The sequence below is a fragment of the Aeromonas sp. 159 genome (assembly GCF_963862045.1).
Lineage (GTDB): Bacteria > Pseudomonadota > Gammaproteobacteria > Enterobacterales > Aeromonadaceae > Aeromonas > Aeromonas veronii.
This window is the reverse complement of sequence record NZ_CAWLMI010000038.1, coordinates 1-57,671: the sequence shown is the minus strand read 5'-3', so window position 1 is coordinate 57,671 and position 57,671 is coordinate 1. Positions and strand designations below refer to the sequence as shown.

Genomic DNA, 57,671 nt, shown 5'->3' with positions numbered 1-57,671 from the left:
GTTCGCGGTGCGGCATGTCAGCCAGGAAGCAGCGCACGTCGTTGGCAAAAGAAGAGCCGAGGCGATAGTCGGAGACCTGATGTTGCAGCAGCCAGGTTTTGGCTTCCGGCACATCCAGGGTTTCCGCCAGCAGATTGGTCAGCAGGAAAACTTCGACATTCTGATCGCGCAGTACCTGAGCGAATTTGTCGTGCTCCTGACCGGCACGTTCAACAGACAGGACGTCATCGAACAGCAGATCCTGGCAGTTGGAAGGAGTCAGACGCTTCAGACTGAGGTTGGGGCGGTGCAACATGACACGGCGCAATTGGCCAACTTCAGAACCTACATAAAATTTGCTCATGATTATATTCCGTCTAGCAGTGGTCCCTGCGAGTGATTGAATAGATTCCTTCTATTCATGCTCGTGGCTAAGGCGGGATATTCTTTATGTAGGGTACTCGGCTTGTGTTCTATCCTGCCCTTGCCTTTCTAGACCGAGGTTAGCCCTGCGAATCACGACAAACTTAGACATTGATCACATTCACTCAGAACTGAATATATTCACCATCCAATCTATGACCCCGGTAGCAAATTGCGCATTTTCCACACAAAGCGCACCGAATAACCATGCAAAACCACCCTGTTATATTTCAGATTGATTCATTTTTTATTCATGCCAGTTCACTGGAGTGATTAAATGCAAATAACAAAAACCTTTAAAAATCATTACTATAAATAACTTTACAAATATGATTTGAATATTGTTCCCTAGGTATTGAATACATCGCCGTGACGGGATGAACACGGGAGAAATAAATACTCACATCGACCACATTCACTGCATAAATCTTTTCTTGTTCCAGATCATGGCATTGATGCCAACCCCATCAGGCTCGGCCCCATAAGTCACCACCTCTTTGTGCGGTTCAACTTAATATGCACAAAGTCCGCATCAAGGTGGGCAACCATCCTCGTCGGTCACCACAACGCCTTTTGATACTTTTTTCATTAATTGAATTTATTCGTCTCACCTTGCGCTGGCGCCAACCTCGACTTAACTCAGAAAGTGATCCAGATCACACAGGAATGGCACTACCAAGGAGTTGTTATGAAGATGAAACCCATGCTGTTGTTCGCGACTTTGCTGCTCTCTGCGATCCCCACCCTCAGTCAGGCTGAAGGAGCCCCTGCCATGCCCATGGTGGTATGCCATGTCGACAAGGCCCCCCAGATGCTGGTGCCTGACTATGTCTGCCGCTGGCAGGGAGGCAGCGTTCATTACTAGTCGAAACAACGAGAGGAGCATCACTCCTCTCGCCTTGTGATGAGACAGGCCCCTCCTATACTGAAATCAGCGGTTTTCTCATGGATAGGGGAACGTCATGATCTTGTTGGTCGGTGGAGAGAAGGGGGGGAGTGGCAAGAGCTGCCTGGCACAAAATCTGGCGGTCTACCTCAGATCCCAATTTCAGGGGGAGGTATTGCTGGTCGACTGCGACCCGCAGCGCACCACCTCTGACTGGATTCAGGAGCGCAATGACAACCCGGAGCTGCCACAAATCAACTGCGTGCAGCTCTATGGCAATATTCGCAACGACCTGCTCAGCCTGAAAAACCGCTACGACTACGTCATCGTCGATTGCGGCGGGCAAGACAACCGGGCACTGCGCTCCACCATGGCTGTCGCCACCCACGCCCTTATCCCCTTGCGCCCGAAACGCCGCGACCTCAAGACCCTGCCCCACATGGAAGATCTCATCACCACCTGCAAGATGGTCAACCCGACCCTCAATGCAGCAGTAGTGCTGACCCAGTGCCCCGCCCTGCCCAATCAGGTAAAACGCATTCTCGAAGCGAAAGAGGTTTGCTCCTCGTTCGGTGTCGACGTCCTGAACGCCATCACCTATGGCCGCAACGTCTATGACGACAGCGAAGAGAAGGGACTGTCGGTGATGGAGATCGAGCCGGATGGCAAATCCGCCGAAGAGATCCGGGCCATCGCCAAAGAGTTCCTGCAAGTGGGGGTGTGAGATGGGTCTGGCCGATCTGAAGAAAAAGCATCAGCTTCATCACCAGAAGAAGTTCACCGTCGACGAATTTATCGAAGATGCGGAGTTCTACGCCAAGGGCAAACCCAAGGTGGTCAGCCTTGAACTGGGCCTGCATCGTGACGAAGCCTTGTCGGCGCTGGCCTTTATCGAGAGCGGCGAGCACCTGAAACCCAGCTACAAAAAAGCCACCTTCTCCATGAGCACGGTGGCCATCGACGAGCTGGGTAATCTGACCCAGCAAGATGGCATGAACAAGTCCCTGTTGCTGCGCCTCTTTACTCATTACTTCTCTTCGCTGACTCCTGAGGAGCGCCAGACCATCTATGAGCGACTCAACCAGCGCTCATAATTTCTCCATTCAGCCGCTCTTTGTGTGCCTCACCAACTCATCCTGAATGACCATCATCAGACTGCAACATCTGTTTCTGAAGCAACCAAAACGCCATGTAAGAGATCTGCCATTCCACATGTAAGCCAACAGCCGAAAAGATCCCCGAGATAATCGGAAGATGAGATCTTAAAACATGAAGATGAGCAACTTAACTAACTGTTTATAAATGAATAAATCGAAACTCACCACTTTCGAAATAGCTAATGACAAAAACGTTTTCCAATCTGGCGTTGTAGCCGGTTAGAAAATCCTTATAGTTACTCATGCACGGACGCAATGAAGTCGGTCAGGAAGATTGGCTGCCAGGGTTGGGCAAATGGACTCACCACAGGATGTGGTAAAGGACACCTCCCAGGACGGAGAAAGTGCGACGGGACAGGATGACTCGTCAGGCCAAGATGGCTAAAGGACACCCCAAAGGATTGGGAAGGGGAAACCTAAAGGAAGAGGTAAACAGTCAGGGATTGCAGGGAGCAACTTCGTTCAAGGATCTGAGCGATACGACTACCGGGGGCGACGCAAGTCGCCCCCATCTTTTTATCTGCGTTTCACCGTCCCCTTGCTTGGCTCTCAATTGCTTGCCTCAGCGCAGAGACTTCTTACCAGAACCTTCCCAACCCGCTGCTTAAGCAAAAATACATATGAAAGGGGCGCCACGATGGCGCCCTTTTCTGTTTTCTAATCGGCAAACAAGCTTATATCACGCGAGAGAACTGTTGCTGGCGCGCCTTGTTGCGCAAGTACACGTCGAAACACATGCAGATATTGCGGATCAGCAGCTGCCCGGTGGAGGAGACCTCCAGGCCATCCTCCGTCATACGCACCAATCCATCGTTGATGAAGGTCTGAAGCAGCTTGAGATCGTCGGCAAAATACTCTCTGAAATTGAGTCCGTGCGCCTGCTCGACAGAAGCAAAGTTCAGACGGAAATCACAGATAAGCCGCTTGATCACCTCACGGCGGATCAGATCATCCTGATTGAGCGAGCAGCCTTTCCACTGGGCATGACCCAGCTCTGCAACCTGTGCGTAATAGGTCTTGAGCTCTTTCTGGTTCTGGGAGTAGGCATCACCGATCATGCTGATGGAGGAGACCCCCAGCCCCAGCAGATCGCAATCACCTTGAGTGGTATAGCCCTGGAAGTTGCGGTGCAGCTTGCCCTCGCACTGCGCCACTGCCAGCTCGTCATCGGGTTTAGCAAAATGGTCCATGCCGATGAACTGGTAACCCTGGCCAGTGAGGAAGGCAATGGTGTCCTGCAGCATGGCCAGCTTCTCCTGCGGCGCAGGCATATCCACCTCTTTCAACTTGCGCTGGGCAGCAAAGCGACTCGGCAGATGGGCGTAGTTGAAGATGGAGAGGCGCGCCGGATCCGTCTTGAGCACCTCTTCCAGCGTATGGTGGAAGCTGGCACGATCCTGATACGGCAGGCCATAGATAAGGTCGAGGTTGGTCGAGCGGAAGCCCAGTTCACGGGCCCGTTCCAACATGGCTTTAATAAAGTCGTTGTCCTGCTCGCGGTTGACCGCAACCTGCACATCCTTGTTGAAGTCCTGCACCCCGAGGCTGATGCGGTTGAAGCCGACATCTCGCAGCACATCCAGCATGGTAATGGCAATCTCGCGCGGATCGACCTCGATGCTGAACTCCCCCTCTTCGGCGAAATGGAAGTGCTCACGCAGCATGGCCATCAGACGGCGCGTTTGTGCTTCATCCAGATAGGTGGGTGTACCGCCACCCCAGTGCAGCTGGGTGACCATACGGTGCTTGAAGAGCGGGGCTTGCGCCTTGATCTCCTGCTCCAGGTAGTCGAGATACTCGTCAGCCTTGTGCTGATGGCGGGTAATGACCTTGTTGCAGCCGCAGTAGTAGCAGAGCTTGTGACAGAAAGGGATATGCACGTAGAGCGACAGATTGCGCTCGGGATACTGGCCGGCAGCGCGGACAAAATCCGGATAGCCGAAGCTCTCGTTGAACTCCAGCGCAGTGGGATAAGAGGTGTATCGCGGGCCACTGTAGTTATATTTTTCGATCAGGGCCTGATCCCACACAATCTGTTCTGCTTGCACGCTCGCTTCCTCTCTTGTTGTTATTGTTGGCTCACCGACCTAACTGAAAATCCTTCAACTGGGCCACATCCTTGAGGATCTGAGCCTCCAGCTCGGCCTCGTAGCCGCTGCGTTCGAGATCCATCTTCATCACTTCATTGCGCTTGAGGGCACGTCTGGCCTCATGAGTCGGCATATCTTTCACCTTCTCATACAGCCCGTACAGACCCGGGAACTCGGCAACGAATGCTCGCCCCCCCTTGATCTGCAACGCATCCAGCAGATTGGTCAGCCGAATGGCGCCTTCGGAGTAATCACACTGCCCCTCCTGCACCGCATGAGCAATGACCCGTACGCTATCCAGAATTCGTTCATTGCGAGCGGTAATCGCCTGCCACTGCATCGCTTGCTGTCGTCTCAGCCTGGCCAGCAGCATGCCTGCATAGATGGCCAATCCTGACAAAATCAGGCCGCCCAACAGGGCGGCCAGCATCCATCCACTCATCACTTTTTCTTCGGCTCAGGCTTGGGTTCCGGCTTGAAATCGACCTGGTTGAAACGGTCCCACAGCTCCTCTTCGGAAGCTGGTTTCTGCTCGTCGAACTCGGCGTCATCGCCATCATCAAACGGCAGCTCATCATCTTCATCATCGTCGTTGTCGATGATGCCCAGCTCATCCATCAGCTCCTGATAACGGTCGACACGCTGATCAACCCAGGCCTGCTCGGCAGCTTCCAGGGTTTCACCGGCATCAAGACGATCCAGCAGATCATTCAAGCGGTCATCGTTTTCGATGGAAGCCAGCTCCTGCTCGGGCGTCATCACCAGCTTCTTCTCTTTCACCGCCTTGGGTGCTGCCGGCTTCTTCTGTTTGTCATCCACCACCAGAACTACCGGCTTGCGGGAACCGATACGCGGATCTTTGGACTGGCTGTTGCCAGACTTGTTCTTCGGCTGTTCAACTTGCTGACGAGAACCAGCCTTCAGGCCCTTTCGCTTGGCAGCCCGTTTACGCTCACGGCCTTCCTGAGCACTGACATCAGATTCTTTGCGCTTGCCAGTAGGCTTGCGAGTGGGTTGTTTGGCAGACATGAATGGCTAACTCCGAAAATAACTGGTTTGACCCGTACCCGGGATGATCTCACCCGGTGGGATACGATGCGAGGAACAGTAAGGCTGGAACAAGAGCAGGATCCCGCACCAATCAGGCCCAATCAGGCCACTGAACACCGCAGGATCGGTATCCTCTGGGCATGTTGCTGGTATTTTGACACAGAATGGCTAATCGGGTTAATGACCCAAAAGAAAAAAGGCAGCCGAAGCTGCCTTGATATGTTCATGCGTGCGTCATCCTGAATGGCAAAACAATCTGTTTCGCCCTCTCCGTGACAACTTGTCGCCGCATCATATCGTTGTGTGGTCATCCTGACCTTATATTGGTCGTTCCTGAATGTGCGTGTGCCTGTTTGACCCGTCTCGACCGCATCCTGCCATCGTGCCGGGGAGTCTGCATCCCGCAACCCCATCCCGCTCCGGAGATGGTCACCATCCTGATCCTTCAATCCTTTGCCAGCTCATCCGAGCCCATGGCATCCCGCCACGCCAGCCATCCTCTGCTCACAACACCCTGTCGTGAAACCGCCACCCAATCCGTGGGTGAATCCATTAAGCCTACTGTACCAACTCTATAAAGCGGCTCAATCCACTCAAAACATTCTCAACATGTCGAAAAATATCAATACTCATATAACTCATTGATAAATGATGATTATTTGATATTTTATGCAATTTTATGAGCCTTGACCTGCCTTGAGAATGGGAGATCTCTTACAGAACGGGGGGATTAAACCGAGAATTATCTGAAAGCCATAAAAACAACGGGGAGCCCAGGCTCCCCGTTTCAACTCAAATCGACCGTATCGACTATATCAGTGCAGACCCGCTACATATTTGGAGAGGGCTTCGATATCCTGATCAGTCAGTTTCTTGGCAACGTCCCGCATCATGCCATTCGGATCGTTGTCACGCGTCCCGGCACGGAATGCGGTGAGCTGAGCTTTGATATAGGCAGGATGCTGGCCGGACAGGTTGGGATACTTCGCCTGTTCGACACCCGAGCCACGAGGACCATGGCAAGCCGTACAAGCTGCCAGACCGCGACTCATGTCACCCCCCATATAGAGTGCCTTGCCCGCTTCGACCACGTCGTCAGGGACAGCGATAGGGGTAACCTTCAGGCTGGAGAAATAAGCCGCCAGGTCATCCATGTCCTGTTCCGACAAAGGTAACGCCATCGGCCCCATCACTGGCGCAACCCGGCCAATTTGACCAGAAGCGGCAGCCTTCAGTTCAACTAACTGCTTTTTGATATATGATGCGTGCTGACCAGCAATTTTGGGGTACATATCAACCAGGCTGTTTCCGTCCGGTCCATGACAAGCCGCACAAACGGCAGCCTTGGTCTGTCCCGCAGCGGCATCGCCCTTGGCTTGTGCCATCCCCGTTACGCCAACCATCAGAGCAAGAGTAATGACTAGGTTCTTCATGGCGTTCCAACTTTTCGTTATTAGGCTTCCAGATCCCATGCCGCTGAAGGCATGTTAAAATAAACGCGTTTAAGCGACGCTATTTTACACCATTTTACAAAAAAGTAACTCTATAACCCTCTATCTCCATGGGGAATTTACGTTGGATACACAAACTCTGAATTTCAATAAGGTGCATTTTGTGACCAGCGCACCCGACATCCGTCACCTGCCAAATGATGGGGGTGTCGAGATCGCGTTTGCCGGCCGTTCCAACGCCGGTAAGTCATCTGCATTGAACACCTTAACCAAACACAAGAACTTGGCGCGCACCAGTAAGACACCCGGCCGTACCCAGCTGATCAACCTGTTTGAGCTGGAACCGGGCAAGCGTCTGGTCGACTTGCCGGGTTATGGTTATGCGCAAGTTCCGCTGGAAATGAAGCTCAAGTGGCAAAAGTCACTGGCAGAGTATCTGCAGCGCCGTGAGTCATTGAAAGGTCTGGTGATCCTGATGGACATCCGCCACCCGCTCAAAGATACCGACATGAACATGCTGGAGTGGAGCTCGCACCGTCAGTTGCCCGTCATGCTGCTGCTGACCAAGGCTGACAAATTGAGCCCCGGCCCGCGCAACAACCAGGTGATCAAGGTGCGCCAGGCCGTTGCCAACCTCGGTTCCCAGATCCAGGTCGAAGCGTTCTCCTCCCTCACCAATATCGGTGTGGAGAAGCTGGCGCAAACCCTGACCGAATGGTACGTCAGTGGTGACGATACCGACCTGCTGGACGCTGATGAACAGCAACCTGCCGAGGAGTAATCTACTCCTCGCTCTCCTTGCAATTGGCGGAGCACTCCTCCGCTGATTGAAAGGGTTTCAGATTGCCGCTTTCACCTGCCTCACGACAAATACCCCGCATTCGCCTCCCCTGCTATATCCAATACTGCTTACAGTTCATATAGATAGGCAGTTAATTCACAAAAATAATTAACTTAAGTAGGCGTTGATAACGTTTTCAAATTCGTTCTTTCAAAACGAACAAGAATTACAAAATGAGACAAAAATGAAATTTAATTACAAGCTTTAACCGAAAGGGATAAAAATGAGGCCGGACGACAGTGATGCCATCCAGCCTGAAATAATAAGTTCAAAAAATTGGGAAGAAGCTGAATCTTGAGTACCAGACGACAGGTATTCCTCAAGAAGCAGCCTCATTCTATCAAATGTATCGCCAATTTAAAGCATTTACTCTAAATGATGCGCATAAAAAAACACCCCGACGAGAACCTCATCGGGGCAGCTATTCAGCCACATTCAATTACGTGAAATAAAAGGTCTGAAAGATAGAACATCTTACCTCTGTACCCTACGCATAAAACTGTACAGCAAAGCAGCAGAAAGTGAAAGTAATTTATGTAATTTAGTTTCACAACTTACAAATTAAGAAAAAATCTTTTACTTTCATGCAGATAAAAAAATCCCCAGTACGAATACCGGGGAGTTATAAAGGTGACTAGCTAGCACTTCCTCAACTATCTAGTTAGTCAGCGCCATTTCAAAGTAGTTCCGCTACAAAACAAAAAAACTTTGAAAAATCAGAGATAGATAGCGCCATCTTCAGCAAACTCTTGTTCTTCAATGAGTTTTTCAGCCATGTCTTCAATATCAAAACGTACACTTTCGAAGGCTCTGACGATGTCATCCTCCCTCGTCAGCGCCAGACCTGTCATTCTCTCCAGCCGCCGCTGGCTGATGTAACAATCTATCAGCGCCCCCATCTGCTGGGCAGGAAAACGCACCCGCTGTTCGTCAGCCTGCCACTCCATCAGATCAGGAAACAGAATACCCTGGTTCATATCACCCCCAAGTTACGCTTCAACTCTCTCAACTGTTTAGTCCCGGGACGAATTCCGCGCCACACGGTAAACGCTTCGGCAGCCTGCTCCACCAGCATGCCGAGTCCATCCATGGTTTGACGGGCCCCATGCTGTTTGGCCCAACAGATAAACGCCGTATCCGAGGCGCCATACATCATGTCGTAGATGGCAATATCAGTGTGGATCAGGGCAGGGGCCAACGGCGGCAGCTCCCCTTGCAGGCTGGCGGAGGTAGAGTTGATGACGAGATCGAACGGCCCTGACAACTGCTCATAGGTCTGGGCAGTCACAGGCCCTAGATCGCAGAATTCGGCAGCCAACTGTTGCGCTTTTGCGTGGGTGCGGTTGGCGATCACCAGCTCGCTCGGCAGCTCTGCCAGCAGCGGCGCCAATGCACCGCGCGCTGCTCCACCGGCCCCCAGCAGCAGGATCCGGCTATCCGCCAGCCTCACACCATGGGACTTGAGATCGGCGACCAATCCAGCGCCATCGGTATTATCCCCCAGCAACACGCCATCATCGGTCAGCTTGATGGTATTGACCGCGCCCGCCCTCTTGGCCCTGGGGCTCAAGCAATCGACCAGAGTAAATGCCTGCTCCTTGAAGGGAACGGTGACATTGCATCCCTTGCCCCCTTGGTCAAAGAAGGTGCGCAGGGCTTGGGCAAACTCGTCGACGGCGGGTTCAGCCAGCCCATACTCCAGCTCTTGCTGGGTTTGTCTGGCAAAAAGGGTGTGAATGAAGGGGGACTTGCTGTGGCGCACCGGGTGGCCAAAAACCAGATAACGATCCATCAAAGAGTTCCATCAGAGGGCAATATTCCGATTTAACGGGTTTTCGCACTCGGGAACAAGCCGAATATCGGCCAGCAAAAAGGGGCCATCAAGGCCCCTCGGGTCACAGCCACTCTCGCGGCGTGAGGTAATCGGTGTAGAGCAAGGCTTCAGGAGTGCCCGCCTCCGGCTGCCAGTCATACTCCCAACGTGCCAGCGGTGGCATCGACATCAGGATTGACTCGGTACGTCCGCCGGTCTGCAGCCCGAACAGGGTGCCACGGTCATACACCAGATTGAACTCCACATAACGGCCGCGACGATAGAGCTGGAACTCCCGCTCCCGCTCGCCATAGGGCAGCGCCTTGCGTCGTTCGATAATCGGCAGGTAAGCATCCAGATAACCCCGACCTACCGCTTGCATAAAGGCAAAGCAGTCGGCAAAAGGCCAGCGATTAAGATCGTCGAAGAAGAGACCGCCCACCCCTCGCGTCTCGTTGCGGTGCTTGAGGAAGAAGTAGCGATCGCACCAGGATTTGAACTCGGGGTAGATCTCATCACCAAAGGGTTGGCAGAGATCACGGGAGACCTGATGCCAATGCTGGACATCCTCGGCAAACGGGTAGAAGGGCGTCAAATCGAAGCCACCGCCAAACCACCAAATGGGCTCTTCACCCTCTTTCTCGGCGATGAAGAAACGGACGTTGGCATGGCTGGTCGGCACATAGGGGTTGTGCGGATGGATCACCAGCGACACGCCCATCGCCTCGAACTTGCGACCAGCCAACTCTGGCCGATGGGCTGTAGCAGAGGCAGGCATGGCATCGCCATAGACATGGGAGAAGTTGACGCCCCCCTGCTCGATCACCGCGCCGTGGCGCAGCACACGGGTGCGACCACCGCCACCGCCTTCACGGCTCCAGGCATCTTCCACAAAGTGCCCACTGCCGTCGGCCTGCTCCAGACCACGGCAGATCTCGTCCTGCAACTGCAACAGGAAGGCCTTGACCTGGGCCACATCCGGTTTGCTCATCTTGTCTCCAGTCAGGCAGGATCGTGAACGCCCTGTCCATTTTTATAGTTAAATCAATCCGATGAGCTCACCGCTCAGCGGATTGATAGCAAATCATGACGTATCCGCCTGCTCAGGAGGGGCGAATAATGGCGCCGGTTCGGGCGTCCTTGATCTCGGATGGGTTAGCTTGACCACCCACTTCACCGGGCAGGATATAGGCTAACTTGCTTGCCAGCCGCTCACCGATATCGGCCACCCGACGGGCAGGCTCCTCACCGGTCAGGTTGGCGCTGGTAGAGACCAGCGGCTTGCCAAAGGCACGGCACAAGGCCTGCACCTGAGGATGAGCCGTCACGCGCACCGCGAGGGTCTCGAACTGCCCGGTCAACCAGGCCGGCGTCGTCGCACGGGCAGGCATGATCCAGGTAAAAGGACCGGGCCAGCTGGCTTCAACCCGAGCCAGTTGCTCACCGCTAAGTTGGCTCAGATCGATGTAGTCCTGCAATTGCGCCAAATCGGCAGCAATCAGGATCAACCCCTTCTCCACCGGACGCTGTTTGATGGCCAGCAGTCGCTGCACCGCAACTTCGGAGTCGGGATCACACCCCAGACCAAACACGGCCTCGGTCGCATAAGCAATCACCCCTTCCTGCTGGAGGGCGGCAACCGCCTGTTCAAATTCATTTGGCATAGGAAAAATGCGGCAGCCTGGCTGCCGCCTCGTCACTTAGTAGCAAGTTGAATCCGTATGGCGGCGACCATGGCAAAGTGACGTGTTGCTGTTGCACAGGAAAAATACGACACATCCGGATCGCCACCTATTCACTTACTTGAGTTGAGCCTGCAGGGCGGCATCCTTGGCCATCACCTCTTCGGCATTCTTCTGGCGTTCGGCCCGAACCTTGGCCGCCAGTTCATCATCGGCTACTGCCAGCATCTGGGCTGCCAGATAACCTGCGTTCTTGGCACCGGCTTTGCCGATCGCCACGGTCGCTACCGGTACACCACCCGGCATCTGCACGGTGGAGAGCAGCGCATCCAGCCCCTTGAGCGGACCACCATCGATGGGCACCCCGATCACGGGACGAGTCGTGATGCCGGCTACGGCACCCGCCAGATGCGCCGCCAGACCGGCAGCACAGATAAAGACCTTGCAGCCACGGGCCTCGGCATCGGTCACATACTGATGGGTCGCAGCCGGCGTGCGGTGCGCGGAGGTGACTTTGACTTCCACTGCGATATCAAATGACTTGAGCACCTCGAGGGTAGTCTGCATCACGGGGAAATCAGAATCAGAGCCCATCAATACGGCAACAAAGGGTTTATTCATGGTGGGAATTTCCTTACTCCAAGTGGGGGGTTGAAGTTCACCGAAAACGTTTCAATCCGGTTGCGGCGGCGGGATTATACCTGCTCACTTTGGTGGCCGCATTTCTTTTGCGGACAGACCCAACGCAGAGTTCCCCTCACTTTTTTCTCTACCATGATGCCCCAACCACACGCGGGACAAGGCATGGGGATCGGCTTGTCGTTCACCACATATTTGCAGTGTGGATAGCCATCACAGGAGTAAAACTGCTTGCCGTAGCGGGAGGTGCGGCTCACCAGATGACCCTTGCCGCACTCGGGGCAGAGGATCTGGGTATCATCGCTCTCCTGCAGGGATTCGATGTACTGACAGGTCGGATACTGGGTACAACCGACAAACAGACCGTAACGCCCCTTCTTTATCGCCAACGGCTCTCCGCAATCGGGACAGGCAGAGCCTTCGAGCACCTTTTCGATGTCGCGGCCGGATGGCGTCAGGGAGCGAATGTAATCACAGGCAGGATAGGCAGAACAGCCGAGAAAGGGGCCATGTTTGCCCTGGCGGATCACCAGCTCGGCCCCGCACTGCGGGCACGGCTCGCGCTCGAAGGCATGTTCGTGGGCTGAAAAGAGGTGATGATCGATTTTTGACATGGGCCGCGCCTTGAAATCCAGATGGCCTGAATTCTACCAGCGCGGCACCGGACTGTCAGTGAATGACGCCGTCTGACTCATCAAACACCAGCTCTTCCATCTGCTGGTAGGCATTTTCACTGCCCGGTACGTTGAACAGCACCATCATGACGACCCACTTCAGGTCATCCAGCTCGATATCCGGCTTGTCCAGCTCGAGCAGGCGCTCGATACAGATCTCGCGGGTTTCGGCATTCAGCACCTGGGCCTGTTCCAGAAAGAGCAGGAAGCCGCGGCACTCGGTGCTGAGGCGTGCCAGCTCTTGCGGAGCATAGATACGCATCGAGCCTTGCGCGCTGGCGGTGACATAAACCTCCCGCTCGCTATCGTGCAGATTGGCCAGTCGCTCCAGCCAGTCGAGTGCCTTGTCGATCTCTTCTTTATCGAAACCGGCCCGGCTCAACTCGTCGGTGAGCTCATCCTGCTCGACCATCACATCTGCATCGCTGTGGATGTAGGTCTCGAAAAGGTACATCAATACATCAAACATGATTCGCCCTCCTCGCTCTGACATATCCACCGGCTACCGCCATCACTGCACCGGCCAGCTCCAGCTCTACCAACCTGCCCAATACCACTTCGACAGGAAGCTGGGCACGCTCGGCAACGGTATCCACGCTCGTGGTCTCATAATCTACGTTATCCAACAAATCGGCATAAGGCAATTCGCTATTATGCGGTTGCTCAGATGGTATGACTGACGGATGTGGCCGTGCGACCCACTCTGGCAGCTCTTCCACTATATCGGCCGCACTCAGCACAAGTTTGGCCCCCTGCTGAATTAATCTGTTGCACCCTATCGCCTGGGCATTTTGCGGGGCGCCGGGTACCGCAAACACTTCGCGCCCCTGTTCAAGCGCATAACGGGCGGTGATCAGCGAACCGCTCTGCTCGGTCGCCTCCACCACCAGAGTTCCCAGCGACAGGCCACTGATAATACGGTTGCGACGAGGAAAATGTTCAGCCAGCGGCCCTTTATCCGGCGCCAGCTCGGAGATAAGCAAACCACCACTCTCCAGAATCTGGCCTGCCAGCCCCTGATGGCGTTTGGGGTAGAGGCAATCCAGCCCGGAACCCAACACGGCAAGGGTGATACCGCCACAAGCCAGCGCCTGCTGATGGCAGACACCATCGATACCGAGCGCAAGGCCCGAGGTGATAGCTAACCCGCATCCAACCAGCTCATTACAGAGGCGGGACGCATTATCTTTGCCTGCATAAGTAGGATGGCGTGTCCCCACCATTGCCAGCTGGGGTTGCGATAGCGCAGCAAGATCGCCACGACAGTAGAGCAACAGGGGTGCCGCGGGAATTTCCCGCAACAAGGGTGGATAAATCGGGTGATCTTGCGGAATAAGGAGATTGTCAGGCAAAGTGGCCCAAGCGAGGCTCTGCTCAACCACAGACGAGGGCCAGCGCAGTTGTTTGATCTGCTCTGACGACAACCCCATACCATGCAGTTGAGCTTCATCGCTCTGGAATAGGGCATCAATACTTCCCCCGGCCCGTTCCAACAGACGAGCAGCGGTCACCGGACCGATACCGGTGACCGCATCCAGAGTTAGCCAGAGCGCCAGACGCGCGTCGGGGTAGTTCACGTCAGAAGTGAGTGACCTGATAACCCGCACTCACCATGTCGTTACTCTGCATGATGAGACCGTAACTCAGCTTGTCATACACCTTGAACAACATGACACGGGCAATCGCTTCAGAGGGCAGTGGTGCCTTCTTGTTGTTGCTGTAAAACACCCGGTTAAAAACCGACGAGAGCTCCTTGTACTGTACATCGCCATTCTTGGTGACCAGAGCAGCTCCGGGCCGTCTGACATCCAGTACATCCCCGGCGACCAGTTGATCGCGGCCGCCCCGGTTGATCAGTACCACATCAAACTTGCCACCGCCCCGGGTCTTGTTCGGCAAATCGATGATATAGCCCGGTGTGATGGCAGGGGCCGCTTTCGGTGTGAAGACGGCGGGCATGTTCTCCTGAGCCGGCAGCGGCATCACCTTGTCGCCCTGCAGCACTTCGCGCTGATTATGAGTCAGAGTCACCTCGGTCCGATCGCCATCAAGACGCGCCACGGCCCGCACCACACCGGCAAAGATCGCCTCCTGGCCCAGCAGTTCACCGGTTTCGCGATCCTTGTAGACCACTCCGGGGTGATAAATGCCATAAACCTGCCCCGGTGTCAGGGAGCCCTGTACATAGAGGGTGTCCCCCTCCAGCATGCCGATATGTTTCTGATCCGACCCCAGCAGATAGGGCAGGGTTTTCTGCTGCTGGCTGTCAGCCAGAATATGGTCGGTTTGCAGGAAAGGGCCGATCTCGCTGATAGGTAGGGTCGGAATGGGGTTGGCTTTGTTCTCGTAACGGGTTTTCGGGCCGAGACGGATGACTTGCTTGCCACCCTGCATCGCCTTACCGAGCCGGGGTTCACCATTGACCCAGCTCAGATGCAGTACATCACCGGGGTAGATCCAGTGAGGATTGGCTATCTGCGGATTGATGTTCCAGAGACGGGGCCAGAGCCAGGGTTCGGAAAGATACTTGCCGGAGATATCCCACAGGGTGTCGCCTTTTTGCACTACATAACTATCGGGGTAACCCGCTTTCAGCCTGAGCTGATCGGCCAGTGCTGCCTGACTCACGGTCACCAGCAGGCAGGCGAGGATGGTTTGCTTCAGATACATAACACTCCCTGTTACTTCTGTACGCAAAGTGTTGCTGTTTTTTGTCGGCGTAAATGACTAGAATTACGCCAATATTGACTGCATTTATACGAAACTAAAGAAAAAACTATGGCCATTCTAGATGTATTGCGTTTTCCCGATGAGCGCCTGCGCACCGTTGCAGCCCCTGTCGAGACCTTTACACCCGAGTTACAACAGATTGTAGATGATATGTTCGAAACCATGTACGCGGAGGAAGGCATTGGCCTGGCCGCGACTCAGGTCGACATTCACCAGCGCATCATAGTGATCGATGTCTCTGAAAACCGTGAAGATCCTCTGGTATTGATCAATCCGGAGGTCATCGAGCAGTGCGGCAGCACCGGCATTGAAGAGGGTTGCCTCTCCGTGCCCGGCAGCCGTGCTCTGGTGCCTCGCGCTGAACAGATCAAAATCCGCGCCCTGGATCGCAACGGCAAGCCGTTCGAGCTGGAAGCCGACGATCTGCTCGCCATCTGCATCCAGCATGAGATGGATCATCTGGTCGGCAAGCTGTTTGTGGATTACTTGTCCCCGCTCAAGCGCCAGCGCATTCGCCAGAAGCTGGAAAAGATGGCCCGTGAAGATCGCAAAGTCCTCTGAGGATCTGCCCCATTGAATAAGCTGAAACTGATTTTTGCCGGTACTCCCGACTTCGCCGCCCGTCACCTGGCGGCGTTGTTGTCTTCCGACCACGAGGTCGTTGCCGTTTATACCCAGTCTGACAAGCCTGCTGGCCGTGGCCAGAAGCTCACCGCCAGCCCGGTCAAAGAGCTGGCACTGGCCCACAACCTGCCGGTTTACCAACCTGCCTCTCTGCGCAAGGAAGAGGCGCAAGCCGAGCTTGCTGCACTGGGCGCCGACCTGATGGTGGTGGTGGCCTATGGCCTGATCCTGCCTAAGGTGGTGCTCGATACCCCGCGGCTGGGCTGCATCAACGTCCATGGCTCCCTGCTGCCCCGCTGGCGCGGCGCCGCACCGATCCAGCGCTCCATCTGGGCGGGCGATGCCGAAACTGGCGTCACCATCATGCAGATGGATGTGGGGCTGGATACCGGCGCCATGATCCGCAAGGTAAGCTGCCCCATCGCCGCCGACGAGACCTCCGCCAGCCTCTATGACAAGCTGGCCGAGCTGGGCCCGCAGGCTCTGGTCGACACCATCAATGCCATGGCCGCCGGTGAAACCGCTGCCGAGGCGCAAGATGATGCGCTGGCCAGCTACGCCGAAAAACTCTCCAAGGAAGAGGCCCGCATCGACTGGTCGATGGAGGCTGTTGCCATCGAACGCTGCATCCGCTCGTTCAACCCCTGGCCCATCAGCTGGTTTGAAGTGGCTGACCAGACCGTCAAGGTATGGCAAGCCGCCGTCATTGACAGCGACCACAGCCAACCCGCCGGCACCCTGCTCAAGGCCGACAAGCAGGGGATCGATATCGCTACCGGCAAAGGGGTACTGCGCCTGCTGACCCTGCAACCGCCCGGCAAGAAGGCGATGTCCGTTTCGGATCTGCTCAACTCTCGCCGCGACTGGTTTGAACCCGGCACGCAATTGAATTGAACTGGATTGAATTGACACAAGCGGGGCCCAGGCCCCGACTTGCGCATCTAAGGTAACTCTATGAAAACACGTGCACAGGCCGCTCTCGTTATTCAACAGGTGCTGGATCAGGGTCAATCCCTCTCCGCTGTTCTGCCTGCTGCCCAGGAGAAGGTCGCACCCCGTGATCGCGCTCTCCTGCAAGAACTCTGCTACGGCACCCTGCGCTGGCTGCCCCGCCTCGATGCGGCAGTTAACGAGATGATGGACAAGCCGCTCAAGAACAAGAGCCGCATTTTCCACTACCTCATCTTGGTCGGTCTCTATCAGCTCATCTACACCCGCATTCCGGCTCACGCCGCGGTGGCCGAGACCGTCAACGCCGTCAAACTGCTCAAGGGCACCTCCCTGCGTGGCCTCATCAACGGCGTGCTGCGCAACTTCCAGCGCAGCGCCGAAGTCATTCTGCTGCGTATCGACCGTGTTCCCAGCATTCGCCTCGGTCATCCGGAGTGGCTCACCAAGCGCCTGCGTCAGGCCTATCACGATGAGTGGGAATTCATCATGGAGGCGAACAACCAGCGTCCCCCCATGTGGATCCGCAACAACAGCCAGCGCCAGAGCCGCGATGCCATGCTGGCTCGCATGGCCGAAGCCGGCATCAATGCCGTGGCCGGTGAAGAGGGCGAGGATTGCATCCTGCTGGAGCGTCCTTGCGATGTGACCAAGCTACCCGGCTTCGAGGTCGGTGACTGCTCGGTACAGGATGGTGCAGCACAACAAGCTGCGGCACTGCTCGACCCGCAACCGGGCGAGTGGGTGCTGGATGCCTGCGCGGCCCCCGGCGGCAAGACCGCCCACCTGCTGGAGCGTCAGCCCAAGCTGGCTGGCGTGGTTGCCGTCGATGCCGACGAAAACCGCCTCAAGCGGGTGCAGGAGAACCTGGATCGCATCGGCCTGACCGCCCAGGTGATCCATGGCGATGCGGCGGCGCCGGAACAGTGGTGGCCGGAGGGCCAGTTCGACCGCATTCTGCTGGATGCCCCCTGCTCCGCCACCGGCGTTATCCGTCGCCACCCCGACATCAAGTGGCTGCGCCGCGATCAGGACATTCGTGAGCTGGCCGAGCTGCAGCGCCGGATTCTCAATGCCCTCTGGGGCAAGCTGAAGAGCGGCGGCACCCTGCTCTACGCCACCTGCTCCGTCCTGCCGGAAGAGAACCGCGAACAGATCCGCGCCTTCCTTGCCGCGACCAAAGATGCCAAATTGGTGCCATTGCACGAACAGGACACCCCGGATTGCCCGGGTCGCCAGTTCCTGCCGGGTGAAGCCGAGATGGATGGCTTCTACTACGCCAAACTGGTCAAGCTCTGAGCCGGGCATGACAAACCTCATTCGGGAGAGCCGCCAGCTCCGTTCTGGCGCTCCCCTTTACAGCCTCAACGTGAGTAGACGTTCCCTATGAAAATCATCATTTTGGGAGCCGGCCAGGTCGGCGGCACTCTGGCCGAGAACCTGGCCGGAGAGAACAACGACATCACCATCGTCGATACCGACAGCGAGCGCCTGCGCGAACTGCAGGACAAGTTTGACCTGCGGGTGGTCAACGGCCATGGCGCTCACCCCAAGGTGCTGCGCGAAGCGGGGGCTCAGGATGCCGACATGCTGGTCGCCGTCACCAACAGTGACGAAACCAACATGATCGCCTGTCAGGTGGCCTACTCCCTGTTCAACACCCCGAACAAGGTGGCACGGATCCGCTCGCCGGCCTATCTGACCGAGCGGGATCGCCTGTTCCTGCCGGAATCGGTGCCGGTGGATCACCTGATCGCGCCGGAGCAGCTGGTGACCGACTATGTGCGTCGCCTGATCGAATACCCGGGCGCCCTGCAAGTGGTTGATTTTGCAGGTGGCCGCGTCGGTCTGGTGGCGGTCAAGGCCTACTACGGGGGCCCGCTGGTGGGTAACGCTCTCTCCACCTTGCGCGAGCACATGCCCAACATCGAAACCCGGGTAGCGGCCATCTTCCGTCAGGGCCGCCCGATCCGTCCGCAAGGTACCACCATCATCGAAGCGGATGACGAGGTCTTCTTCGTCGCCGCCGCAGGCCATATCCGTGCCGTGATGTCGGAGCTGCAGCGCCTAGAGAGCCCCTACCGCCGCATCATGATCGTCGGTGGTGGCAACATCGGCGCCGGCCTCGCCCGCCAGCTGGAGAAGCGCTACAGCGTGAAGCTTATCGAGCGCAACCAGAAGCGGGCGGAGCAGCTCTCCGAACTGCTGGAGAACACCATCGTCTTCTGCGGCGATGCGGCGGATCAGGAGCTACTGGCCGAGGAGCATATCGATCAAATCGACGTCTTCATCGCCGTGACCAACGAGGATGAGGCGAACATCATGTCGGCGCTGCTCGCCAAGAAGATGGGCGCCAAGAAGACCATGGTGCTGATCCAGCGCGGCGCCTACGTCGATCTGGTGCAGGGTGGCTCCATCGATATCGCCATCTCGCCCCAGCAAGCCACCATCTCGGCCCTGTTGACCCATGTGCGCCGAGCCGATATCGCCAACGTCTACAGTCTGCGCCGCGGCGCTGCCGAGGCGATCGAAGCGATTGCCCACGGTGACGAGAACACCTCCAAGGTGGTCGGCAAGACGGTGGGCGAGCTCAAGCTGCCGCCGGGCACCACTATCGGTGCCGTAGTGCGCGGGGATGAGGTACTGATCGCCCACGATCGCACCAAAATCCAGCAGGATGACCACGTGGTCATGTTCCTGGTGGACAAGAAGTACATCCCGGAAGTGGAGCGGCTGTTTCAGCCAAGCCCCTTCTTCCTGTAACGTCTTCATGCGCACAGGCTGTCAAACCAGACCCGGCTCAGCTCCCCCAAGGGGATGGTCCGGGTCTTTTGTTAATCAACGACCAGGTTATCGAACATGATCAAGCTGCGTCCCATTATCTTCACCCTCGGGCTGGTGCTCTCCAAGCTGGCGCTCTTCATGTGGCTGCCCACCTTGCTGGCACTGCTCACCGGCTCCGAGGGGTTTGTCGAGTTTCTCAAATCGGTGCTGATCACCCACGGCGCCGCCCTGCTCTGCCTCCATTACGGGCGCAAGGCAGAGTTTCATCTGGGGGTGCGGGAGATGTTCCTGCTCACCACCTCGGTCTGGGTGGTGGCCTGCGCCTTCGGCGCCCTGCCTTTTGTTTTCATCACCCACATCAACTTCACCGACGCCTACTTCGAGACCATGTCGGGGGTGACCACCACGGGCTCCACCGTGCTCTCCGGCCTCGACAACATGGCCCACAGCATCCTGTTGTGGCGTTCCATCCTGCAGTGGCTGGGCGGGGTCGGCTTTATCGTGATGGCGGTAGCCGTGCTGCCCTACCTCAACGTCGGAGGCATGAAGCTGTTCCAGACCGAGAGCTCGGACTGGTCAGACAAAAGCGCCCCGCGTGCCAAGACGGTCGCCAACAACATCGTCGTGGTCTATCTGGTACTCTCCATGCTCTGCTTCATGGCCTACTGGGCCAGCGGCATGAACATGTTCGAGGCGATCAACCACGCCATGACCACCCTCAGTACCGGCGGCTACTCCACCTCCGATCAATCCATGTCCCACTTCTCCAACTCGGCTCACTGGATTGGCACCCTGTTCATGTTCCTCGGCGGCCTGCCCTTCCTGCTCTATGTGCAGAGCCTCAACCACAGGGACAACAGCCTGTTCAAGGATGCCCAGGTGCGCGGCTTCTTCTGGCTGGTGGTCTGGGTCACCGTCATCATGACCTTCTATCTGTGGGAGAGAGATCTGTTCGGCTTCTGGGATGCCCTGCGCATCAGCTGCTTCAACATCGTCTCGGTGCTCACCACCACCGGCTACGGCCTTGGTGACTTCGGCACCTGGGGGCCGCTCGCCAGCATCGTCTTCATCGTGCTGCTGGCTCTTGGGGCCTGTTCAGGCTCCACTGCGGGTGGTCTCAAGATCTTCCGAGTACAGGTGGCATTCGCCCTGTTCAGAAAGCAGATGCGCCAACTGATGCACCCCTCTGCCGTGTTTCCGCAGAAGTACAACGGCCGGACGGTCAATGACGCCATCATCCGCTCGATGATCTCCTTCGTACTGGCCTACTTCGCCATCATTCTGGTGATAGCCGCACTGCTGGGCGCCATCGGGCTTGACCCCCTGACGGCCATCTCCAGCTCCATCACCGCCGTTGCCAACGTTGGCCCGGGCATGGGCCCGGTGGTCGGCCCCAGCACCAACTTTGCCAGCCTGCCGGAATCGGCCAAATGGCTGTTGTCATTCGGCATGCTGCTGGGACGACTGGAGATCCTGACGGTCGCCGTGCTCTTCTTCCCCTCCTTCTGGCGCCAGTAATCCCTTACTGCAAGCCAGCAAAAAGCCGCAGCGGCCACCCGCTGCGGCTTTCTTATCTCACCCATCCCCACGACCTTCGCTCAACGCTCATCAGCCCCATTACCGGATGGCCTGAACGAGCTCATCAGGATGGACAGAGCGGATCACAGGCATAAAAAAACGGACCCAAACCAGAGGTTTGGGTCCGTTTATCAGTGAACCATCAGCGGCCGCAAGGGCTGCCGAGACTCAGCACATGGCATTAACCACGGCCAGAGCGCTTGCGATCCAGCTCGGTCAGCAATTTCTTGCGGATACGGATGTTCTTCGGAGTCACTTCTACCAGTTCGTCGTTATCGATGAACTCGAGAGCCTGTTCCAGAGTCATGCGGATCGGCGGAGTCAGCACTTGAGCTTCGTCGGTACCGGAGGCACGCATGTTGGTCAGCTGCTTGCCTTTCAGGCAGTTAACAGTCAGGTCGTTGGAACGGGAGTGAATACCGATCACCTGGCCTTCGTACACTTCGGTCGCGTGACCGATGAACAGACGACCGCGGTCTTGCAGACCAAACAGGGCGTAGGTCAGTGCTTTACCGGTAGCGTTGGAGATCAGCACGCCGTTCTGACGCTCGCCGATGCTGCCACCCTTGTGCGGACCGTAGTGGTCGAAGGTGTGGTACAGCAGACCGGTACCTGAAGTCATGGTCATGAACTCGGTCTGGAAGCCGATCAGGCCACGGCTCGGGATCATGAAGTCCAGGCGGACACGACCCTTACCATCCGGGGTCATGTTGGTCATTTCGCCTTTACGCAGACCCAGTTGCTCCATCACGGAACCCTGGTGCGCTTCTTCAACGTCCACAGTTACAGTTTCGAACGGTTCTTGCAGAACGCCATCAACGGTACGCAGGATTACTTCCGGACGGGACACAGCCAGTTCGTAACCTTCGCGACGCATGTTCTCGATCAGGATGGAGAGGTGCAGCTCACCACGACCGGATACACGGAACTTGTCCGGATCATCGGTCTCTTCCACGCGCAGGGCCACGTTGTGGACCAGCTCCTGGTTCAGACGCTCCAGAATATTACGGGAGGTCACGAACTTGCCCTCTTTACCGGCAAACGGTGAGGTGTTGACCTGGAAGGTCATGTTCACGGTCGGCTCGTCAACGGAGAGCGGCGGCAGGGCTTCAACGGCACCGTTATCACAGATGGTGTCGGAGATTTTCAGCTCGCCCAGACCGGTGATAGCAATGATGTCACCCGCTTGCGCGTCGGTAACTTCAGTACGGGACAGACCCAGGTAACCCAGCACCTGACCGACTTTACCGTTACGGGTCTTGCCGTCGGCACCAACGATGGTGACTTGCTGGTTGGTCTTGACGCGACCACGGGTGATACGTCCGATACCGATAACACCCACGTAGGAGTTGTAGTCCAGCTGGGAGATCTGCATCTGGAAACCACCTTCGGCATCAGCCTTCGGCGCTTCAACGTTGTCAACGATAGCCTGGAACAGCGGCTCCATGTTCTCGGACTCGACGTCCTGATCCATGGTGGCCCAACCGTTCAGTGCAGAGGCGTAAACAACTTTGAAATCCAGCTGTTCGTCAGTCGCGCCCAGGTTGTCGAACAGGTCGAATACCTGATCCATTACCCAGTCAGGACGAGCACCCGGACGGTCAACCTTGTTGATGACCACGATCGGCTTCAGACCCTGAGCGAACGCTTTCTGGGTCACGAAACGGGTTTGCGGCATCGGGCCGTCTACGGCGTCAACCAGCAGCAGCACGGAGTCAACCATGGACAGTACGCGCTCTACTTCACCACCGAAGTCGGCGTGACCCGGGGTATCAACGATGTTGATGCGGTAGTCATTCCAGCGGATCGCAGTGTTCTTGGCGAGAATGGTGATGCCACGTTCCCGTTCCAGATCATTGGAGTCCATGATCCGTTCCTGGCCTTCCGTGGAGCGGTCCAGGGTGCCGGACTGCTGCAGCAGCTTATCAACCAGAGTCGTTTTGCCGTGGTCAACGTGCGCAATAATCGCAATATTGCGTAAATTCTCTAACATTCTCGCCTCAATCACCGGGTAAAATTGGGCGCTAATTGTACTCTTGCCTTTGTGATCTGCCTAGCAGAATTGCAGTACATTCGCGCATAACAACAGATCTGGATCATAGACCTCTCTGACAAACCCTGCTTAGATGGGCGGTGACCGTATTTCGCGCACCATTACAGTGCACCAAAACGATCCACCATCGCACTAAATTGATGCAACGCGAGTCGAGATCGCCTGATTTTGGGGAGCCTCTTCAGCAAGATTGCCCTGAAATCAAGCTGTCACAAACTTGGCACGATACTGGCTTATGTGAATACGACGACGCATTCACCCAGAGAGTTTTAACACCGGAGGTTACTTAGCATGTCAGCCCAGAACGTTTTGGCCCTGATCCAGGAACACGAAGTCAAGTTTGTTGATCTGCGCTTTACCGACACCAAGGGTAAAGAGCAGCATGTATCCATCCCTGCTCACCAGGTTGATGAAGATTTCTTCGAAGACGGCAAGATGTTCGATGGTTCCTCCATCGGCGGCTGGAAGGGCATCAACGAATCCGACATGGTGCTGATGCCGGACGCAGCCTCCGCCAAGCTGGACCCGTTCACCGAAGAGACCACCCTGAACATCGTTTGTGACGTGCTGGAGCCTGCCACCATGCAGGGCTACGATCGCGATCCGCGCTCCATCGCCAAACGTGCAGAAGATTTCCTGAAGTCCAGCGGCATCGCTGACACCGTGCTGTTCGGGCCGGAGCCGGAATTCTTCATGTTCGACAACATTACTTTCTCCAACACCATGGGCCACAGCTTCGTGAAAATCGAATCTGAAGAAGCCGCATGGAACTCCGGCACTGCCTATGAGCATGGCAACAAGGGTCACCGTCCGTTCGTGAAAGGTGGTTACTTCCCGGTTGCACCGGTCGACTCTTCCCAGGATATCCGCGCCGCCATGTGTCTGGTGCTGGAAGAGATGGGCCAGGTCGTTGAAGCTCACCACCACGAAGTGGCCACTGCCGGTCAGAACGAGATCGCTACCCGCTTCAACACTCTTACGCTGAAAGCTGACGAAGTACAGGTACTGAAGTACGTGATCCACAACGTGGCTCACGCCTACAACAAGACCGTCACCTTCATGCCGAAACCCATGTTCGGTGACAACGGCTCCGGCATGCACTGCCACCAGTCTCTGGCCAAGAACGGCGTCAACCTGTTCGCTGGCGACCTGTATGGCGGTCTGTCCGAGATGGCTCTTCACTACATCGGCGGTATCATCAAGCACGCCAAGGCCATCAACGCCTTCGCCAACCCGACCACCAACTCCTACAAGCGTCTGGTTCCGGGTTATGAAGCACCGGTCATGCTGGCCTACTCTGCCCGCAACCGCTCTGCCTCCATCCGTATCCCGGTGGTACCGAGCCCGAAAGCCCGTCGTATCGAAGTGCGCTTCCCGGATCCGGCTGCCAACCCGTACCTGGCCTTCGCTGCCCAGCTGATGGCCGGTCTGGACGGTATCATCAACAAGATCCATCCGGGCGATGCCATGGACAAGAACTTGTATGACCTGCCGCCGGAAGAAGCCGCAGAAGTGCCGACCGTTGCCGGTTCTCTGGACGAAGCCCTGGCCGCTCTGGATGCTGACCGCGAGTTCCTGACACGTGGCGGCGTGTTCAGCGATGACTTCATCAACTCCTATCTGGAACTGAAACAGCAGGATGTTGACCGTGTGCGCATGACTCCGCACCCGCTGGAATTCGAACTGTACTACTCCGTCTAAGGCTCAGCAGACTGGCCGTTTAAATCTGGTCAGCTTGCTTAATCGTGACAAAACCCGCCATCTGGCGGGTTTTTTCTCTGATAGGATTAAGCAAAATACCGTCAAGGAGAGATGGATGAACAACAAGCATGGCATAGGGGTGCTCAGCCTCCTGTTGCTGACCTCGTTCGCTGCGGACGCGGCCAAGGTCTACTCCTGGGTCGATGGCAATGGCATCACCCACTACTCGGATGCGCCCCCCCCCGGCAAAAACGCCAAAGAGGTCGATCTGCGGGTCGCCCCGCTGCTGGGCAGCAGCGCGCCCAGATCGGTGCAGGTGGATAACTTCAATAGCCTGACCGGCGCCGATGCCAAGAAAGAGAAAGAGGCGGCCAAGCTGACCATCGAACTGCTCTCCCCGGAACAGGGCAGCACCCTGCGCGACAACACAGGCAACATCGTCTTTCAGGGCACCATCAGCCCCAAACCTCCGACCCAGTATGATGTGCGCCTGACTCTGGATGGCAAAGCCGCCCCCATCGTCAGTAACAGCCTCTCTGTCCGCGTCGAAAACGTCGATCGCGGCGCCCACGAGGCTCAGCTCGAGCTGCTCGCCAAAGACGGTACGATCCTTGCTAAATCCAGTGCAGTCACCTTTTACCTGCATAGAGCGAGCGTGACGCCGGCTCCCAAACCCACCCCCAAAGCCGACCAGGGGTGATATAGCGCACCGATGCGGGTAAACTCTATGCACCATATCGGTGCATAACAGGTGTGTAGCACCGTTTTAGGGAGAAACCTGTGCCAACCCGCTCGGACAACGCCAAAACACTCTTGGATAATTTGCTGACAGCCGTGATCCTGATGGATGAGCGGCTCTGCATCCAGTTCGTCAACCCGGCGGCTGAACAGCTGCTCTCCCTCAGTGAACGCAGGCTGATCGGCATCGAACTGCCCCATCTGCTGGAACATATCTCCCTCGATTTGCAGCGGCTCAAGCAGTGCCTCGTGTCAGGGCAAGGCTTTACCGATAGCGAAGTGACTCTGGTGGTAGAGGGAGAACCGCGACTGGTGGAGCTGAGCGCCACCCCGATGGCCGACCACGAACAGCGTCTGCTGGTGGTGGAGCTGCGCAAGATCGACCAGCAGAAGAAGATCAGTCAGGAGCAGCAGCAACATGCCCAACAGCTGGCGGCCAAGGAGCTGGTGCGCGGGCTGGCCCACGAAATCAAGAATCCCCTCGGCGGCCTGCGCGGCGCGGCGCAGCTGCTGCAAAAAGAGCTGCCGGATCCGGCGCTGCGCGAATATACCGGCATCATCATCGAACAGGCCGACCGGCTGCGGGTACTGGTCGATCGGCTGCTCGGCCCCCAGCGCCCCGGCCGTCACCAGATGCACAATGTCCATTCGGTGCTGGAGCAGGTACGCCGACTGGTGGAGCTCGAACTCCCTCCCTCTGTTCACATCGAGCGGGATTACGACCCCAGCATCCCCGAATTCGAGATGGAGCCGGATCAGCTGCAGCAGGCGTTTCTCAACATAGTGCGCAATGCCGCCGAAGCACTGGGCGATCAGACCGGGCTTATCCGCATCAAGACCCGCACCGCGTTCCAGATCACCATCCACGGCCAGCGTTACCGGCTGGCAGCGGAGATCAAGATCATCGACAACGGCCCCGGCATTCCCGATGCCATTCGCGACACCCTGTTCTACCCGATGATCACCGGCAAGGAGGGGGGCACCGGGCTCGGCCTCTCCATCGCCCAGAACCTGATCGACCAGCACAAGGGGCGGATCGACTGCATCAGCTGGCCGGGTCACACCGAATTCACCATTTTTCTACCGCTTCGCAAGTAAGGGAACCCCATGACCGCCAAAGTGTGGATCGTCGATGACGACAGTTCTATCCGCTGGGTGCTGGAGCGCACTCTCGGCAGCGAAGGCTTCAACTGCGAGAGCTTTGCCGATGGCGAAGCCCTGCTGCACGCCCTTGAGCTGCGCTCGCCCGATGTCATCCTCTCCGATATCCGGATGCCGGGCATCGACGGCCTGAGCCTGCTGGAGCAGATCCACCGCCGTCAGGCCGATCTGCCCATCATCATCATGACCGCCCACTCGGATCTCGATAGCGCGGTTAACGCCTACCAGCGTGGCGCCTTCGAGTACCTGCCTAAACCGTTCGACATCGACGAAGCCGTGACCCTGGTGCGCCGCGCCGAGAATCACCTCAAGGAGCAGCGCACCAAGCGCAAGTCTCGTCAGCAAGAAGCCACCGCCACTCCCGAAATCATCGGTGAGGCACCGGCGATGCAGGAGGTGTTCCGCGCCATCGGTCGCCTGTCACGCTCCAGCATCTCGGTGCTGATCAACGGTCAGAGCGGTACCGGCAAGGAGCTGGTCGCCCACGCCCTGCACAAGCACAGCCCGCGCGCACACAAGAACTTTATCGCCCTCAACATGGCGGCTATCCCGAAAGATCTCATCGAATCGGAACTGTTCGGTCACGAGAAGGGGGCTTTCACCGGCGCCAACAACATCCGCCACGGCCGCTTCGAGCAGGCCGACGGCGGCACCCTGTTTCTCGACGAGATCGGCGACATGCCGCTGGATGTGCAAACCCGGCTGCTGCGTGTCTTGGCCGATGGCCAGTTCTATCGAGTCGGCGGCCACCAGCCGGTGCAGGTGGATGTACGGATCATCGCAGCCACCCACCAGAATCTGGAGAAGCGGGTCGCCGATGGCGAGTTTCGCGAGGATCTGTTCCACCGCCTCAACGTCATCCGAATCCACATCCCCGCCCTCAAGGAGCGCCGTGAGGATATCCCCCAGCTGGCCCGTCACTTCCTGCTGCGCGCAGCCAAAGAGCTGAACGTCGAGGCCAAGAGCCTGCACCCCGATACCCAGGCCTATATCAGCCGCCTGCCCTGGCCGGGCAACGTGCGCCAGCTGGAGAACGTCTGTCGCTGGCTCACCGTGATGGCATCCGGTCAGGAAGTGCTGGTCGGCGACCTGCCTGCCGAGCTGCTCACCCCCATCACCCACAACGCCGAACCGGGCCAACCGGCGTTGCCCGGTTGCTGGCAGCAACAGTTGCAAGAGTGGGTGGCCAGCAAGTTGGCGCTGGGAGAGACAGACATCCTGGCAGATGCCATGCCCCAGTTCGAGCGGATCATGCTGGAGACGGCGCTGGAACACACCCACGGCCACAAACAGGAAGCAGCGCGCCTGCTTGGCTGGGGTCGCAACACCCTGACCCGCAAGCTGAAGGAACTCGATCTCTCCTGAGTCCCCGGGAAAAACGATTCCCATCACGCCCTGACAAATCACCGCCCGCCAGAACCCCGTTTAACCATAAACGGGGTATCTTTTTTGAAAGCCCCGCCTAGAATGGCAGGCTTTCAAACCTGACTCGACGAGGGCGCCCCTATGATTGACAGATCTCTCCCCCTGACCGACCTGCACCGCCATCTGGACGGCAACATCCGCCCGCAAACCATCCTCGAGCTGGGTCGCCAACACAACATTCAGTTGCCCGCCTTCGAGCTGGAAGCGCTGCGTCCCCACGTACAGATAGTCGAGAACGAGCCGAGTCTGGTTGCCTTCCTGAAGAAGCTGGACTGGGGCGTGGCCGTGCTGGCCGACTATGACGCCTGCCACCGGGTTGCCTACGAGAACGTGGAAGACCTGCTGCGCGCCGGTATCGACTATGCCGAGCTGCGCTTCAGCCCGGCCTATATGGCGATGACCCACAAGCTGCACCCGCAAGGCGTGGTGGAAGCCATCATCGACGGCGTGGCCGCGGGCAGCCGTGACTTCGGCATCAAGGCCAACCTGATCGGCATCATGAGCCGCACCTTCGGCACCGAGCAGTGCAATCAGGAGCTGGCCGCCTGTCTGGCCCACCGCGACAAGCTGGTCGCCATCGATCTGGCCGGTGACGAGCTGGGCTTCCCGGGGGAACTCTTTGTCGACCACTTCCGCAAGGTGCGCGATGCAGGCATGCGCGTCACCGTACACGCCGGTGAAGCCGCTGGCCCCGAGAGCATGTGGCAAGCAATTCGCGAGCTGGGCGCCGAGCGTATCGGCCACGGCGTCAAAGCGATTCAGGACCCGGCCCTGATGGCCTATCTGGCCGAGCACCGCATCGGCATCGAATCCTGCCTCACCTCCAACGTCCAGACCACCACGGTGGCGAGCCTGACCGAACACCCGATCCGCCAGTTCCTGGCCGCCGGCGTGCTGGCCTGCCTCAACACCGACGATCCGGCGGTGGAAGGGATCGACCTGCCGCACGAATATGAGGTGGCCGCTCCGGCTGCTGGTATGACCGCCAGCGAGATCCGCACCGCCCAGCAGAACGGCCTGACCCTGGCCTTCCTGAGCGATAGCGAGAAAGCCGAGCTGAGCGCCCGCGCCGCCAGCCGCTGATCCACATCGGCAGTGCAAATAGAAACGGCCCACTTCGGTGGGCCGTTTCTATTTGCCTGTTACATGGTCAGACATAAAACCAAAAGCCTCACATGACGAATTCGTCAATGAAAAACCATTATAAACAATGAGTTGAGCAATACTCCAAACACCCTCATTCTAATTGCGTAACCGTGAGGTTACTTCTTACAAAGAGGTTTTTTGATGGATATTACACCAGATATTGTTGGGCACTTCCGCGCTTCGTTTTTCGGTCAATTCGGTAAGGAAGATACATACCCTACCGAGAAAGTTATCTTCGCCTTGCAAGAAGCGAGCTATGAGACAGGGGGTAGCCGTTGGGGGGAATATGGATCGCAGACATTAAAACAACGGGGGATGTTTTATCTCGCAGCTCATATATTGACTCAACCAACCAGTGCAGATCTAAAAACAACCAGCTTTGGCCAGCAATACCAAAAACTCAGAAGACGAGTGGGAATGGGAGCCATCGCCTGTTAACAAAGTTAAATGGCAAAAGGCCCAAACCGGGTTTGGACCTTTTGCGGATGGCGATGCAGGGGAAAACTACTCCCGCTCCTTGTCACGCTCCAGCGCCCGCTCAACCAACGGCTCGGGCAGGCTCTTGGTCACCTCAACCCCCAGCTCTCGGAAACGCTCGACCTGCGCAATCAGGTTGCCACGGCCGTTGACCAGCCGTCCCATTGCCTTGTCGTAGCTCTCCTGCGCCTTGTGCAGGCTGCCGCCCATCTGCTGCATCTCCTCCACAAACAGCCGCAGCTTTTCGTAGAGACGACCGGCCCGCTCGGCAATCTGGCGGGCATTCTGGTTCTGCCGCTCGTAGCGCCACAGATTCTCGATGGTGCGCAGCGCCACCATCAGGTTGGTGGGGCTCACCAGCAGGATGTTGTTGTCGAGACCGTAACGCACCAGCGAGGGATCGGCCTCCATCGCGGTGAGGAAGGCGGGCTCCACCGCTACGAACATCAGCACATAGTCGAGGGTGCGCACCCCGGGTAGCTGCTGGTAATCCTTGCGACCCAGCTCGCGGATATGGTTGCGCACCGAGGCGACATGCTCCTTGAGCGCCACCGCCTTCTCCAGCTCGTCATCGGCGTTGTACCAGCGTTCGTAGGCGGTCAGCGACACCTTGGCGTCGATGATGATGTCTTTCTCTTGTGGCAGGTGGACAATCACGTCGGGCTGGTAGCGCTTGCCCTTCTCCACCTCGATATTGACCTGGGTGTGGTACTCGTGACCTTCGCGCAAGCCGCACTCGCTGAGGATCCGTGCCAGCACCACTTCCCCCCAATTGCCCTGCTGCTTGCTGTCACCCTTGAGGGCGCGGGTCAGCGCCGCCGCCTCCTCGGTCATGCGGGCATTGAGCTCGGCGAGGCGCTCCAGCTCGAACTTGAGGCTGTGGCGCTGAGCCGTCTCTTGGGCGTGAGTCTCCCCCACCTGACGGCGAAAGCCCTCGAGCTGCTCTTTGAGCGGGGTGAGCAGCAGATCGAGGCTGTTCTGGTTCAATTCGCGGAAGTTGCCGGAGTTTTGCTCGAAGATCCGGTTGGCGAGGTTCTCGAACTGCTGGCTGAGGCGCTGCTCTGCCTCCTGTTGCAGTTGCAGCTTCTCGGCGGCGGCCAGCCGTTCGCTGCGCAGGGTCGCTTCCGCATCCTTGAGGCGGGCGGTGAGCTTGATCAGCAGGGTCTGCTGCTGATCCAGCTTCTGCTGGCCCTGCATCCGCTCATCCTGCAACTCGTCGAAGCGATCCTGCAGTGCCTGATAACGCTCCTGCGCCAGCATCAGCTCCTGAGCCTGCGCCGTGGCTGCTCGCCGCCCGATCAGCCAGCCAAGCCCGAGGGCCAGCACGGCGGCGGGCAGCAAGATCCCCCAGAGCCCGGGGTCGATCATTTGCGGCTCCGCTGACGCAGGAAGAGTTCGAGATAGCGGTTAACCAGGATCCAGAGCACCACGTAGATGAGGTAGGCGGCCAGCACCACCCACTTGTGGGTGTTGACGCCGGTATCAAGCTCGGCGAACTCGATATCCTTGATGCGGCAGTAGGCCAACATCAGCAGGGGAAAGACATAGAGCAAGGACGCACGCCAGAGAAATAGCCACATATGTTTTCATTCAACCACGTAATAAGACCCGCCTAGCTTACACAAGGGCAACTGCGCTTGCGATCCTGACGGCCGCTATTCTCTGGCCTGCTTCCCGAAACTTCGATAAAATTAACCCCTAATAGGTATCAGGGGCGAGCATGACTCACTATTTCCTCCGTTGGCTGACACAAGGTTGGCAAGCTTCCCGCAAGCCCGCCGTGGTTTGCCATGAAGCGCGCCCGCCGTGGGCCATCGAGGAGTCCCAGTACCTCTCCCTCTGCACCCGCTGTGGCGAGTGTTTCAAGGCCTGCCCGCGTGGTCTGCTCAAACCGGCCACCCAGGAGGAGTACGAGGGGAGCCCCATCGCCGGTACCCCGGTGCTCGATCTCGCCTGCGGCCAGTGCAGCTACTGCGGCAGCTGCGCCAGAGCCTGTCCCACCGGCGCCCTCGACCTGCAACTGGGTCGGCAGGTGCAGACCCGGGTGCAGATTGAAGAGAGCTGTCAGGCACGGCAGGGCTTCTACTGCCTGCTCTGTGAAGATGCCTGTCCCCAGCAGGCGATCAAGGCCACGGCCGACGGCATCAACGTCAATATGGATGCCTGCAATGGCTGCGGTGCCTGCGGCCTCGCCTGCCTGCACGGCGCCATCACCCTGATCCGCCAGCCGGGCAGTCGCTAAAAACCTCCCGCGTACAAAAGCAAAAGGGGCCATCAGGCCCCTTTCACATCTAGTTCGATATTCCACGCCCCGTCAGGCCATGGTCACAATAGTCTCTTGCTCGATACCCAGCAGGTGGCAGAGACGGTTAGGATCACGCACCGCATCAGCCAGAGTGTACTCACCCAGCACTTCGAGGAAGGCGTTCATGGCGCGCGGCGCAGAATGCCCTGAATGCGGCAGCCGCCGGAGAGACGGCAGTTCTCACGCTTGCAATCGACCGGACAGAGCACATGCTCCATGTCCATCACCACATCCCGCAAATTGATGGAGACCGCAGAGCGACCGAGGCGGATGCCACCGTGCTTGCCGCGTACCGTTTCGATGTACCCCTTGATGCCAAGCTGGTGCACAATTTTGACCACGTGGTTGCGAGAGATGCCGAAGGTATCGGCCACTTCGGTAATGGTCGACAGACGATCCCCCGGCTGAACCGCCAGGAAGGTCAGGGTACGCAGGGCGTAGTCGGTAAATCGTGTCAGTTGCATGGTCGCACTTGCCTCTTACTACAAGCCAGGAATCAGGACGACAACATTGAGCTAAGAGGCAGGAGACAACCGGTTTGCCTCTGTTTGCCCATTGGTTCGCCAGAGGGGGGCCTGTCTCTTAATCTGAGTTGCGGAGTGACAGGTTAAGAGCAGCACAACCGGGTGTCGATGAAGATGCACATAAATCGACACTTTCTTTGATTGATCGCAAACTTGCCGGGTTAGCCCGGCGTTTACCCGCTTTATGGCGGGTAAATCTCCCGAATAGTCCTCCTCACCAAGCCCCTTCGACCAGCAGCCATATGGCCCGCAAACCGACCCTCAATCGACAGTCAAGGAGGTGGTTCAGTGGGGTTGTTTCAGCCAGTTTTTCAGGGCGACCGAGGGAATGGAGCTCTCGGAGGCGACGGCAAACGCGCCCCAGTCCACCGCGCACTGCAACGCATCCTTGATCGCCATACCCCGCGCCAATCCGTGTATCAATCCGCCGGCGAAAGCATCCCCCGCCCCCGTGGTATCGACCACAGATACTGGCCGGGCGGCGACCCGGATCTGCTCCTCACCATGGATGGCAACCGCCCCCGCCTTGCCTTCGGTCAGCACCAGCCATTCGAGCTGCTCCCCCGCCAGCTGGCGGGCATGTTGCCAGGGGTCGCTCACCTCACCGAGATCGGAGCGGGAGGCCACCAGCACATGACAGGGGCGGCGCGCTTGGCCGCCCTTGGGATACTGGGCCACCACGAAGCTCTTGCCGAGCATCTGGCGCATGTAGCTGATGATGGCGGTGCCGGGATAGTTCACATAGAGGCAGTCGATCCCCTCCAGCGGCAGATCGCCGGGCAGGTCGGGACGCCGCGGCCGGCGCAGTATGGTGCGCTCGCCGGTGGAGTCCACCAGGATCAGCAGCTCGCCGGTCTCGCCGCCAAAGCGCTCCACATGGCTGCAATCCAGCCCGTAACCGGCCGCCTGCTCCAGCAGCCAGTCGCCGGTCTCGTCCAGCCCGATACGGGAGGCGATGGTCACCTCGTGACCCGCCCACACCAGCCCGATGCCGGTGTTGGCCGCGCCGCCCCCCAGCCTGCGCCCCTGATCCACATATTGCAGCCGGGCCCCCGCCACCAGCGGTTCGGAGAGGGAGAGCACATGATCACAGTTGAGATTGGCAAGCAGCAGAATGCGGGACATAGAGACCTCGGACGATGGAGATAGCCCAAAAGAGACAGGCTGAACCCCGAGTAGAGCCCAGCCTGACTGAAGAGACAACCGGCAGCGATCGGGAATCCGATCGGGATCAATAGATGGGCAGCTCCACCCCGGCCAGCAGCTCGTCGATGCGTGCCTGACTCGGCTGCTGCATCACGCTCTGGATCACCTCTTTGGTGAGGTGAGGCGAGAAGGAGCTGATAAAGTCATACATGTAGTTCTGCAGCAATATGCTCTTGCTGAAACAGATCTGCGCCGGGCAGGGCTTGAACAGGTGCTCCAGATTGATGGAGACCAGCCCGGGGCTGTCGGTGTCGTTGGCCACCAGCGAGGAGATGATGCCGATGCCAAAGCCCAGCTCCACGTAGCGTTTGATCACCCCGGCGTCCATCACCGTCATGTAGTAGCTCGGGGTGAGACCGGCGGCATGGAATACCTCGTCCTGCACCTGACGACCGGTGGCGCCGCTCTCGTAGCTGAGGATGGGGTAGTGGCAGAGCTGCTCCAGGGTCGGCTTCTTCACCTTGGCCAGCGGGTGATCCTGCGGCACCACCAGCGAGAGGGTCCAGAGGTAGGCGGGCAGCGCGATCAGCTCCTTGTCGAAGCCAATCTCGTGGGCAACGATGGAAAAATCGGAGTAACCCTTGCTGATCTGCTCCTTGCTCGCCGACATCACCGGATGAAGGTGAAACGAGATCTTGGGGTACTTCTTGGTGAAGTAGGTGACCGACTTAGGCAACAGGTAGCGGGCGATGGTGTGGGTGGTGTGAATATTGAGGGTGCCCACAGTCGGATCCAGATACTCGCGGGAGATCGCCTTGATCTTGCTCTCGATATTGAGCATCGCCTCGGCACACTTGATGATCTCTTCCCCCACCGGCGTAATGCGGTGCAGGTGCTTGCCACGGCGCTCGAAAATCCGCACCCCCAGCTCGCTCTCCAGCAGGCCAATCTGTTTGCTGACCCCCGGCTGGCTGGTGAAGAGCGCATCGGAAGCCACGGACACATTGAGGTTGTGGTCCCGGATCGCGATCAAATACTTCAATTGCTGTAGTTTCAAGGCTTCACCCTCTCAAGCTGGTGCGGCGATCACGCCAGACAAACAGGCCGCCACAAAGGGCGGCCAGTGTACCATCCGATCCCGACATCTCAGCGCTTGATCCTTCATTTTGCTACAAAATCTAGCATCCGAAGGGGTGGCTGACAAACCGGGCTCAGGCCGCGCCAGCCCGCAGCGGCAGGATCCCCAGAAACTGCAGCAGCCACTGCATCATGGTCGCCGAATCCACCTCCCCCTCCAGCGAGGAGAGGCTGCTCTGGTAACGCTCGTCGGGCAGCAGGCCACGGCGCCGTTCGATCAGCGCCCGGTTGTACTCCACCGAGAACTCGGGGTGCCCCTGAATGGCCACTATGTTGTTCCCCTGCAAGAACATGAAGTTGGGACAAAAATCGTTGCCCGCCAGTCGGGTCGCCCCCGGCGGCAGCAGGGCCACCTGATCCTGATGACTGGCCAGAATGCGGATCTGATCCCGCGCTGGCGCCATCCAGGGCTCATCTGCCAGCATGGGATGCACCGACACTCCCAGCCCCCATCCCTTGGTGGACTTCACCACCTCTCCGCCCAGCGCCTGGGCGATCACCTGATGACCGAAGCAGACACCGGCCAGCTTGACGTCGGCATCGTGCGCCTGGCGGATCCACGCCCGCAGTGCCTGAATCCAGGGGATATCGCTATAGGCGTCGTGGCGCGAGCCGGTGATGAGCCAGGCATCGCACTCGTGCAGATCCTCCGGCAATTCCCCATCAAGAGCCGACCAGACCAGAAATTCCAGTTCGGGGGCCAGGGCCGCAAAGCCCCTGATAAACATCTCGGAGTAAACGGGGCCAAAACGATCCGCCAGATCGGGATCGAGCCGGTCACAATCGAGAATTCCCAATCGCATCTGTTGTTCCTTTACAGAGTTCGCCCCCGTCAATCATTGACCGGCGGGGGCAAGAGGTTAGGCCATGAGCACGCGCCAGCGCGTCACTTCATGGTTGGCATGGAGAACTCGGCACCACTGCGCAGGCTCTGGGGCCAGCGCGCCGTGACCGTCTTCATCCGGGTATAAAAGCGAACCCCATCCGGCCCGTGCATGTTGAGCGGCCCGAAGATGGAGCGCTTCCAGCCGCCAAAGCTGTGAAACGCCATCGGCACCGGAATGGGAACGTTCACCCCTACCATACCGACCTGCACCCGCGCCGTGAAGTCCCGCGCGGTGTCGCCGTCACAGGTAAAGATGGCGGTACCGTTGCCGTACTCGTGCTCGTTGATGAGGCGCAGCGCCGTCTCGTAGTCCGGCACCCGCACAATCGAGAGCACAGGGCCGAAGATCTCCTCGCGGTAGATGCGCATCTCGGGGGTCACCTGGTCAAACAGGCAGCCACCGATAAAGTAACCCTCGTCGTGGCTCAGCGTGCGACCATCGACCCGCAGCGTGGCCCCTTCGGCCACCCCCTGATCCACGTAGCCGCGCACCTTGGCCAGATGTTCCTTGCTGATGAGCGGCCCCATCTCGTTCTCCGGGCTCTGGCCCAGCCCCGGGCCTACCCGCAGGTTTTCCACCAGCGGCGTCAGCTTGGCCACCAGCGCATCGGCGGTCTCGTCCCCCACCACCACGGCCACCGAGATCGCCATGCAGCGCTCACCCGCAGCCCCATAAGCAGCCCCCATCAGGGCGGAGACCGCCTGATCGAGGTCCGCATCCGGCATCACCACCATGTGATTCTTGGCGCCGCCCAACGCCTGCACCCGTTTGCCATGGGCCGAGGCGGTGGCATAGATATACTGGGCGATGGGGGTGGAGCCGACAAACGACACAGCACCCACTCGCGGGTCGGTCAGCAGCACATCCACCACCTCCTTGTCACCGTTCACCACGTTGAGCACGCCGTCCGGCAGACCGGCCTCCTTGAGCAGCTCGGCCATCCGCAGCGAGAGGGAGGGATCCTTCTCGGAGGGTTTGAGAATAAAGGTGTTGCCGCAGGCAATGGCGACCGGGAACATCCAGAGCGGCACCATGGCCGGAAAGTTGAACGGGGTGATACCGGCGCAAACCCCGACCGGCTGCATCATGGAGTAGCTGTCTACCCCGCGACCGACGTTGAGGGAGTGCTCCCCCTTGAGCAGATGAGGGATGCCGCAGGCAAACTCCACCACCTCCAACCCGCGGGTCAGCTCACCCTGCGCATCGGAGAAGACCTTGCCGTGTTCGCGGCTGATGAGCTGGGCAAGCTCGTCCCTGTGCTGCTCCATCAACTCCTTGAAGCGGAAAAAGACCCGGGCCCGTACCAGCGGAGGGGTTTGCGACCAGTCGGCAAAGGCGCGCTCGGCGATGGCGATCGCCTCCTGACACTCGGCGGCGCTGGAAAGCCCCACACTCCCCTGCTGCTTGCCGCAGGCGGGATTGAAGATGGCACCCTGGCGCTCGCTGCGACTCTCCTGCAGCTGGCCGTTGATGAAGTTGCTGACCCTGTATGTCATGTATCCTCCGTGATAACTGATGTGGTAAATGCGCTGAGCAAACCAACGCAAAGCCCCGCCAGTGCGGGGCCATCAAATGGGTTAGGGTTGTGCCTGCAGGGCATCCTGCAGCAGGGTGAAGAGATCGTCGATCTGGCTGCGCTCGATGATGAGGGGCGGCGACAGGGCGATGATGTCGCCGGTCACCCGGATCAATGCCCCCTTCTCGAAGCAGCGAACAAACACCTCGTAGGCGCGCTTGCCCGGTGCATCGGGCATGGACTCCAGCTCGATACCCGCCACCAGCCCGTAGTTGCGTACATCCTTCACATGCTTGCAGCCCTTCAGCGAATGGGCAGCCTCCTCCCAGTAGCCCGCCAGATCGGCAGCGCGGCTGAGCAGGTTCTCGTTGCGATAGATCTCGAGGGTCGCAAGACCCGCAGCCGCCGCCACCGGATGACCGGAGTAGGTGTAGCCGTGGAACAGCTCGATAGCCCCCTTGCCTGCCGCCATCATGTCGTCATAAATGTGCTTCTGCACCAGTACCGCCCCCATGGGGATAGCGCCGTTGGTCAGCCCCTTGGCGCAGGTGATCATGTCGGGGATGACATCGAACTCCTGGGCGGCGAAGGGGGAACCGAGGCGGCCGAAACCGGTGATCACCTCGTCAAAAATCAGCAGGATGCCGTGCTTGGTGCAGATCTCCCGCAGCCGCTTGAGGTAGCCTTTGGGGGGCATCAGCACGCCGGTACTGCCAGCGATGGGCTCGACGATCACCGCCGCGATATTGCTGGCATCGTGCAGGAAGACGATCTTCTCCAGCTCGTCGGCCAGTGCCACATCCTCCTCGGGCAGCCCTTTGGTGAAGGCGTTCTTGGCGATGTTGAGGGTATGAGGCAGATGATCCACCCCAGTCAGCAGGGAGCCGAACCACTTGCGGTTGCCGGGAATGCCCCCCACCGAGATGCCGCCAAAGCCGACCCCGTGATAGCCACGCTCGCGGCCAATCAGCCGGGTACGGGTGCCCTGACCGCGAGCCCGCTGCCAGGCCAGCGCGATTTTGAGCGCGGTATCGACCGACTCTGAGCCTGAGTTGGTATAGAAGACGTGGCCAAACCCCTTGGGGGCGATCTCCACCAGCTTGTTGGCCAGCTCAAACGGCAGGGGGTGGCCCATCTGGAAAGTGGGGGCGAAATCGAGGTGGGAAATCTGCTGGGAGACCGCCTCGGCAATCTCGCGCCGACCATGGCCCGCGTTGCAACACCAGAGTCCGGCTGTGCCATCCAGTATCTTGCGGCCATCCTCTGAGTGATAATACATCCCCTCTGCCGACTTCAGGATACGCGGCGCCGCCTTGAACTGCTGGTTGGCGGTGAACGGCATCCAGAAGGCGGACATGTCGGAGGGCGTATTGATGTCGCTGATCGGTTTCATGGTCACCTCATCCTTAAGGTGTTTAGCAACTGTCGGCCAATGCCTATTAAATTAAACACCTGAATCCATAAAAAAGGGCCCGTTATCGCCCTGTCTGGTGCCACCCCTAGCTAGACGCATCAGCAGGGTGGTATAAGATATTTAACACAATTTTAATAATAGTAAACAGTCAAGGAGTGTCTATAGATGGATATCGGTCACCGCCTCAAGGCGGTTCGCACCAAGGCGGCCCTCTCCCAGCGCGAGCTGGCCAAGCGCTCCGGTGTGACCAACGGATTTATCTCCCAGATCGAGAAAAATCAGGTGAGCCCCTCTGTCGCCTCCCTGCGCAAGGTGCTGGAAGGGATCCCCATGTCGCTGGCCAGCTTCTTCACCGAAGAGACCGAAATGGGCACCGAAGTGATCTTCCGCGCCGCCGATATGCCGGATCTCGGCACGCATCCCATCAGCTACCGGCTGGTCGGGCACAGCCGCGCCAACCGCGCCATCGGCATGTTGCAGGAGGTGCTGCCACCGGGCGCCGACACCGGCGACGACATGCTGAGCCACGAGGGTGAAGAGTGCGGCATCGTCATCAAGGGCGAAGTTGAAGTGACCGTGGGCGAGCAGATCTACCTGCTGGGCGCCGGGGATGGCTACTACTTCGACAGCCGCACCCCCCACCGTTTTCGCAATAGTGGCGAACAGGAGTGCGTGCTGATTTCGGCCAACACCCCCGCCAGTTTCTGACATTCAGACGCGCATCGGCAGGGGAGCAATGTTTAATGAATTGTTACAAGATGGATTTACAAGCGGCAAGATGTTTAGCATATTGATACGCGGAAACTGACTTTTGCCGGTTCAAGGAGTGAACATGAGTGACCTGACCCTGGCCCAGTGGCAACACAAGGCCGCCCATCTGACCCTGCCCTCGCAAGCCTTTATCAACGGCAGCTATCGGGATGCCGTCAATGGCGCCACCTTCGATTGCATCAACCCGGCCAATGGCAAGCTGCTGACCAAGGTGGCAGCCTGCGATGCCGCCGATGCCGAACTAGCGGTACAGGCTGCGCGTGACGCCTTCAACGACAAGCGTTGGAGCGGCCTGCCGCCGAAACAGCGCAAACAGATCATGCAGCGTTTCGCCGAGCTGATGCGCCTTAACAAGGTTGAGCTGGCGCTGCTGGAGTCGCTCGATATGGGCAAACCCATCGGCGATGCCATGGGCTATGACGCTCCCGCCGCCGCCAACTGCATCGCCTGGAACGCCGAAGCGATCGACAAGATCTACGATCAGGTCGCCCCGGTGGAGGAGTCAGCACTGGCGCTGGTGACCCGCGAAGCGCTCGGGGTGGTTGCCGCCATAGTACCCTGGAACTTCCCGCTGGTGATGGCCTGCTGGAAGCTGGGCCCGGCGCTCGCTACCGGCAACTCGGTCATTCTCAAGCCTTCCGAAAAATCTCCGCTGACCGCCCTGCGTATCGCAAGTTTGGCCAAGGAAGCGGGCATTCCGGACGGTGTGTTCAACGTGCTGCCGGGCTTTGGCCACACCGTGGGCGAGGCGCTGGCCATGCACATGGACGTGGATTGCATCACTTTTACCGGCTCCACCAAGATCGGTAAACATCTGGTGGAGTGCTCCGGCAAGTCCAACCTCAAGCGCGCCTTTATGGAGTGCGGCGGCAAGAGCCCCAACATCATACTGGCCGACGCACCGGATCTGGACGCTGCGGCCAAGAGCGCCGCTGGCGCCATCTTCTACAACCAGGGCGAGGTGTGCACCGCCGCCTCTCGCCTGCTGGTGCAAAACAGCATCAAACCGCAATTTATGGAGCGACTGCTGGCCCATGCCCGCGAGTGGATCTCGAGCAACCCGCTCGACCCTGCGACCCGCATTGGCGCCATGGTGGACAACATCCAGATGGAGCAGGTGCTGCGCTATATCGAGATTGGCAAGCAGGAGGGGGCCAAGCTGCTGCTGGGCGGCAACCGCACCAATATGGAGAGTGGCGGCTTCTATATCGAACCCACCATTTTCGACGACGTGACCCCGCAGATGCGCATCTTCCGCGAGGAGATCTTCGGCCCTGTGCTGGCGGTGACCGGCTTCGATACCCTGGAAGAAGCCATTGCGCTGGGCAACGACACCGACTATGGGCTGGCGGCGGCGATCTGGACGGCGGATCTCAACAAGGCGGTGAAAGGCTCGCGCGCCCTGCGCGCCGGTACCGTGTTCGTCAACAACTGGGACGGTGGTGACATGACCATGCCATTTGGCGGCTTCAAACAGTCCGGTAACGGTCGCGACAAGTCACTTCATGCGCTGGAGAAGTACACCGAGCTGAAAAGCACCTGGATTCAGCTGGAATAACACGACAAAGCAGCACTATCGGATCAAAAAGGGGGAGAAATCCCCCCTTTTGCATTTTTGGCCTTCCATCACCGGGCTCAATCCTTATAATGATAAAAAAGCCAACATGTTAAATATAAAGACAAAAATGCTATTTTTTCTGGGAAGCGTACTTTTTCTGGTGATCGGTTTGCCCCTGCTGTTCTTCGTGCTGGGGCACGGCGAGGCCTACGTGACCTGGGGCCCCTGGATCTCCGCCATCGCCCTGATGTTGTGGTTGTTGATGGACGTCGACAAGATCCGCCGCGGTAAAGGCTGACCGGCCAGCCCCCCTCCTCTTATCCCTCAAACTTCGTTTATTCGCTTCTTTCCCCGCAAAAGGATCGCTACACTGATTTTTTGCGATGTTTTCCCGCATCCAACGCTTCAGTAAAGGTCATCCGCATGCCGCAACAGATCCAGCGTCAGGGCGTCATCTACGCCCTGTGCGCCTATACCCTTTGGGGCATAGCCCCCATCTATTTCAAGACCATCTCTGCCGTCCCGGCCGCCGAAATCCTGACCCACCGGATGATCTGGTCCTGCGTGCTGCTGATGGTACTGACCCTGGCAGGCCGTCAGTGGCACAAGGTGCAGGCGGTGCTGCGCCAGCCAAAAGTGTTGCTCACCCTGGCGTTTACCTCGGTTACCGTCGGCGGCAACTGGCTGCTGTTCATCTGGGCCATCAACAACGGTCACATGCTGGATGCCAGCCTCGGCTACTACATCAACCCGCTGTTCAACGTACTGTTGGGAATGGTGTTTCTGAACGAGAAGCTGCGCCGCCTGCAGTGGTGGGCGGTGGCGCTGGCCTTTGCCGGGGTGGCGATCCAGCTTATCGCCTTTGGCTCCTTGCCCTGGATTGCGCTGGTGCTGGCGTCGAGCTTTGCCATCTATGGGCTGGTGCGCAAAAAACTGGCCCTCGATGCCCTCACCGGTCTGCTGATCGAAACCATGATCATGCTGCCGCCAGCGGCCATCTATCTGTGGGGCTTTGCCGACAGCCCCACCAGCCATCTCACCCAGAACGATTGGCAACTCAACCTGCTGCTGATCGCCGCAGGCGCCGTCACCACGGCCCCCCTGCTCTGCTTCACTGCCGCCGCGACCAGGCTCAAGCTCTCCACCCTGGGCTTCTTCCAGTACATAGGCCCCAGCCTGATGTTCATCCTCGCGGTCACCCTCTATGGGGAAGCGCTGGCGATGGACAAACTGCTCACCTTTGCCTGCATCTGGAGCGCGCTGGTGCTGTTCAGTCTGGATGGGCTGCGCAGCGGCAAAGCCGCGCCAAGCCGTACCTGACACCGCCTCACCACCATCGACCCCGGCTCATCAGCCGGGGTTCTTTTTCGTGCCACCAGCGCCCTTCAGACTGCGACTTCCCCTTCTCCAGAGCCGACTCGCCATCAACAGACCACACCCGAGTCTCACTATCCCGCCAGAGAGCTATGCTATCCATGAACGGAGCCGAATGGAGGCAACATGCTCAAGCACATTCACGACAGATCTCTGCTTTTTGGTCAGGTTCTGGGGATCATGGTCATTATCACGCTGATCTCCATCAGCTTTTTCGGGCTTTATTCGGTCCGGAGCGCAGCCGATCAGATGGGACAGGGGAAGGATGTGGTAGCCGATATTCTGCCGCCGCCTCTCTACCTCATCGAATCCCAGTTGCAGGTCTACACCCTGCTCCATGCCAAACCGGAGGAGCGGGAGCACCTGCTGCAAACCCTCACCCGGCTTCAGCAAGAGTTCGAGATCCGTAACCGCTTCTGGCAAGAGAGCAGCCTGAACGAGCCCCTCAGGGAGCTGCTGCTGGGGGAGCAAAAAGTGCAGGGGGAACTGTTCTGGCAGTTGCTCAACGACAAGTTTGTCCCCGCCATCAAGGCGGGGGATCTGGCGCAGGCGGGCGCGATTGCGGCACGCCTGCACACCCTCTATAACGCCCACCGGCTAGGGGTGGACGCCACCGTCATCCGCGGCAACGAGTATGCCGCCGAGCAGATGGCCCATCTCGCCAACACCACCCGACTCTGTTACGCCCTACTGTTGTGCGCCGCACTGCTGGGGGCCGGACTCATCTTCTGGCTGGGACGCCCGACCCAACAGCGACTGCTGGCCGCTGGCAAGGCCACCGCCGCCATCGCCGAAGGGGAGTTGAACCGCCCCATGCCGGAGCCGGGGCTTGATGCCATCGGCGAGCTGATCCGCCAGATCGGGGCCATGCGTGACCAGCTGGCAACCCTGGTGGAGTCCCTGCAGCGCAGCGCCAGTACGCTGGATGATCGCGCCACCAGCCTGACCGCCATGGCACAACGGCACACCGATGACAGTCAGGCTCAGGTCGGGGCGGCCCACCATATCGAACAGGCCATCGAACAGCTCACCCACTCCATTGAACAGGCGGGTAGCCAGCTGCATCAGGTGGGGGAGCAAACCCTGCAGTCAGCAGAGCGGGCACAAGAGGCGACACTCGCCATCCACACCGTGGAACAGGTGATCGGGGAACAAGTCACGGGAGTGAAGCAGGTCTCCCATACCATTTCGGATCTGGCTGGCCTCTCGCAGCAGATTGCCGGGCTGGCGGGCGCCATTCACGATATTGCGGAGCAGACCAATCTGCTGGCGCTGAACGCCGCCATTGAAGCGGCGCGGGCAGGTGAACAGGGACGCGGTTTTGCCGTGGTAGCTGATGAAGTACGCTCGCTGGCGACCCGCACCGGCAGCGCCACCACCGAGATCAACACCATCATCGGCAAGATCCAGGATGTCAGCCTGCGCGCCGCCAGCGAGATGGATACCGAGCTGGCCCGGGTCGAACAGGCGGTCACTCACACGATGACAGCGCGCCAGAGCGTCGCCCGGATCGCGCAGAGCTGCGAGGAGATCAATCAGCGCATCGCTCAGGTCGATCAGTTGATGAGCGATGAGACCCGGCTGGTGCAAGGGATCCACCATCAGGTCGGGGAGATGTCGCGGTTGGCGGCCGAGGCCAACCAGAGCGCCAGTCAGGCCGCCGAAGAGGCGACCATGGTCGCCCAGCACGCCCGCATCCTGACCAGGCAGACTCACCACTTCCATCTCGACACCACCCGCCATTGATCCCCGGCGCTGACGGGAGTCAGCGCCCCCCTTTTTCTCTGCATTGACTAAATGGGTAGCATTGGACTCCACGAGGGAATAGGATCCGCCCCTCTGAAAACCAACTGCAAGGATCAACAGACATGAATCGAAAATGGTCGCTCCCCATCGTGGCAATCGCGGGGGGAGCGTTACTCTGGCTTGGCAATACCTTTGGTATGAAATGGGCTCTGATGGCCCTGATCGGATTCGGCTTCGGCTTCACCCTCTCCTTCAGCCGCTTCGGCATCGTCTTCGGTTGGCGCGAAATGCTGACCAAGCGCAACAGCTACTATGTGCGGGTTCACCTACTCACCATCGCTATCGAAATTCTGCTGTTCACCACCTTCCTCTCCTTTAGCCACGCCCTGTTTGGCGATGCCATGGTGGGTAACGTGATGGCTATCGGCATTCCTTTCATCGTCGGTGCCTTCCTGTTCGGCATCGGCATGCAGCTGGCTGGCGTCTGCGCCACCGGCACTCTTTACTGCTGCGGCGAGGGGCAACCCCGCTTCTGGCTGGTGCTGATCTGCTACGGCATTGGCACCCTTATCAGCAACCAGTTCCGCCCCGAACTGGAGGCTACCTTCTCCAGCCATGTGGTATTGGCCCGAGATCTGACCGGCAATATCTGGAGCGGCATGCTGCTCAACCTGGTGCTGGTCGCCACGCTGTTCCTGCTGTTTCGCAACAGCGAACTCAAGCGTACCGGCGAGCTCAAGCCCCTCTTCAGCGGTGGCAACCTGTTCTGGCGCGATGGCCGCTTCACCGTGCTGACCGGCGGCATCATCATCGCCCTGCTCAACTCGTCCGTGGTCGCTCTGCACGGCTCGGCCTGGACCATCACCGGCGCCGTCTATGACATGGCGCTGCGCGGTGCCTCCCTGTTTGGCCTGTTCGAGGGGAACCCGAAACTGGCCCAGCCGCTCTTTATCAACCCCATGGTCGGCATGTTCTGGCTCGGGATTCTGGGGGCCATGCTGGCGCGCTGTTTGAGTGGTGGCGGCGACTTCGCCCCGATGCGGATCGGCAACAGTCTGGCCTCCATCATCGGCGGCCTGTTGATGGGGATGGGCGCCATGTACGCCGCCTGCAACCTCGGCGGCTTCTTCGATGGCACCGCCTCTGGCAGCCTGCACGGCTGGGTCTGGATGCTGATGGCCCTGGCGGGCAGCCTCATCGGCATTCGCCTGCGCCCGCTGTTCGGGCTCTGAGGCACGACATCGTAAACACCCCATAAGAAACGGGAGGCCAAGCCTCCCGTTTTTACATTTATTGCTCCCGTTGCTCTGCTTATTGGACAGGCTGGGAAACCCCTTCCAGATGGATTTCCACCCGGCGATCCGGTGCCAGACAGGCGATCAGCTCCTGCTTGGAGCGGCTGGCACAGCTGCTGCCAGTGACCGGATTGGCCTTGCCACGTCCCTCGACTTGTACCTTGTCGGCATACAAGCCTTTGGATACCAGATAGCTGGCCACACTCTGGGCCCGCTTCTCGGATAGCGCCAGGTTGTAGTTGTCGGAACCGATCCGGTCGGTATAACCGATGACAGTTGCGACGCCATCTTTCGGATTGGCCGCCACAATCTGGCTGAACAGGGCATCGAGCGCCTGATTGGCAGCCGGCTTCAGGGTCGCCTTGTTGAACTCGAACAGCACATCGGAACTCAGACTGAAGGTCTTGGGCTCAACCACGGCTACAGGTGCCGGTTCTGCTGCCGGAGCGGGCGCCGGTGCAGCGACCTCGCCACCTTGCTGACCGAAGCGATAGAGCATCCCGAACGAGATCAGGCCGTTATCCATCTCGATACCGGAGCGATCGAGAGAGGCATCTCCCAGCGGCGTGGTGTACTGGTACTCCAGACGGGCGGCCCAGTCACGATCGATGGCATATTCGGCACCCAGCGCACCAACGAAGGCGGCGCCATGCTTTTTGCCGGTCTCGCTGGTATTGGCGAAGCTGATCTCGCTATCCGTCCAGGCATAAGCACCGCCCAGTCGGCCATAAAGATCGAGCACGTTCGTTGCCGGGAAGCTGATCTTCATGGTGGCCTGAATCATCTGGCTCTTGGCTTCGGTCTTGAGGGTATTGGCGCCAGTGCCCGAAGTGGTGTCGTATTTGCCAAGCCAGTCATAACCCAGCTCGAAACCCAGGTTGGGGTTGAGCTGGTAACCGGCGAACAGGCCCAGACCCAGATCATCCGTGTTCTCGCTGGTATTACCCAACGTCTGGGCAATCGACTCGGCATACTGGTTGTGGTCAACGCCATAGTAATTGGACCAACCGGCCTTGCCACCGACATACCAGGTATTGTCCTGAGCGGCGGCCTGTACGGCTCCGGCCGCCAGCAAACCACTGACCAATACGGCAAGCATGGATTTATTCATATTTTCGCCTCTGCAATAAGTCGTTATGGGCGCCTGAGTGCGCACTTTCCCTGTGTGAAGCCGTCAGGCGGCCTCTCCGCTATTCAGGGTATCCCATCCGAACGCAGCCTCAAATGACCAAGCCATCAGGAGTGTGAGCTTGCCAGCAATATCCGGCGTAAAAATCACCTGTGTACCTATTCACACTGTTTTGCCAGTTAAACCATGACTTTGCGTCGTACGGAGTGGACCTATCCACACGCAGCAATAGAAAAGGGAGGCATAACGCCTCCCTCCCGGTGAGTTGTTGCAGCCCCCTTGCTCAACTAGCCAGGAATAAACGGTAGGCGGGGTCGTCGCTCACCTCTTTCCAGCCGTAACCAATCTCGCGCAGGTAGTCGTGGAAGGCGGCCACGTCTTCGTCTGGCAGCTCAAAGGCACACAACACCCGGCCGTAGTCGGCACCGTGGTTGCGATAGTGGAACAGGCTGATGTTCCAGCGACAGCCCAGAGTCTCGAGGAAGCGCATCAGGGCGCCCGGCTGCTCCGGAAACTTGAAGCTGTAGAGCCGTTCACCAAGGGGCCGGGCCGGGCGGCCGCCAATCATGTAACGCACGTGGTTCTTGGCCAGCTCGCTCTCGGTCATGTTGACCACCGGGTAGCCGTTGCCACCGAGCTGATCGATGATCTGGCCCAGCTCCTCGTCACCGCCGGTGAGGCGCACCGAGACGAACAGCGACGCCTGCTCGGCATCGGCGTAGCGATAGTTGAACTCGGTCACCATACGGGGGCCAAGCTGACGGCAGAAGTCGAGGAAGGCCCCCTTACGCTCGGGGATGGTCACCGCCAGCATGCCCTCGCGCTTCTCGCCGATCTCGCAGCGCTCCGACACGTAGCGCAGGCTGTGGAAGTTGACGTTGGCACCGGAGAGAATGGCCGCCATCCGCCCCCCTTTGACCTGCTCCCGCTCGCTGTAGGCCTTGAGGCCCGCCAACGACAGGGCGCCCGACGGCTCGGCAATGGCGCGACAGTCGTCGAAGATGTCTTTCAGCGCGGCGCAGATCTGGTCGTTGGAGACGGTCACTACCTCGTCCAGATACTGGTTGCACAGGCGGAAGGTCTCCTCGCCGATGCGCTTGACCGCTACACCATCCGCAAACAGCGAGACCCGCTCCAGATTGACCGGCTCGCCAGCAGCCATGGCTGCCTTGAGACAGGCGGAGCCTTCAGCCTCCACCCCGATCACCTTCACATCCGGCAGCAGCTGTTTGATGTAGACCGCCACCCCGGCGGCCAAGCCGCCGCCACCCACCGGCACGAACACGTGGGTGAGGTGGGTATCCTGCTCCAGCAGCTCCTTGCCGATGGTGCCCTGCCCGGCGATCACCTCAACGTCGTCAAACGGCGGGATCAGGGTGTAGCCCTCAAGCGTGGAGAGGCGGCGACTCTCGCCATAGGCCTCGTCGAAGCTGTTGCCGAACAGCATTACGTTGCCGCCCTGACGGCGTACCGCATCGATCTTGATGTCCGGCGTGGTCTTGGGCATCACGATGATCGCCTTGATGCCGAGCTTGGCGGCAGACAGGGCGACCCCCTGCGCGTGGTTGCCCGCAGAGGCGGCGATGACGCCGCGCGCCTTCTGCTCCTCGGTCAGGGTGGCGATCTTGTGGTAGGCACCGCGTAGCTTGAAGGAGTGGACCGGTTGCAGATCCTCCCGCTTCAGGCTGACGTGGTTGCCGAGCCGCTCGGAGAGTTTCTTCAGGGTTTGCAAAGGGGTCACCCGCGCCGCCTCATAGACGGGGGAGAGCAACACCTTGCGTAGATAATCCGCCGCAGAGACCATGATTTATTCCCCCAGCATCGAGCGATCGCGCACCGCGCCTTTATCGGCGCTGGTGGCGAACATGGCGTAGGCACGCAGGGCAAAGGAGACCTGACGCTGACGATCGAGCGGCTTCCAGCCACGGGCTTCCACGGCGATACGGCGGGCGACCAGCACGCTGTCGGCCACCTCCAGCACCATGCTGCGGGCCGGGATGTTGATGCTGATGATGTCGCCATCCTCCACCAGACCTATGGTGCCACCAGAGGCAGCCTCCGGCGAGACGTGGCCGATGGAGAGGCCCGAAGTACCGCCGGAGAAGCGGCCATCGGTGATCAGGGCGCACGCCTTGCCGAGCCCCATGGACTTGAGATAAGTGGTGGGGTAGAGCATCTCCTGCATGCCGGGGCCCCCTTTCGGCCCTTCGTAGCGGATCACCACTACCTCGCCCGCTTTCACTGTGCCATCGAGGATGCCGCTCACCGCGCTCTCCTGACTCTCGAATACCCGGGCCGGGCCACGGAAGGTGAGGTTCTCCTCATCCACTCCGGCAGTCTTGACGATGGCACCGTTGACCGCGAGGTTGCCAGAGAGCACCGCCAGACCGCCCTCCTGGCTGTAGGCATTTTCCAGCGAGCGGATGCAGCCCTCGGCGCGGTCCAGATCCAGCTCCGGCCAGCGGCAATCCTGACTGAACGCCTTGGTGGTGCGGATCCCGGCCGGGCCAGCGCGGTAGAAGTCCACCACCTCCTGACTCGGCTGGCGGCTGACGTCATACTCATTGAGCTGTTCGACGAGGGAGCAACCCAGCACGGTACGGGTATCCCCATGCACCAGACCCGCTTTTTCCAGCTGGCCCAGAATGGCGACCACACCGCCGGCGCGGTGCACATCTTCCATATGGTATTTCTGGGTGGAGGGCGCCACCTTGCAGAGCTGTGGCACCTTGCGCGACATGCGGTCGATATCGGCCATGGTGAAGTCGACGCCCGCCTCCTGCGCCGCCGCCAGCAGGTGCAGCACGGTATTGGTGGAGCCGCCCATGGCAATATCGAGCGCCATGGCGTTCTCGAACGCCGCCTTGGTGGCGATATTGCGCGGCAGGGCGGTCTCGTCATCCTGCTCATACCAGCGCTTGGCCAAAGTCACGATGCGCTGGCCCGCCAGCTTGAACAGCTGCTCACGATCGGCGTGGGTCGCCAGCATGGAGCCGTTACCCGGCTGGGAGAGACCCAGCGCCTCGGTCAGGCAGTTCATGGAGTTGGCGGTAAACATGCCGGAACAGGAACCGCAGGTGGGGCAGGCGCTGCGCTCCACCTGTTCGCTCTGGGCGTCCGACACCTTGGGATCGGCGCCCTGGATCATGGCATCCACCAGATCCAGCTTGATGATCTGGTCGGAGAGCTTGGTCTTGCCCGCTTCCATCGGGCCGCCGGAGACGAAGATCACCGGGATGTTGATTCGCAGGGCGGCCATCAGCATCCCCGGGGTGATCTTGTCGCAGTTGGAGATACAGACCATGGCGTCGGCGCAGTGGGCGTTGACCATGTACTCCACCGAATCGGCGATCAGCTCGCGCGATGGCAGGGAGTAGAGCATGCCGCCGTGGCCCATGGCGATGCCGTCATCTACGGCGATGGTGTTGAACTCCTTGGCGACGCCGCCCGCTGCTTCAATCTCGCGCGCCACCAGCTGACCCAGATCCTTGAGGTGGACGTGGCCCGGCACGAACTGGGTGAAGGAGTTGACCACGGCGATGATGGGCTTGCCGAAATCCTGATCGGTCATTCCGGTGGCGCGCCACAGGGCGCGGGCCCCGGCCATGTTACGTCCGTGGGTGGTGGTGGCGGATCTCAACTTCGGCATGTCTCTACTCCCTGAATGCCCATATGGGCTCGATGCGTTATGCGGTGATGATACGAGTGGATCGGAATCGATCCTGGTGAGCACTCCTCTGGGAAGCTCTCACCGGAAGCGACTCGGGGAGGCTCCGCGCCTCCCCTCTCTCATCAGTCGTTGACGGGGGTCAGCCAGCCCCACTTGTCCTCGGTCTGGCCGCTGAACAGGCCGAAGAAGGCGTTTTGCAACTGCTCGGTCACCGGGCCACGGCTGCCAGCGCCCACCTTCATCCGATCGACGGAGCGCACCGGTGTCACCTCGGCGGCGGTGCCGGTCATGAAGATTTCGTCTGCGACATAGAGCGCCTCACGGGGTAGCGCCTGCTCGCGCACCTCGTAACCCAGATCGCGGGCCAGCGTCATGATGGTGTCACGGGTAATGCCGGGCAGGATGGCGGCGGTAGCAGGCGGGGTGAACAGCACGCCGTTCTTCACCAGAAACAGGTTCTCCCCCGCCCCTTCGCTCAGGTAGCCGTTCACATCCAGCGCCAGCCCCTCGGCGAAGCCATTGCGCTTGGCCTCACGGCTGATCAGCTGGGATGACAAATAGTTGCCGCCCGCCTTGGCGCCGGTGGGAATGGTGTTGGGAGCGAGCCGGTTCCATGAGGTGACACAGACATCCACCCCGTTTTTCAGCCCCTCTTCCCCCAGATAAGCGCCCCACGGCAGGGCCGCCACCATCAGGTCGGCCTTGGCATCCAGCGGCGGATGCAGCCCCAGCCCCACGTTGCCGACAAAGGCCAGCGGGCGCAGGTAGCCGCTCTTCAGGCCGTTCTCGCGCACCACGGTGCGGCAGGCTTCATTCACGTCGGCCTCGCTGTAGGGAACGTCCATCCAGTAGATTTTGGCGGAGTCGAACAGGCGGCGGGTGTGCTCCTGCAGACGGAAAATGCAGGTGCCTTTGGGGGTATCGTAGGCGCGTACCCCCTCGAACACCGAGGAGCCGTAGTGCAGGGCGTGGCTCATCACGTGCACCTGGGCATCCTGCCAGGGCACCAGTTTGCCGTTGAACCAGATGTATTGGGGGTGAGTGGCGGATTGGGAAGGCTGTGACATTGGCTTGGCTCCTTAAGCTCTGATCCGGGGTTGCTGTTCCAGTGCATCGACCCGGGAGACGTCCACCAGCTTCACCAGCTGGCTCCACAACTGCTGGATGGGACGCACCGACTCGACAGTAACCGTGATCCGCAGCTGTTGGCAATCCTGCTCCATGTTGAGGGCGCAGAGAGCGAAGCCACGGTGACGCACCACCCGCAGCACCCGCTCCATCACTTCGGGTCTGGGCTGGGCGTGGATATGCAGGGTGTGTTGTGCAAATGCGGGCTGGGCAAGGGTGTGCGGGTTCATGGGCGTTGCTCCATCATCTGGTGGTTGGCGACTCCCGGCGGAACCAGGGGCCAGACGTTTTCTTCCTCTGAAATAGCCACATGCAGCAGGTAGGCACTCTCGCTTGCCAGCAGGCGATCGAGGGCACCGGCTATCTGCTCCTTGCATGTGATGGTCTCGCCCGGAATGCCGAAGGCGGCAGCCAGGGCGACGAAATCGGGGTTATCGGAGAGGATGGTCTCGCTGTAGCGGCCGTCGAAGAACAGCTCCTGCCACTGGCGCACCATGCCGAGGCGCTGGTTATCCAGCAGCACCATCTTCACCTTGAGCTGAGCGCGGCGGATGGTGCCAAGCTCCTGCACGTTCATCATGAAAGAGCCATCACCGCTCACCAGCACCACTTCATCCTCCGGGCGCGACATCTTGGCGCCGATGGCGGCGGGCAAACCAAACCCCATGGTGCCGAGACCGGCGCTGGAGAGGTGGTTGCGCGGGCTGGTGAAGCGCATGTGCTGGGCCACCCACATCTGGTGCTGCCCCACGTCGCAGGCGACCACGCTGCTCTCCGGCAGCCGGGCAGAGAGCTGCTTGAGCAGGGCCGGAGCATAGATAGCCTGACCCGGGTGGTCGTAGCGAAATGCATATTCGCGGGCCATGGCTGCGCAGTGTTCACGCCAGGGGGCGATGTCGAGAGTCATGGCGAGGCGCGGCAGCACCTGTTTGAGATCCGTGGTGATACCCACCTCGGCAGCGCGGCGCTTGCCGAACTCGGCGGCGTCCACATCGAGATGGATCACCTTGGCCTCGGGAGCAAACTCCTCCAGCTTGCCGGTCACCCTGTCGTCGAAACGGGCACCCACCACCAGCAGCAGATCGCACTGCTGCACCGCGTAGTTGGCCGCCTTTGTGCCGTGCATGCCGAGCATACCGAGGTAAACAGGACTATCGGGGTCGAGCGCGCCAATCCCCTTGAGGGTGGTGACAGAAGGCATTCCGGTTGCGGCAGCAAAGTCACGCAGCTGCTGCTCGGCATTGGCCATGCCCACCCCACCACCGACGTAAAGCACCGGACGCTCGGCGGCAGCCAGCAGGGTGCGGGCCGCGGCCAGATCCGAGGGGTTGAGCACCTCCGGCTCTTCCACTGCAAACAACGGGCTCTGGGCAGGCACGGCGGCCAGTTGCACATCCTTGGGGAGATCGATCAGCACAGGGCCGGGGCGACCTTCGGTGGCGATGGCGAAAGCTTCTGCCAGCACGCGCCCCAGATCGGCGGCATCGGTCACCATGAAGGAGTGCTTGGTACAGGAGAGGGACATGCCGAGCACGTCGACCTCCTGAAACGCATCGGTGCCGATAGCGGAACAAGGCACCTGACCGCTGATGGCCACCAACGGCACCGAGTCGAGCAGCGCCTCCGCCAGACCGGTCACCAGATTGGTGGCACCGGGGCCGGAAGTAGCGATGCAGACCCCCACCTGACCGGAGGCGCGAGCATAACCGACCGCGGCCATGGCGGCGCCCTGCTCGTGGCGACAGAGCTGATGGGCCAGACCACCGTCATACAGGGCATCGTAGACCGGCATGATGGCCCCGCCCGGGTAACCAAACACCAGGGTCACACCCTGTTTCTTGAGAGCCTGTACCAAAAACTGCGCGCCGTTCATGTGGAAAATCCTGTCCTTTGGTCGAAAAAAAACCCCCGAGCTGTGAGGCTCGGGGGTCGCTTGTTTCGTTCTGTCCGGTGGTGGGTCTATCCCTTGTTCCGTGCAGCTAAACGAGCCCCGAGCGGTGAGATAATAATCACCACTAGGACCACAATAATGCTGACGAAACGGGAGGCCATGTTCATAGTTACAACCGGAAATCCTGTGAAATTGGGGCGGTTTCTACCGCGAATGGCTATTAGAACTAGCACGGTGATTTTTATTGGGCAAGCCTTTTTTCTGTGACAACCCACTGATTTTGGCTATTCATCAGCCGGAACTCTGGAATAAAAAACCAACAACAAGCAGTTAGTCAGAACATATATCAACTCAAGGACGGGATTTATGTCATTAGCTGTGGTTTATAGCCGTGCCAGCCTCGGGATCGCGGCCCCGCAAGTTACAGTGGAAGTTCACCTCTCCAACGGCCTGCCCGCCTTCAACATGGTCGGCCTGCCGGAAACCTCGGTGAAGGAGTCGCGAGATCGGGTGCGCAGCGCCCTGCTCAACGGCAATTTCGAGTTCCCGAGCAAACACATCACGGTCAATCTGGCTCCCGCCGATCTACCCAAGGAGGGGGGCCGCTTCGATCTGGCCATCGCCATCGGCATTCTCGCTGCTTCCAAGCAGATACCGGCAAAATACCTGCTCGATCATGAATTTTTGGGGGAATTGGCCCTGACCGGCGAAATTCGCCCCGTGCTCGGGGTGCTGCCCGCCGTGCTCGCCTGCCGGAATGCGGGACGCACCCTGCTGGTACCGCGGGAGAACGGCCCGGAAGCCTCTCTCATTCAGGATGCCGAGGTGCGCACCGCCCATCAGCTGCTGGCCGTCACCGCCTGGCTGGCAGGCCAGTACGAACTACCACTGCCAGATCCCCAAAGCGCGGAGAGCCTGCCAGATGTGCCGGACCTGCAGGATGTGATCGGCCAGTCACAGGCCAAGCGGGCGCTGGAGATCGCCGCCGCCGGCAGCCACAACCTGCTGTTCATCGGCCCGCCCGGCACTGGCAAGAGCATGCTGGCGAGCCGACTGCCCGGCATCTTGCCGCCGCTGAGCGAGCAGGAAGCGCAGCAGACCGCCGCCATCCACTCCATCGGCGGCCTCACCCCACGCGCCGGCCACTGGCACCACAGACCCTATCGCACGCCCCACCACAGTGCCTCCGCAGTGGCGCTGGTGGGTGGTGGCAGCCACCCGCGGCCCGGCGAAATATCGTTGGCCCACAACGGGGTGCTGTTTCTCGACGAGCTGCCCGAATTCGAGCGCAAGGTGCTCGACTCCTTGCGCGAGCCGCTGGAGACGGGCCACATCACCATCAGCCGGGCCGCCCGTCAGGTGGATTTCCCCGCCCGCTTCCAGCTGGTGGGCGCAATGAATCCTAGCCCCTGCGGCCACTATGGCGATGGCCAGACCCGCTCCAGCCCGGATCAGATCCTGCGCTACCTCGGCAAACTCTCCGGCCCCTTTCTCGACCGCTTTGACCTGACGGTGGAGGTGCCACTGCTGCCCAAGGGGAGCCTGACCGGCAAGGCGGAGCGGGGGGAGTCTAGTCAACAGATCCGCGATCGGGTACTGGCGGCGCGAGAGCGCATGCTGAGCCGTAACGGCAAGCTCAACAACCTGCTGGATAGCCGTGAGATAGAGGATATTTGCCGCTTATCAGCGCAAGATGCCGAATTTTTGGAGAATGCTATCCAGAAGCTGGGGCTCAGCATCCGGGCCTGGCATCGCATCCTGCGGGTGTCACGCACCATCGCCGATCTGGCCGGGCAACCCGCCATCGGCAAGGAGCATCTTATTGAGGCGCTCGGTTATCGCGCCATGGACAGGCTGCTGTCGCGATTGCGCAGCAGCTGACAGAAGGGAAAGGGTGAGTCCAACCCCGTAACGGCTCTGAATGGTCTCGCAGGCAATCGGCTGATATTATGGCCACAGATCTGACCACTTGATGGCCCTTTATCGACAGCAAGACGGACCCGACTCATGCCCAACAAGCTGACAGAGCGACTGCGCGGCAGCCTCTCCACCCTGCTCTATTTTTTCAACACCCTCTTCTGGTTTGTCCCCATCTTCTCGCTGGGTCTGCTCAAGCTCCTGCTCCCCCTCAAGGGGTGGCGCACCCTCTGCAACTGGCTGCTGGATGGCTGTGCCAGCTGCTGGATCGGTTTCAACAATCTGATCCAGAAAACCATCATCAAAACCTCTTTCGAGGTGGTCGGAGTGGACAAAGGGCGCCGGAATGAGTGGTATATGGTGATTGCCAACCATCAATCCTGGGTCGACATACTGGTACTGCAGCGGGTTTTTAACCAAAAAATCCCCTTCCTGAAGTTTTTCCTCAAGAAAGAGCTGATTTGGGTACCTTTTCTCGGTCTGGCATGGTGGGCGCTCGACTTCCCCTTCATGCGGCGATATTCCAGGAAATTTCTGGAAAAGCATCCCCATCTGAAGGGAAAAGACATTGAAACAACCCGTAAAGCCTGTGCCAGGTTCCGCCACATTCCGGTGAGCGTGATGAACTTCGTCGAAGGCACCCGCTTCACCAAGGGCAAACATCAGAAGCAGGGTTCGCCCTATCGTCACCTGCTCCACCCGAAAGCAGGCGGCATCGCCTTTACCCTGGCAGCCATGGGTGACCAGTTGCATCAACTGGTGGATGTCACCATCGCCTATCCGGACGGCATTCCCAGCTACTGGGACTTCATGTGTGGCCGGGTCGGGCAAATCAAGGTTCAGGTCCGCTATTTGCCGATCGACCGCAAGCTGGTGGGGGATTACTTCAATGACCCCGAGTTCCAACAAGAGTTTCAACAGTGGTTGAACGGGATCTGGCACGAAAAGGACCAGGCCCTGAGCCAACTGCTGGCAACCAAGGCGCAGTAAACATTCATGCTATCCCTGCTTCCCGGCCCGCTGGTGCTGATCATCAGCGCGGGCCTGACCATCCTTTTCACCGCCTTGTGCGCCAGCTTGATCCTGCTGGTGTCGCTGGCCAAACTGCTGCTGCCGATCCCGGCCTTTGGTCGCGCCTGCAGCCGCCTCAACAACCGCTTCATGAGACTGTGGCTGGCCTGCAATGCGCTGGTGATCCGCCTCACCACCCGTATTGACTGGCAGCTGGAGGACAATACCAAGCTGCGCAAGGATGGCTGGTATCTCATCATCAGCAACCATATGAGCTGGACCGATATCGTGGTGCTCGGCCACCTGTTCCGCGACCGGCTGCCGGTGCCCAAGTTCTTTATGAAACACGAGCTGATCTACATACCGCTGTTGGGGCTCGCCTGCTGGGGGCTCGATATGCCCTTTATGCGCCGCTACTCACGGGAGTTTTTGCTGAAGAACCCGCACCTGCGCGGCAAGGATATCGAGACCACCCGCAATGCCTGCGAGAAGTTTCGCCACATCCCCACTACCGTCATCAATTTCGTGGAAGGGACCCGCTTCACCGAGCAAAAACGGGATGCTTCCCGCTCCCGCTACCGCCATCTGATGCCGCCCAAGGCGGCGGGGCTGGCCTTTACGCTGGCAGCCATGGGGGAGCAGTTCGACAGCCTGATCAACGTCACCATCCGCTATCCGGACAACGCCGAGACCCCGTTCAAGGACTTCCTGATGGGACGGGTAAAACGCATTCAGGTGCGAATTGAGGAGCTGCCGGTGAATGAACAGCTGATAGGAGATTACTTCAACGACAAGCAGTTCAAGCGCGGTTTTCAGGAGTGGCTAAACCAGCGCTGGCAGGAGAAGGACGAGGTGCTGGAGGGGTGGCATAGCGGTCAGGTGCCGCTGCCAGTTGCCGCCAAATCCGGGGAGGAATCCAAAAAGAGCGCAGAAGCCAACTCGGCCAACTGATTTTCGGAAAAGACGGCAATCCCGTGGCGGCGCAGCAGGGCGGTGGTCTTGCCCTCGCCCGCCACAGAAACACCTTCGAAGCGGCCGTTATAGATACGGCCGCTGCCACATGAGGGGCTTCCCTCTTTCAGCAGGGCGAAGCGAATGCCCTGCGTCTGACAGATTTCCAGCGCCAGCTCGGCGCCGCGATCAAACTCGGCAGTCACATCCAGTCCGCTCGCCGTCACTACGCGCTCGCCCTGCCGCTCGGC

At 59.2% G+C, this 57,671-nt stretch carries 54 protein-coding genes and 1 pseudogene (1 of these 55 running past the window's edge); 25 read left to right on the top strand and 30 right to left on the bottom strand.

Translation table 11 applies throughout. From position 1 onward, the window contains the following. A protein-coding gene (gene arcA / locus AACR14_RS08095; protein ID WP_005339718.1) for an arginine deiminase crosses the window boundary here: on the bottom strand, positions 1–343 show its start. The gene continues 878 nt to the left of window position 1, outside the view; the window shows 343 of its 1,221 coding nt (coding positions 1–343); the start codon lies at positions 341–343; its stop codon lies beyond the left edge, outside the window. A gap of 747 nt (positions 344–1,090) precedes the next feature. Between arcA and AACR14_RS08090 the strand changes: the two genes are divergently transcribed. The 3 genes from AACR14_RS08090 (at position 1,091) to AACR14_RS08080 (ending at position 2,382) form a co-directional block, all read left to right on the top strand. Then, a complete protein-coding gene (locus AACR14_RS08090) occupies positions 1,091–1,267 on the top strand; it encodes a hypothetical protein (RefSeq protein ID WP_019445787.1) in 177 nt (58 codons plus the stop codon). A gap of 97 nt (positions 1,268–1,364) precedes the next feature. Then, the gene (locus AACR14_RS08085; protein WP_005339716.1) at positions 1,365–2,012 is read left to right on the top strand and encodes an AAA family ATPase; all 648 of its coding nucleotides are present in this window, start codon (positions 1,365–1,367) and stop codon (positions 2,010–2,012) included. 1 nt (position 2,013) lies between these two features. Then, entirely contained in the window at positions 2,014–2,382 is a 369-nt protein-coding gene (locus tag AACR14_RS08080; protein ID WP_005339715.1) for a hypothetical protein, read from the top strand. Between the two features lie 737 nt (positions 2,383–3,119). Here the strand turns inward: AACR14_RS08080 and hemN are convergent. From hemN to AACR14_RS08060, 4 genes are all read right to left on the bottom strand, one after another. Continuing rightward, complete coding sequence (gene hemN / locus AACR14_RS08075; protein WP_019445786.1) at positions 3,120–4,493, bottom strand: oxygen-independent coproporphyrinogen III oxidase; 1,374 nt, start codon at positions 4,491–4,493, stop codon at positions 3,120–3,122. 31 nt (positions 4,494–4,524) lie between these two features. Further along, positions 4,525–4,965 (bottom strand): DUF2489 domain-containing protein, encoded by a 441-nt coding sequence (locus AACR14_RS08070; protein ID WP_019445785.1) that lies wholly within the window; start codon positions 4,963–4,965, stop codon positions 4,525–4,527. A gap of 11 nt (positions 4,966–4,976) precedes the next feature. Further along, the gene (gene yihI / locus AACR14_RS08065) at positions 4,977–5,564 is read right to left on the bottom strand and encodes a Der GTPase-activating protein YihI (RefSeq protein ID WP_019445784.1); all 588 of its coding nucleotides are present in this window, start codon (positions 5,562–5,564) and stop codon (positions 4,977–4,979) included. A gap of 836 nt (positions 5,565–6,400) precedes the next feature. Continuing rightward, positions 6,401–7,018: a c-type cytochrome gene (locus AACR14_RS08060; RefSeq protein WP_005339710.1), complete on the bottom strand. Its 618-nt coding sequence runs from the start codon at positions 7,016–7,018 to the stop codon at positions 6,401–6,403. 142 nt (positions 7,019–7,160) lie between these two features. Here AACR14_RS08060 and yihA point away from each other — a divergent pair, with 142 nt between their 5' ends. Continuing rightward, positions 7,161–7,817, top strand: a complete 657-nt coding sequence (gene yihA / locus AACR14_RS08055; RefSeq protein WP_026034975.1) for a ribosome biogenesis GTP-binding protein YihA/YsxC — start codon at positions 7,161–7,163, stop codon at positions 7,815–7,817. Positions 7,818–8,593: 776 nt separating this feature from the next. Here the strand turns inward: yihA and AACR14_RS08050 are convergent. The 9 genes from AACR14_RS08050 to AACR14_RS08010 form a co-directional block, all read right to left on the bottom strand. Further along, positions 8,594–8,854: a DUF1488 family protein gene (locus AACR14_RS08050; RefSeq protein WP_019445781.1), complete on the bottom strand. Its 261-nt coding sequence runs from the start codon at positions 8,852–8,854 to the stop codon at positions 8,594–8,596. Further along, the gene (gene aroE, locus AACR14_RS08045; protein WP_019445780.1) at positions 8,851–9,669 is read right to left on the bottom strand and encodes a shikimate dehydrogenase; all 819 of its coding nucleotides are present in this window, start codon (positions 9,667–9,669) and stop codon (positions 8,851–8,853) included. The genes AACR14_RS08050 and aroE overlap by 4 nt, the downstream gene beginning before the upstream one ends. A 103-nt stretch (positions 9,670–9,772) precedes the next feature. Then, positions 9,773–10,681 (bottom strand): oxygen-dependent coproporphyrinogen oxidase, encoded by a 909-nt coding sequence (gene hemF, locus AACR14_RS08040; RefSeq protein WP_005357520.1) that lies wholly within the window; start codon positions 10,679–10,681, stop codon positions 9,773–9,775. A 112-nt stretch (positions 10,682–10,793) separates the two neighbouring features. Continuing rightward, on the bottom strand, positions 10,794–11,354 hold the full coding sequence (locus tag AACR14_RS08035) for a Sua5/YciO/YrdC/YwlC family protein (protein WP_019445779.1): 561 nt from the start codon (positions 11,352–11,354) through the stop codon (positions 10,794–10,796). A gap of 135 nt (positions 11,355–11,489) precedes the next feature. Next, complete coding sequence (gene purE / locus AACR14_RS08030; protein ID WP_005339704.1) at positions 11,490–11,993, bottom strand: 5-(carboxyamino)imidazole ribonucleotide mutase; 504 nt, start codon at positions 11,991–11,993, stop codon at positions 11,490–11,492. Positions 11,994–12,067: 74 nt separating this feature from the next. Then, positions 12,068–12,625: a DNA topoisomerase family protein gene (locus tag AACR14_RS08025; RefSeq protein ID WP_019445778.1), complete on the bottom strand. Its 558-nt coding sequence runs from the start codon at positions 12,623–12,625 to the stop codon at positions 12,068–12,070. A gap of 55 nt (positions 12,626–12,680) precedes the next feature. Further along, a complete protein-coding gene (locus tag AACR14_RS08020; RefSeq protein WP_005339699.1) occupies positions 12,681–13,154 on the bottom strand; it encodes a DUF494 family protein in 474 nt (157 codons plus the stop codon). Beyond that, entirely contained in the window at positions 13,147–14,262 is a 1,116-nt protein-coding gene (gene dprA, locus AACR14_RS08015) for a DNA-processing protein DprA (protein WP_019445777.1), read from the bottom strand. The genes AACR14_RS08020 and dprA overlap by 8 nt, the downstream gene beginning before the upstream one ends. 1 nt (position 14,263) lies before the next feature. Continuing rightward, positions 14,264–15,355 carry a LysM peptidoglycan-binding domain-containing protein gene (locus tag AACR14_RS08010; RefSeq protein WP_019445776.1) on the bottom strand — a complete coding sequence of 364 codons (1,092 nt, stop codon included), beginning with the start codon at positions 15,353–15,355 and terminating at the stop codon, positions 14,264–14,266. A 108-nt stretch (positions 15,356–15,463) separates the two neighbouring features. On the opposite strand from AACR14_RS08010, the gene def reads away from it, so the two are divergent. The 5 genes from def (at position 15,464) to AACR14_RS07985 (ending at position 21,289) form a co-directional block, all read left to right on the top strand. Beyond that, on the top strand, positions 15,464–15,976 hold the full coding sequence (def, locus tag AACR14_RS08005; protein ID WP_005357510.1) for a peptide deformylase: 513 nt from the start codon (positions 15,464–15,466) through the stop codon (positions 15,974–15,976). 12 nt (positions 15,977–15,988) lie between these two features. After that, entirely contained in the window at positions 15,989–16,933 is a 945-nt protein-coding gene (gene fmt, locus AACR14_RS08000) for a methionyl-tRNA formyltransferase (RefSeq protein WP_019445775.1), read from the top strand. Positions 16,934–16,993: 60 nt separating this feature from the next. Continuing rightward, positions 16,994–18,286 carry a 16S rRNA (cytosine(967)-C(5))-methyltransferase RsmB gene (gene rsmB / locus AACR14_RS07995; protein WP_019445774.1) on the top strand — a complete coding sequence of 431 codons (1,293 nt, stop codon included), beginning with the start codon at positions 16,994–16,996 and terminating at the stop codon, positions 18,284–18,286. Positions 18,287–18,373: 87 nt separating this feature from the next. After that, positions 18,374–19,750 carry a Trk system potassium transporter TrkA gene (trkA, locus tag AACR14_RS07990; RefSeq protein ID WP_005339689.1) on the top strand — a complete coding sequence of 459 codons (1,377 nt, stop codon included), beginning with the start codon at positions 18,374–18,376 and terminating at the stop codon, positions 19,748–19,750. Positions 19,751–19,846: 96 nt separating this feature from the next. Beyond that, positions 19,847–21,289: a TrkH family potassium uptake protein gene (locus AACR14_RS07985; RefSeq protein ID WP_005341967.1), complete on the top strand. Its 1,443-nt coding sequence runs from the start codon at positions 19,847–19,849 to the stop codon at positions 21,287–21,289. Between the two features lie 241 nt (positions 21,290–21,530). Here AACR14_RS07985 and typA read toward each other — a convergent pair whose 3' ends face one another. Then, on the bottom strand, positions 21,531–23,342 hold the full coding sequence (gene typA, locus AACR14_RS07980) for a translational GTPase TypA (RefSeq protein WP_005339679.1): 1,812 nt from the start codon (positions 23,340–23,342) through the stop codon (positions 21,531–21,533). 351 nt (positions 23,343–23,693) lie between these two features. Between typA and glnA the strand changes: the two genes are divergently transcribed. From glnA to AACR14_RS07950, 6 genes are all read left to right on the top strand, one after another. Beyond that, positions 23,694–25,103, top strand: coding sequence for a glutamate--ammonia ligase (gene glnA, locus AACR14_RS07975; RefSeq protein ID WP_005339672.1), 1,410 nt, complete (start codon positions 23,694–23,696; stop codon positions 25,101–25,103). 115 nt (positions 25,104–25,218) lie between these two features. Continuing rightward, a complete protein-coding gene (locus AACR14_RS07970) occupies positions 25,219–25,803 on the top strand; it encodes a DUF4124 domain-containing protein (RefSeq protein WP_019445773.1) in 585 nt (194 codons plus the stop codon). An 80-nt stretch (positions 25,804–25,883) separates the two neighbouring features. After that, positions 25,884–26,939, top strand: coding sequence for a nitrogen regulation protein NR(II) (gene glnL, locus AACR14_RS07965; protein ID WP_019445772.1), 1,056 nt, complete (start codon positions 25,884–25,886; stop codon positions 26,937–26,939). A 9-nt stretch (positions 26,940–26,948) separates the two neighbouring features. Then, on the top strand, positions 26,949–28,367 hold the full coding sequence (glnG, locus tag AACR14_RS07960) for a nitrogen regulation protein NR(I) (protein ID WP_005339666.1): 1,419 nt from the start codon (positions 26,949–26,951) through the stop codon (positions 28,365–28,367). 141 nt (positions 28,368–28,508) lie between these two features. Continuing rightward, on the top strand, positions 28,509–29,510 hold the full coding sequence (add, locus tag AACR14_RS07955) for an adenosine deaminase (RefSeq protein ID WP_019445771.1): 1,002 nt from the start codon (positions 28,509–28,511) through the stop codon (positions 29,508–29,510). Positions 29,511–29,714: 204 nt separating this feature from the next. Beyond that, the gene (locus AACR14_RS07950; RefSeq protein ID WP_019445770.1) at positions 29,715–30,011 is read left to right on the top strand and encodes a DUF4054 domain-containing protein; all 297 of its coding nucleotides are present in this window, start codon (positions 29,715–29,717) and stop codon (positions 30,009–30,011) included. A 66-nt stretch (positions 30,012–30,077) separates the two neighbouring features. Here the strand turns inward: AACR14_RS07950 and rmuC are convergent, their stop codons facing one another. Next, entirely contained in the window at positions 30,078–31,418 is a 1,341-nt protein-coding gene (rmuC, locus tag AACR14_RS07945; RefSeq protein WP_019445769.1) for a DNA recombination protein RmuC, read from the bottom strand. After that, positions 31,415–31,630, bottom strand: a complete 216-nt coding sequence (locus tag AACR14_RS07940) for a hypothetical protein (protein WP_019445768.1) — start codon at positions 31,628–31,630, stop codon at positions 31,415–31,417. Before AACR14_RS07940 ends, rmuC begins: the two co-directional genes overlap by 4 nt. Before the next feature lie 140 nt (positions 31,631–31,770). Here AACR14_RS07940 and AACR14_RS07935 point away from each other — a divergent pair, with 140 nt between their 5' ends. Next, positions 31,771–32,292, top strand: coding sequence for a ferredoxin-type protein NapF (locus AACR14_RS07935; RefSeq protein ID WP_005339657.1), 522 nt, complete (start codon positions 31,771–31,773; stop codon positions 32,290–32,292). Positions 32,293–32,364: 72 nt separating this feature from the next. Here AACR14_RS07935 and AACR14_RS07930 read toward each other — a convergent pair. The 6 genes and pseudogenes from AACR14_RS07930 to AACR14_RS07905 all read right to left on the bottom strand — a co-directional run bounded on the left by AACR14_RS07930 (position 32,365) and on the right by AACR14_RS07905 (position 38,958). After that, positions 32,365–32,819: pseudogene (locus AACR14_RS07930) on the bottom strand (Rrf2 family transcriptional regulator). A gap of 345 nt (positions 32,820–33,164) precedes the next feature. Continuing rightward, positions 33,165–34,004, bottom strand: coding sequence for a PfkB family carbohydrate kinase (locus AACR14_RS07925; protein ID WP_019445767.1), 840 nt, complete (start codon positions 34,002–34,004; stop codon positions 33,165–33,167). 106 nt (positions 34,005–34,110) lie between these two features. Then, complete coding sequence (locus AACR14_RS07920) at positions 34,111–35,082, bottom strand: LysR substrate-binding domain-containing protein (protein ID WP_005356189.1); 972 nt, start codon at positions 35,080–35,082, stop codon at positions 34,111–34,113. A gap of 154 nt (positions 35,083–35,236) precedes the next feature. Beyond that, positions 35,237–35,965 carry a glutamine amidotransferase-related protein gene (locus AACR14_RS07915; RefSeq protein WP_019445765.1) on the bottom strand — a complete coding sequence of 243 codons (729 nt, stop codon included), beginning with the start codon at positions 35,963–35,965 and terminating at the stop codon, positions 35,237–35,239. A gap of 83 nt (positions 35,966–36,048) precedes the next feature. Further along, positions 36,049–37,545, bottom strand: a complete 1,497-nt coding sequence (locus AACR14_RS07910; RefSeq protein ID WP_019445764.1) for a CoA-acylating methylmalonate-semialdehyde dehydrogenase — start codon at positions 37,543–37,545, stop codon at positions 36,049–36,051. An 81-nt stretch (positions 37,546–37,626) separates the two neighbouring features. Then, entirely contained in the window at positions 37,627–38,958 is a 1,332-nt protein-coding gene (locus AACR14_RS07905) for an aspartate aminotransferase family protein (protein WP_005357473.1), read from the bottom strand. A 186-nt stretch (positions 38,959–39,144) separates the two neighbouring features. Between AACR14_RS07905 and AACR14_RS07900 the strand changes: the two genes are divergently transcribed. The 6 genes from AACR14_RS07900 to AACR14_RS07875 all read left to right on the top strand — a co-directional run bounded on the left by AACR14_RS07900 (position 39,145) and on the right by AACR14_RS07875 (position 45,660). Beyond that, positions 39,145–39,687, top strand: a complete 543-nt coding sequence (locus tag AACR14_RS07900; RefSeq protein WP_005339643.1) for a cupin domain-containing protein — start codon at positions 39,145–39,147, stop codon at positions 39,685–39,687. A gap of 124 nt (positions 39,688–39,811) precedes the next feature. Continuing rightward, on the top strand, positions 39,812–41,308 hold the full coding sequence (locus AACR14_RS07895; RefSeq protein WP_019445763.1) for an aldehyde dehydrogenase: 1,497 nt from the start codon (positions 39,812–39,814) through the stop codon (positions 41,306–41,308). Positions 41,309–41,435: 127 nt separating this feature from the next. After that, a complete protein-coding gene (locus tag AACR14_RS07890; protein ID WP_005341999.1) occupies positions 41,436–41,606 on the top strand; it encodes a hypothetical protein in 171 nt (56 codons plus the stop codon). 125 nt (positions 41,607–41,731) lie between these two features. After that, positions 41,732–42,628, top strand: coding sequence for an EamA family transporter RarD (gene rarD / locus AACR14_RS07885; protein WP_019445762.1), 897 nt, complete (start codon positions 41,732–41,734; stop codon positions 42,626–42,628). Between the two features lie 180 nt (positions 42,629–42,808). Beyond that, positions 42,809–44,428 carry a methyl-accepting chemotaxis protein gene (locus AACR14_RS07880; RefSeq protein WP_019445761.1) on the top strand — a complete coding sequence of 540 codons (1,620 nt, stop codon included), beginning with the start codon at positions 42,809–42,811 and terminating at the stop codon, positions 44,426–44,428. 122 nt (positions 44,429–44,550) lie between these two features. Then, complete coding sequence (locus AACR14_RS07875) at positions 44,551–45,660, top strand: YeeE/YedE family protein (RefSeq protein ID WP_019445760.1); 1,110 nt, start codon at positions 44,551–44,553, stop codon at positions 45,658–45,660. 79 nt (positions 45,661–45,739) lie between these two features. Here the strand turns inward: AACR14_RS07875 and ompA are convergent, their stop codons facing one another. The 6 genes from ompA to ilvG all read right to left on the bottom strand — a co-directional run bounded on the left by ompA (position 45,740) and on the right by ilvG (position 53,523). Next, on the bottom strand, positions 45,740–46,834 hold the full coding sequence (gene ompA, locus AACR14_RS07870) for a porin OmpA (protein WP_019445759.1): 1,095 nt from the start codon (positions 46,832–46,834) through the stop codon (positions 45,740–45,742). A 301-nt stretch (positions 46,835–47,135) separates the two neighbouring features. Further along, complete coding sequence (ilvA, locus tag AACR14_RS07865) at positions 47,136–48,656, bottom strand: threonine ammonia-lyase, biosynthetic (RefSeq protein ID WP_019445758.1); 1,521 nt, start codon at positions 48,654–48,656, stop codon at positions 47,136–47,138. Positions 48,657–48,659: 3 nt separating this feature from the next. Continuing rightward, positions 48,660–50,501, bottom strand: coding sequence for a dihydroxy-acid dehydratase (gene ilvD / locus AACR14_RS07860; protein WP_019445757.1), 1,842 nt, complete (start codon positions 50,499–50,501; stop codon positions 48,660–48,662). Between the two features lie 143 nt (positions 50,502–50,644). Further along, positions 50,645–51,589: a branched-chain amino acid transaminase gene (locus tag AACR14_RS07855; protein WP_019445756.1), complete on the bottom strand. Its 945-nt coding sequence runs from the start codon at positions 51,587–51,589 to the stop codon at positions 50,645–50,647. 12 nt (positions 51,590–51,601) lie between these two features. Next, complete coding sequence (ilvM, locus tag AACR14_RS07850) at positions 51,602–51,880, bottom strand: acetolactate synthase 2 small subunit (RefSeq protein ID WP_005339613.1); 279 nt, start codon at positions 51,878–51,880, stop codon at positions 51,602–51,604. Continuing rightward, positions 51,877–53,523, bottom strand: a complete 1,647-nt coding sequence (gene ilvG, locus AACR14_RS07845) for an acetolactate synthase 2 catalytic subunit (RefSeq protein ID WP_019445755.1) — start codon at positions 53,521–53,523, stop codon at positions 51,877–51,879. Before ilvG ends, ilvM begins: the two co-directional genes overlap by 4 nt. Positions 53,524–53,907: 384 nt before the next feature. Here ilvG and AACR14_RS07840 point away from each other — a divergent pair, with 384 nt between their 5' ends. The 3 genes from AACR14_RS07840 (at position 53,908) to AACR14_RS07830 (ending at position 57,420) form a co-directional block, all read left to right on the top strand. Next, positions 53,908–55,422 carry a YifB family Mg chelatase-like AAA ATPase gene (locus AACR14_RS07840; protein ID WP_019445754.1) on the top strand — a complete coding sequence of 505 codons (1,515 nt, stop codon included), beginning with the start codon at positions 53,908–53,910 and terminating at the stop codon, positions 55,420–55,422. Between the two features lie 126 nt (positions 55,423–55,548). Then, positions 55,549–56,448 carry an acyltransferase gene (locus AACR14_RS07835; RefSeq protein ID WP_019445753.1) on the top strand — a complete coding sequence of 300 codons (900 nt, stop codon included), beginning with the start codon at positions 55,549–55,551 and terminating at the stop codon, positions 56,446–56,448. Positions 56,449–56,454: 6 nt separating this feature from the next. Beyond that, positions 56,455–57,420 (top strand): acyltransferase, encoded by a 966-nt coding sequence (locus tag AACR14_RS07830; RefSeq protein WP_019445752.1) that lies wholly within the window; start codon positions 56,455–56,457, stop codon positions 57,418–57,420. On the opposite strand, the gene AACR14_RS07825 is transcribed toward AACR14_RS07830, so the two are convergent. Next, positions 57,345–57,671 (bottom strand): DUF523 domain-containing protein (locus AACR14_RS07825; RefSeq protein WP_019445751.1); only part of this gene is annotated, 327 nt, incomplete at its 5' end. The genes AACR14_RS07830 and AACR14_RS07825 overlap by 76 nt on opposite strands.

Coding starts and splice junctions, on each gene's coding strand:
- AACR14_RS08090 (WP_019445787.1), top strand. CDS start 1,091: ATGAAGATGAAACCCATGCTGTTGTTCGCGACTTTGCTGCTCTCTGCG.
- AACR14_RS08085 (WP_005339716.1), top strand. CDS start 1,365: ATGATCTTGTTGGTCGGTGGAGAGAAGGGGGGGAGTGGCAAGAGCTGC.
- AACR14_RS08080 (WP_005339715.1), top strand. CDS start 2,014: ATGGGTCTGGCCGATCTGAAGAAAAAGCATCAGCTTCATCACCAGAAG.
- AACR14_RS08070 (WP_019445785.1), bottom strand. CDS start 4,965: ATGCTGGCCGCCCTGTTGGGCGGCCTGATTTTGTCAGGATTGGCCATC.
- yihI (WP_019445784.1), bottom strand. CDS start 5,564: ATGTCTGCCAAACAACCCACTCGCAAGCCTACTGGCAAGCGCAAAGAA.
- AACR14_RS08060 (WP_005339710.1), bottom strand. CDS start 7,018: ATGAAGAACCTAGTCATTACTCTTGCTCTGATGGTTGGCGTAACGGGG.
- AACR14_RS08050 (WP_019445781.1), bottom strand. CDS start 8,854: ATGAACCAGGGTATTCTGTTTCCTGATCTGATGGAGTGGCAGGCTGAC.
- aroE (WP_019445780.1), bottom strand. CDS start 9,669: ATGGATCGTTATCTGGTTTTTGGCCACCCGGTGCGCCACAGCAAGTCC.
- hemF (WP_005357520.1), bottom strand. CDS start 10,681: ATGAGCAAACCGGATGTGGCCCAGGTCAAGGCCTTCCTGTTGCAGTTG.
- AACR14_RS08035 (WP_019445779.1), bottom strand. CDS start 11,354: ATGCCAAATGAATTTGAACAGGCGGTTGCCGCCCTCCAGCAGGAAGGG.
- purE (WP_005339704.1), bottom strand. CDS start 11,993: ATGAATAAACCCTTTGTTGCCGTATTGATGGGCTCTGATTCTGATTTC.
- AACR14_RS08025 (WP_019445778.1), bottom strand. CDS start 12,625: ATGTCAAAAATCGATCATCACCTCTTTTCAGCCCACGAACATGCCTTC.
- AACR14_RS08020 (WP_005339699.1), bottom strand. CDS start 13,154: ATGTTTGATGTATTGATGTACCTTTTCGAGACCTACATCCACAGCGAT.
- AACR14_RS08010 (WP_019445776.1), bottom strand. CDS start 15,355: ATGTATCTGAAGCAAACCATCCTCGCCTGCCTGCTGGTGACCGTGAGT.
- def (WP_005357510.1), top strand. CDS start 15,464: ATGGCCATTCTAGATGTATTGCGTTTTCCCGATGAGCGCCTGCGCACC.
- rsmB (WP_019445774.1), top strand. CDS start 16,994: ATGAAAACACGTGCACAGGCCGCTCTCGTTATTCAACAGGTGCTGGAT.
- trkA (WP_005339689.1), top strand. CDS start 18,374: ATGAAAATCATCATTTTGGGAGCCGGCCAGGTCGGCGGCACTCTGGCC.
- AACR14_RS07985 (WP_005341967.1), top strand. CDS start 19,847: ATGATCAAGCTGCGTCCCATTATCTTCACCCTCGGGCTGGTGCTCTCC.
- typA (WP_005339679.1), bottom strand. CDS start 23,342: ATGTTAGAGAATTTACGCAATATTGCGATTATTGCGCACGTTGACCAC.
- glnA (WP_005339672.1), top strand. CDS start 23,694: ATGTCAGCCCAGAACGTTTTGGCCCTGATCCAGGAACACGAAGTCAAG.
- AACR14_RS07970 (WP_019445773.1), top strand. CDS start 25,219: ATGAACAACAAGCATGGCATAGGGGTGCTCAGCCTCCTGTTGCTGACC.
- glnG (WP_005339666.1), top strand. CDS start 26,949: ATGACCGCCAAAGTGTGGATCGTCGATGACGACAGTTCTATCCGCTGG.
- add (WP_019445771.1), top strand. CDS start 28,509: ATGATTGACAGATCTCTCCCCCTGACCGACCTGCACCGCCATCTGGAC.
- AACR14_RS07950 (WP_019445770.1), top strand. CDS start 29,715: ATGGATATTACACCAGATATTGTTGGGCACTTCCGCGCTTCGTTTTTC.
- rmuC (WP_019445769.1), bottom strand. CDS start 31,418: ATGATCGACCCCGGGCTCTGGGGGATCTTGCTGCCCGCCGCCGTGCTG.
- AACR14_RS07940 (WP_019445768.1), bottom strand. CDS start 31,630: ATGTGGCTATTTCTCTGGCGTGCGTCCTTGCTCTATGTCTTTCCCCTG.
- AACR14_RS07935 (WP_005339657.1), top strand. CDS start 31,771: ATGACTCACTATTTCCTCCGTTGGCTGACACAAGGTTGGCAAGCTTCC.
- AACR14_RS07925 (WP_019445767.1), bottom strand. CDS start 34,004: ATGTCCCGCATTCTGCTGCTTGCCAATCTCAACTGTGATCATGTGCTC.
- AACR14_RS07915 (WP_019445765.1), bottom strand. CDS start 35,965: ATGCGATTGGGAATTCTCGATTGTGACCGGCTCGATCCCGATCTGGCG.
- AACR14_RS07910 (WP_019445764.1), bottom strand. CDS start 37,545: ATGACATACAGGGTCAGCAACTTCATCAACGGCCAGCTGCAGGAGAGT.
- AACR14_RS07905 (WP_005357473.1), bottom strand. CDS start 38,958: ATGAAACCGATCAGCGACATCAATACGCCCTCCGACATGTCCGCCTTC.
- AACR14_RS07900 (WP_005339643.1), top strand. CDS start 39,145: ATGGATATCGGTCACCGCCTCAAGGCGGTTCGCACCAAGGCGGCCCTC.
- AACR14_RS07895 (WP_019445763.1), top strand. CDS start 39,812: ATGAGTGACCTGACCCTGGCCCAGTGGCAACACAAGGCCGCCCATCTG.
- AACR14_RS07890 (WP_005341999.1), top strand. CDS start 41,436: ATGCTATTTTTTCTGGGAAGCGTACTTTTTCTGGTGATCGGTTTGCCC.
- rarD (WP_019445762.1), top strand. CDS start 41,732: ATGCCGCAACAGATCCAGCGTCAGGGCGTCATCTACGCCCTGTGCGCC.
- AACR14_RS07880 (WP_019445761.1), top strand. CDS start 42,809: ATGCTCAAGCACATTCACGACAGATCTCTGCTTTTTGGTCAGGTTCTG.
- AACR14_RS07875 (WP_019445760.1), top strand. CDS start 44,551: ATGAATCGAAAATGGTCGCTCCCCATCGTGGCAATCGCGGGGGGAGCG.
- ompA (WP_019445759.1), bottom strand. CDS start 46,834: ATGAATAAATCCATGCTTGCCGTATTGGTCAGTGGTTTGCTGGCGGCC.
- ilvA (WP_019445758.1), bottom strand. CDS start 48,656: ATGGTCTCTGCGGCGGATTATCTACGCAAGGTGTTGCTCTCCCCCGTC.
- ilvD (WP_019445757.1), bottom strand. CDS start 50,501: ATGCCGAAGTTGAGATCCGCCACCACCACCCACGGACGTAACATGGCC.
- AACR14_RS07855 (WP_019445756.1), bottom strand. CDS start 51,589: ATGTCACAGCCTTCCCAATCCGCCACTCACCCCCAATACATCTGGTTC.
- ilvM (WP_005339613.1), bottom strand. CDS start 51,880: ATGAACCCGCACACCCTTGCCCAGCCCGCATTTGCACAACACACCCTG.
- ilvG (WP_019445755.1), bottom strand. CDS start 53,523: ATGAACGGCGCGCAGTTTTTGGTACAGGCTCTCAAGAAACAGGGTGTG.
- AACR14_RS07840 (WP_019445754.1), top strand. CDS start 53,908: ATGTCATTAGCTGTGGTTTATAGCCGTGCCAGCCTCGGGATCGCGGCC.
- AACR14_RS07835 (WP_019445753.1), top strand. CDS start 55,549: ATGCCCAACAAGCTGACAGAGCGACTGCGCGGCAGCCTCTCCACCCTG.
- AACR14_RS07830 (WP_019445752.1), top strand. CDS start 56,455: ATGCTATCCCTGCTTCCCGGCCCGCTGGTGCTGATCATCAGCGCGGGC.